Annotated in this window: 44 protein-coding genes (1 of these 44 running past the window's edge); 22 read left to right on the top strand and 22 right to left on the bottom strand. The window is 59.5% G+C overall.

Annotated elements, in window-relative coordinates; translation table 11 throughout:
- The coding region (locus ICA16_RS21715) for a DUF6531 domain-containing protein (protein WP_210701524.1) at positions 1 to 2,651 on the bottom strand (2,651 nt) is incomplete at its 3' end.
- A gap of 246 nt (positions 2,652 to 2,897) precedes the next feature.
- Here ICA16_RS21715 and ICA16_RS21720 point away from each other — a divergent pair.
- Positions 2,898 to 3,593 carry an HAD-IA family hydrolase gene (locus tag ICA16_RS21720; protein ID WP_150616756.1) on the top strand — a complete coding sequence of 232 codons (696 nt, stop codon included), beginning with the start codon at positions 2,898 to 2,900 and terminating at the stop codon, positions 3,591 to 3,593.
- A gap of 84 nt (positions 3,594 to 3,677) precedes the next feature.
- Here the strand turns inward: ICA16_RS21720 and ICA16_RS21725 are convergent, their stop codons facing one another.
- Complete coding sequence (locus tag ICA16_RS21725) at positions 3,678 to 4,424, bottom strand: 3-oxoacyl-ACP reductase family protein (protein ID WP_150616755.1); 747 nt, start codon at positions 4,422 to 4,424, stop codon at positions 3,678 to 3,680.
- 127 nt (positions 4,425 to 4,551) lie between these two features.
- Between ICA16_RS21725 and ICA16_RS21730 the strand changes: the two genes are divergently transcribed.
- On the top strand, positions 4,552 to 5,475 hold the full coding sequence (locus tag ICA16_RS21730; protein WP_210701525.1) for a LysR family transcriptional regulator: 924 nt from the start codon (positions 4,552 to 4,554) through the stop codon (positions 5,473 to 5,475).
- Positions 5,476 to 5,607: 132 nt separating this feature from the next.
- Here the strand turns inward: ICA16_RS21730 and ICA16_RS21735 are convergent, their stop codons facing one another.
- The 3 genes from ICA16_RS21735 to ICA16_RS21745 form a co-directional block, all read right to left on the bottom strand.
- Positions 5,608 to 6,336 (bottom strand): aspartate/glutamate racemase family protein, encoded by a 729-nt coding sequence (locus ICA16_RS21735; protein WP_150601325.1) that lies wholly within the window; start codon positions 6,334 to 6,336, stop codon positions 5,608 to 5,610.
- Between the two features lie 52 nt (positions 6,337 to 6,388).
- Complete coding sequence (locus tag ICA16_RS21740) at positions 6,389 to 7,927, bottom strand: NCS1 family nucleobase:cation symporter-1 (RefSeq protein ID WP_210701527.1); 1,539 nt, start codon at positions 7,925 to 7,927, stop codon at positions 6,389 to 6,391.
- A gap of 577 nt (positions 7,928 to 8,504) precedes the next feature.
- Positions 8,505 to 9,239 (bottom strand): phosphoadenylyl-sulfate reductase, encoded by a 735-nt coding sequence (locus tag ICA16_RS21745; RefSeq protein ID WP_150616752.1) that lies wholly within the window; start codon positions 9,237 to 9,239, stop codon positions 8,505 to 8,507.
- Between the two features lie 164 nt (positions 9,240 to 9,403).
- Between ICA16_RS21745 and thrH the strand changes: the two genes are divergently transcribed.
- Entirely contained in the window at positions 9,404 to 10,021 is a 618-nt protein-coding gene (gene thrH / locus ICA16_RS21750) for a bifunctional phosphoserine phosphatase/homoserine phosphotransferase ThrH (RefSeq protein ID WP_150601328.1), read from the top strand.
- Positions 10,022 to 10,118: 97 nt separating this feature from the next.
- Here the strand turns inward: thrH and pabB are convergent, their stop codons facing one another.
- From pabB to rloA, 4 genes are all read right to left on the bottom strand, one after another.
- Positions 10,119 to 11,462, bottom strand: coding sequence for an aminodeoxychorismate synthase component I (pabB, locus tag ICA16_RS21755; protein WP_210553611.1), 1,344 nt, complete (start codon positions 11,460 to 11,462; stop codon positions 10,119 to 10,121).
- 212 nt (positions 11,463 to 11,674) lie between these two features.
- On the bottom strand, positions 11,675 to 12,661 hold the full coding sequence (locus ICA16_RS21760; protein ID WP_150601330.1) for an alpha-L-glutamate ligase-like protein: 987 nt from the start codon (positions 12,659 to 12,661) through the stop codon (positions 11,675 to 11,677).
- Complete coding sequence (gene rloB, locus ICA16_RS21765) at positions 12,661 to 14,196, bottom strand: osmotic stress tolerance membrane protein RloB (RefSeq protein ID WP_150601331.1); 1,536 nt, start codon at positions 14,194 to 14,196, stop codon at positions 12,661 to 12,663. Before rloB ends, ICA16_RS21760 begins: the two co-directional genes overlap by 1 nt.
- A gap of 5 nt (positions 14,197 to 14,201) precedes the next feature.
- Positions 14,202 to 14,738, bottom strand: coding sequence for a retropepsin-like aspartic peptidase RloA (gene rloA / locus ICA16_RS21770; RefSeq protein WP_016983749.1), 537 nt, complete (start codon positions 14,736 to 14,738; stop codon positions 14,202 to 14,204).
- Between the two features lie 347 nt (positions 14,739 to 15,085).
- Here rloA and ICA16_RS21775 point away from each other — a divergent pair, with 347 nt between their 5' ends.
- The 6 genes from ICA16_RS21775 to prpD all read left to right on the top strand — a co-directional run bounded on the left by ICA16_RS21775 (position 15,086) and on the right by prpD (position 23,674).
- Positions 15,086 to 15,808, top strand: a complete 723-nt coding sequence (locus tag ICA16_RS21775; protein ID WP_181818557.1) for a GntR family transcriptional regulator — start codon at positions 15,086 to 15,088, stop codon at positions 15,806 to 15,808.
- Positions 15,805 to 16,695: a methylisocitrate lyase gene (gene prpB / locus ICA16_RS21780; protein ID WP_150601332.1), complete on the top strand. Its 891-nt coding sequence runs from the start codon at positions 15,805 to 15,807 to the stop codon at positions 16,693 to 16,695. Before ICA16_RS21775 ends, prpB begins: the two co-directional genes overlap by 4 nt.
- A gap of 136 nt (positions 16,696 to 16,831) precedes the next feature.
- Positions 16,832 to 17,959, top strand: a complete 1,128-nt coding sequence (gene prpC / locus ICA16_RS21785) for a bifunctional 2-methylcitrate synthase/citrate synthase (RefSeq protein ID WP_210701529.1) — start codon at positions 16,832 to 16,834, stop codon at positions 17,957 to 17,959.
- A 198-nt stretch (positions 17,960 to 18,157) separates the two neighbouring features.
- Positions 18,158 to 20,752, top strand: a complete 2,595-nt coding sequence (acnD, locus tag ICA16_RS21790) for a Fe/S-dependent 2-methylisocitrate dehydratase AcnD (protein ID WP_210701530.1) — start codon at positions 18,158 to 18,160, stop codon at positions 20,750 to 20,752.
- A gap of 54 nt (positions 20,753 to 20,806) precedes the next feature.
- The gene (gene prpF, locus ICA16_RS21795) at positions 20,807 to 21,997 is read left to right on the top strand and encodes a 2-methylaconitate cis-trans isomerase PrpF (protein ID WP_210701532.1); all 1,191 of its coding nucleotides are present in this window, start codon (positions 20,807 to 20,809) and stop codon (positions 21,995 to 21,997) included.
- A 192-nt stretch (positions 21,998 to 22,189) separates the two neighbouring features.
- Complete coding sequence (prpD, locus tag ICA16_RS21800) at positions 22,190 to 23,674, top strand: 2-methylcitrate dehydratase (RefSeq protein WP_210701533.1); 1,485 nt, start codon at positions 22,190 to 22,192, stop codon at positions 23,672 to 23,674.
- A gap of 90 nt (positions 23,675 to 23,764) precedes the next feature.
- On the opposite strand, the gene ICA16_RS21805 is transcribed toward prpD, so the two are convergent.
- Entirely contained in the window at positions 23,765 to 24,679 is a 915-nt protein-coding gene (locus ICA16_RS21805; protein WP_210701775.1) for a DMT family transporter, read from the bottom strand.
- A gap of 113 nt (positions 24,680 to 24,792) precedes the next feature.
- On the opposite strand from ICA16_RS21805, the gene ICA16_RS21810 reads away from it, so the two are divergent.
- A complete protein-coding gene (locus ICA16_RS21810) occupies positions 24,793 to 26,208 on the top strand; it encodes an aminotransferase-like domain-containing protein (RefSeq protein ID WP_210701536.1) in 1,416 nt (471 codons plus the stop codon).
- Between the two features lie 93 nt (positions 26,209 to 26,301).
- On the opposite strand, the gene ppsR is transcribed toward ICA16_RS21810, so the two are convergent.
- Entirely contained in the window at positions 26,302 to 27,120 is an 819-nt protein-coding gene (gene ppsR, locus ICA16_RS21815) for a posphoenolpyruvate synthetase regulatory kinase/phosphorylase PpsR (RefSeq protein ID WP_042558495.1), read from the bottom strand.
- A 174-nt stretch (positions 27,121 to 27,294) separates the two neighbouring features.
- On the opposite strand from ppsR, the gene ppsA reads away from it, so the two are divergent.
- The 8 genes from ppsA (at position 27,295) to ICA16_RS21855 (ending at position 35,544) form a co-directional block, all read left to right on the top strand.
- Entirely contained in the window at positions 27,295 to 29,670 is a 2,376-nt protein-coding gene (gene ppsA / locus ICA16_RS21820; RefSeq protein ID WP_150594597.1) for a phosphoenolpyruvate synthase, read from the top strand.
- A gap of 185 nt (positions 29,671 to 29,855) precedes the next feature.
- Positions 29,856 to 30,845, top strand: coding sequence for an alpha/beta fold hydrolase (locus ICA16_RS21825; RefSeq protein WP_210701538.1), 990 nt, complete (start codon positions 29,856 to 29,858; stop codon positions 30,843 to 30,845).
- 229 nt (positions 30,846 to 31,074) lie between these two features.
- Complete coding sequence (gene rraA, locus ICA16_RS21830; protein WP_100847899.1) at positions 31,075 to 31,566, top strand: ribonuclease E activity regulator RraA; 492 nt, start codon at positions 31,075 to 31,077, stop codon at positions 31,564 to 31,566.
- A 21-nt stretch (positions 31,567 to 31,587) separates the two neighbouring features.
- The gene (locus ICA16_RS21835) at positions 31,588 to 32,583 is read left to right on the top strand and encodes a zinc transporter ZntB (RefSeq protein ID WP_042558498.1); all 996 of its coding nucleotides are present in this window, start codon (positions 31,588 to 31,590) and stop codon (positions 32,581 to 32,583) included.
- 63 nt (positions 32,584 to 32,646) lie between these two features.
- A complete protein-coding gene (locus ICA16_RS21840; RefSeq protein WP_008076827.1) occupies positions 32,647 to 32,895 on the top strand; it encodes a hypothetical protein in 249 nt (82 codons plus the stop codon).
- 2 nt (positions 32,896 to 32,897) lie between these two features.
- Complete coding sequence (locus ICA16_RS21845) at positions 32,898 to 33,722, top strand: mechanosensitive ion channel family protein (protein ID WP_008048604.1); 825 nt, start codon at positions 32,898 to 32,900, stop codon at positions 33,720 to 33,722.
- 89 nt (positions 33,723 to 33,811) lie between these two features.
- The gene (sigX, locus tag ICA16_RS21850) at positions 33,812 to 34,402 is read left to right on the top strand and encodes an RNA polymerase sigma factor SigX (RefSeq protein WP_150601341.1); all 591 of its coding nucleotides are present in this window, start codon (positions 33,812 to 33,814) and stop codon (positions 34,400 to 34,402) included.
- A gap of 107 nt (positions 34,403 to 34,509) precedes the next feature.
- Positions 34,510 to 35,544 carry an OmpA family protein gene (locus ICA16_RS21855; protein ID WP_150601342.1) on the top strand — a complete coding sequence of 345 codons (1,035 nt, stop codon included), beginning with the start codon at positions 34,510 to 34,512 and terminating at the stop codon, positions 35,542 to 35,544.
- Positions 35,545 to 35,618: 74 nt separating this feature from the next.
- On the opposite strand, the gene cobA is transcribed toward ICA16_RS21855, so the two are convergent.
- The 8 genes from cobA to ICA16_RS21895 all read right to left on the bottom strand — a co-directional run bounded on the left by cobA (position 35,619) and on the right by ICA16_RS21895 (position 47,280).
- The gene (cobA, locus tag ICA16_RS21860; protein ID WP_210701539.1) at positions 35,619 to 36,386 is read right to left on the bottom strand and encodes a uroporphyrinogen-III C-methyltransferase; all 768 of its coding nucleotides are present in this window, start codon (positions 36,384 to 36,386) and stop codon (positions 35,619 to 35,621) included.
- 14 nt (positions 36,387 to 36,400) lie between these two features.
- Positions 36,401 to 39,115 carry a nitrate reductase gene (locus tag ICA16_RS21865; RefSeq protein WP_210701541.1) on the bottom strand — a complete coding sequence of 905 codons (2,715 nt, stop codon included), beginning with the start codon at positions 39,113 to 39,115 and terminating at the stop codon, positions 36,401 to 36,403.
- Positions 39,115 to 39,432: a nitrite reductase small subunit NirD gene (gene nirD, locus ICA16_RS21870; protein WP_210701543.1), complete on the bottom strand. Its 318-nt coding sequence runs from the start codon at positions 39,430 to 39,432 to the stop codon at positions 39,115 to 39,117. The genes ICA16_RS21865 and nirD overlap by 1 nt, the downstream gene beginning before the upstream one ends.
- Positions 39,429 to 41,882 (bottom strand): nitrite reductase large subunit NirB, encoded by a 2,454-nt coding sequence (nirB, locus tag ICA16_RS21875; RefSeq protein WP_210701545.1) that lies wholly within the window; start codon positions 41,880 to 41,882, stop codon positions 39,429 to 39,431. The genes nirD and nirB overlap by 4 nt, the downstream gene beginning before the upstream one ends.
- Before the next feature lie 378 nt (positions 41,883 to 42,260).
- Positions 42,261 to 43,934, bottom strand: a complete 1,674-nt coding sequence (locus ICA16_RS21880) for a bifunctional protein-serine/threonine kinase/phosphatase (protein ID WP_210701547.1) — start codon at positions 43,932 to 43,934, stop codon at positions 42,261 to 42,263.
- Between the two features lie 7 nt (positions 43,935 to 43,941).
- On the bottom strand, positions 43,942 to 45,153 hold the full coding sequence (locus ICA16_RS21885; RefSeq protein ID WP_042558506.1) for a nitrate/nitrite transporter: 1,212 nt from the start codon (positions 45,151 to 45,153) through the stop codon (positions 43,942 to 43,944).
- 324 nt (positions 45,154 to 45,477) lie between these two features.
- Positions 45,478 to 46,053 (bottom strand): ANTAR domain-containing response regulator, encoded by a 576-nt coding sequence (locus ICA16_RS21890; protein ID WP_007916390.1) that lies wholly within the window; start codon positions 46,051 to 46,053, stop codon positions 45,478 to 45,480.
- Between the two features lie 15 nt (positions 46,054 to 46,068).
- Entirely contained in the window at positions 46,069 to 47,280 is a 1,212-nt protein-coding gene (locus ICA16_RS21895; protein ID WP_210701548.1) for a CmpA/NrtA family ABC transporter substrate-binding protein, read from the bottom strand.
- Positions 47,281 to 47,515: 235 nt separating this feature from the next.
- Between ICA16_RS21895 and ICA16_RS21900 the strand changes: the two genes are divergently transcribed.
- Positions 47,516 to 48,538 (top strand): quinone-dependent dihydroorotate dehydrogenase, encoded by a 1,023-nt coding sequence (locus tag ICA16_RS21900; protein WP_150616737.1) that lies wholly within the window; start codon positions 47,516 to 47,518, stop codon positions 48,536 to 48,538.
- A gap of 264 nt (positions 48,539 to 48,802) precedes the next feature.
- On the opposite strand, the gene rmf is transcribed toward ICA16_RS21900, so the two are convergent.
- Positions 48,803 to 49,018, bottom strand: a complete 216-nt coding sequence (rmf, locus tag ICA16_RS21905; protein ID WP_003223300.1) for a ribosome modulation factor — start codon at positions 49,016 to 49,018, stop codon at positions 48,803 to 48,805.
- Between the two features lie 531 nt (positions 49,019 to 49,549).
- Between rmf and rlmKL the strand changes: the two genes are divergently transcribed.
- Both rlmKL and ICA16_RS21915 read left to right on the top strand, forming a co-directional pair.
- Positions 49,550 to 51,820 carry a bifunctional 23S rRNA (guanine(2069)-N(7))-methyltransferase RlmK/23S rRNA (guanine(2445)-N(2))-methyltransferase RlmL gene (rlmKL, locus tag ICA16_RS21910; protein WP_150616736.1) on the top strand — a complete coding sequence of 757 codons (2,271 nt, stop codon included), beginning with the start codon at positions 49,550 to 49,552 and terminating at the stop codon, positions 51,818 to 51,820.
- Positions 51,821 to 51,967: 147 nt separating this feature from the next.
- Entirely contained in the window at positions 51,968 to 54,352 is a 2,385-nt protein-coding gene (locus ICA16_RS21915; RefSeq protein ID WP_210701550.1) for a sensor domain-containing diguanylate cyclase, read from the top strand.
- A 92-nt stretch (positions 54,353 to 54,444) separates the two neighbouring features.
- Here ICA16_RS21915 and dacB read toward each other — a convergent pair whose 3' ends face one another.
- The gene (gene dacB, locus ICA16_RS21920; RefSeq protein WP_210701552.1) at positions 54,445 to 55,905 is read right to left on the bottom strand and encodes a D-alanyl-D-alanine carboxypeptidase/D-alanyl-D-alanine endopeptidase; all 1,461 of its coding nucleotides are present in this window, start codon (positions 55,903 to 55,905) and stop codon (positions 54,445 to 54,447) included.
- 234 nt (positions 55,906 to 56,139) lie between these two features.
- On the opposite strand from dacB, the gene ICA16_RS21925 reads away from it, so the two are divergent.
- Positions 56,140 to 56,484 carry a YggL family protein gene (locus ICA16_RS21925; RefSeq protein WP_150601352.1) on the top strand — a complete coding sequence of 115 codons (345 nt, stop codon included), beginning with the start codon at positions 56,140 to 56,142 and terminating at the stop codon, positions 56,482 to 56,484.
- A 130-nt stretch (positions 56,485 to 56,614) separates the two neighbouring features.
- Here the strand turns inward: ICA16_RS21925 and ICA16_RS21930 are convergent, their stop codons facing one another.
- A protein-coding gene (locus ICA16_RS21930; protein ID WP_210701554.1) for a benzoate/H(+) symporter BenE family transporter crosses the window boundary here: on the bottom strand, positions 56,615 to 57,671 show its 3' portion. It continues 134 nt past the right edge of the window; the window shows 1,057 of its 1,191 coding nt (coding positions 135-1,191); the start codon falls outside the window, past its right edge; the stop codon is at positions 56,615 to 56,617.

Below are 57,671 nucleotides of genomic sequence, written 5' to 3' on the forward strand. Positions count from 1 at the left end.
GCACCGTGTTCATCAACAGTGGTAGTCCTGCGCCCCAGCGCATCGTAGGAAAAACGCCGCACGCCAGCATCGGGCAGGGTTTCTTCAACCAACTGACCGAGGGGGTTCCAGACAAACACGTGTCGACTGGTGTCCGGGTAACGGATCGACAGCAACTGCCCGCGAGCGTCGTAGTGGTAATGGCTGACCTGACCATCAGGATCGACCGCTTCAGTGACGTCGCCCTGAGCATTGCGCCGATACGTCCACACCGCCTCGCCACGGCAGCGGCTGTGCAGGAAACCATTGCGGTATTCGTAGGACGTTGGTTCATCGTCTGGCGGAAGCAGCGCGATCAGCCGTCCGACATCGTCGTAGCGGTATTCGGTGACGGCGCCTAAGGGATCCTGCTCGGCGACCAAACGGCCCGCAGCGTTGTAGGCCTTGAGGTGTTCACCGCCGTCGGCCTCGACCTTGCGCACCAGTCGTGCGCGGTCATCGTGGACGTAGGTTTCTTCGGTGCCATCGACGTGATGCACGACGACACTGCCGTCGTCATTCCAGACGTAGCGCGTGTCCATCTGCGAGAACGACGCCCAGTGCCTGACGCAACGTGCAGCCTTGCCAGCGCGTTCCCACTCCCAGAAAAAACTCGCGCCGCCCGTGAGTTGGCGCTGGAGAATGACGTGCTGATCGTCGTAGTCGTAACGCTCGCTGTCGCCGACCGCGTTACGCGCCTCGACCAGATGCTGGTAGGCGTCGTAGCGGTAACTGACGAGGGTGTGTTCGGTGTGCCAAGGCTCGGCAAGGTTCAGCGCCGAGTCAAAGCGCTGGTAATCAACCGCGATCAGATGCGCCCGGTCATACCGCAACAACAGCGCCCGACCCGCGCCGTTGTCCAGACGCTGAACCCGATCCTGCCGATCCCGAACAATGCGCAGACGATTGCCATACGCATCACTAACCGCCGTCAGCCGCCCGGCCCGAAAGTGATAAAACCGCGCCGCGTCCCCCGCCAGCGCGAGGATCAATTCCTCCGGTTCATCCCCGAGAAAGATCGCCGCTCGCGACAGACTGTTATGAATCGCCGGCCGCTCAACACTTGGCAACGGAAACCGCGTACGCCGGTTCTCATGGTCAACCCAGACAACACCATCGCCATCGAACTCCAGCCGATGCGCCAGCGAATGGCTCCAGCCAAACCCCAGCCCGAGGTCGATTTCGGCGGCACTCGTGCGATACAGCCTTGTGAACTCGAATGGCAGCAACCCGTCGAGCACGCCATCGGTCAGGGTCAGCAGTTCCTCGCCGGTAACCATCGACACCGGACAGCCGTTGGTGCAGGTCTGCGGCACACAATCGGCGCTGTCGCCGTTGGGGTTTTTTGCTTGGTCGGACGCGTCATCGTGAGGCTCATGGCGCTCCATCCGGCTCATGCCATGCGACTTGTCCCGCGCGAGGGGCGCCGGATTCGGCACCGTCAAAACCACGGAATCGGCCTGACGAATGTTCAGTGGAATCGACGGCGTCGGTTTCAGCTCAACGTCACGCACATTGAGCACCAGCGGTTTCAAAGCGCCGGCATGGCGAGTCAAATCAGGCGAGGAATTCAGTTCAGCCAGGCGCAAAGCAGAAGCCGCCAGCCATTCCCGCGCGCGCGGCGATTTGATTTTCGCCAGCACTTTGCTGCTCAAACGCAGCTGCACGCCAATGCCGCCAGAGACGCGCATCAACAAGAAACTGATCAACAATTCGACACGGACTTCTGCGACCACTTCCGCCACGTATTGCGGCGGCAGCATCTTCAGCCAACTGGTGAACGCCGCCAGATGAATGAACAAAAGCGGCTCGTCGCTGAGCATCAACAGGCCGTTGGCTATCGCCTCGTGGGAAGCCTGCAGCAAACCGTCCAGCTCAATGTCGCTCAGATAATCCAGCAGCTTTTCGCTATTGGCCTGCAAGTCGGCGAGCAGGGCGAATAGTTGTTTGATGTCATCCCAGACGCCGTGCAAGGCATTGTCGAAGCCGCGCCAATCGGCCTGTTGCAGTTGACCGAAACGCTCGCGGAATCCGGCGCTGGAAAACTCCGTCCAAAGCGGCTGAAACCCTGCCCATTCACCACGCAACCAGTCTTCCAGGCCACTGATGACACTTTCATAAGAGGCATACAGCGCCCGGACATGCCGGGTAGAAACATCAGGAAAGAAGGTGATGCGATAACGCTGGCCCCGGTCGCAATCGCTCACCTCCAGAATGCCGCTCGGGCCGATTTCATAACGTTGCGGTTCGCCGAAGGACAACACGCCGCCGACGTCGGCAATCACCGGTTCGAGTGTCAGCGGGGTGTTGCCGATCGGTACAAAGCGAGCGGCTTCAAACATGTGCACCAGGGTCAAGGGGCCGCTGGCCGGGCACATGAACACTGAAGAACTGATGGGTTTACGGCTGTTGACGGGCGCGCTGAGGTTGACGTCGTTGCCGACTTTGAACACCTGCTCGATGTCCAGCGCCGAGCCCATCCAGAACTGTTCGGCCCAGGCTTCGTAGTTGTTCAGGCACAGGCGAAACTCCCGGATCAGGGTTTCAAAGTCCGGGTGCTCAGGATTAAGGGCGGCAACCACCAGCAGGCCGATGCTGTTGTTCAGGGGCAGAAGCCGATTGGGTGGAAGCATTCGCAGTCACTCGCGCATGTGAATAAAGGTGCGCGGACTTTGCGGGGGATCAAAAAGGAAAGAAGTCGGGAAGGTAGGCAATATCTGTAGGGCGTTTCGCTATTTGCCTGCGATCAGTTCATCGCTTGAGAAGATATTGCCCGTTGCTCAATGTCGGCCGTGCTCGTTATGCTGCTGAACCCATTAATCAGATCCGAGCAGCGGCGCTACCCGCCGCCTGGGATGTCTTTGATAACGGATCCGATGATGAATGCACCGCTGAAGGCGTTCGGCCCGATCAAGGCCGTGATTTTCGATATGGACGGTTTGCTGCTGGACACCGAAGGCATTTACACCGAGGTCACCTCGATGATTGCCGAGCGTTACGGGCGCACCTTCGACTGGAGCGTCAAGCAGAACATCATTGGCCGCGGTGCCAACGATCTGGCGAACTACGTGGTGCAAGCGCTGGATCTGCCGATCACAGCCGAAGAGTTTCTGGTGATCCGTGAGCCGTTGATGCGCGAGCGTTTTCCCAAGGCCCAGGCGATGCCGGGAGCCGAAGAACTGGTTCGTCACCTCAAAGCCCACAACATTCCAATCGCCGTGGGCACCAGTTCGTCACGACAGTCGTTCGGTCAGAAAACCACGTTGCACCGCGAGTGGTTTGCGCTGTTTGATTTCATTGTCACGGCGGACGATCCGGAAGTCGGCGCAGCCAAACCCGCGCCGGATATTTTCCTCACCGCGGCCCGTCGTCTCGGGGTCGCTCCTGAAGATTGTCTGGTGTTCGAGGATTCGCCGTTTGGGGTTACCGCAGCGAAAGCGGCGGGCATGACGGCCATCGCCATTCCCGACGCCGCCATGGCCGATGAAAAATACGCCCACGCCGACGGGATTCTTCGTACGTTGAAGGCGTTTACGCCAAGTGCCTGCGGTTTGCCGGCGCTGGAATGGGCTTGATCGAGCGGTAACACGATCAACCAAAAAACGCCGCCCCTCCGTTAAAGGAAGGGCGGCGTTTTTCGTACAGTCGATTGAGAAATATCAGGCGCCGAAGCCACCGTCGATGGTCAGGCTGGCACCGGTGATGTAACCGGCTTCCGGGCCCACCAGGTAGGCGACGAAGCTGGCGATTTCATCGGCGGTGCCGTAACGACCTACAGCCATGAGCGGGATCAGGCTTTCGGCGAAGTCACCGTGCGCCGGGTTCATGTCGGTGTCGACCGGGCCGGGCTGCACGTTGTTGATGGTGATGCCGCGTGGACCGAGATCGCGGGCAAGGCCTTTGGTCAGACCCACCAGTGCCGATTTGCTCATTGCGTAAACACCGCCGCCGCCGAAGGGCATGCGGTCGGCGTTAGTGCTGCCGATGTTGATGATGCGTGAGCCTTCGCCCATGTGCTTGGCCGCTTCCTGCGAGGCGATGAATACGCTGCGTACGTTGATCGCGAGGGTTTGGTCGAAGTCTTCCAGCTTGAAGTCTTCCAGTGGTGCGATGGCCAGCACACCGGCATTGTTGACCAGAATGTCCAGACGTCCAAAGGCTTCGACGGTGCTGCTGACCGCATGGCGGATGGCGGCGGCATCGGCACTGTCGGCCTTGATCGCGAGGGCTTTGCCACCGTTGGCGGTGATGCTGTTCTGCAACTCTTCGGCTTTGGCGGTGGAGCTCACGTAGGTGAAGGCTACTGCAGCGCCTTCAGCGGCCAGACGTTTGACGATAGCGGCGCCGATGCCACGGGAACCGCCTTGAATCAGAGCGACTTTGCCGCTGAGGTGTTGAGTGGTCATGTTCGATCTCCAGACTGTTCAAGGCGGGACTGCCTTGTTGTTGGAGCCGAGTATCGACCTCTGACCGACAGCCGTGTAGACACTGCTTGCTATAGTCTGTGTAAACCAGAAGTTTATAGTGGTCCCTATGGAAACCTTCAGCAGTATCGAATGCTTTGTCCGCAGTGCCGAAGTCGGCAGCTTTGCCGAAGCCGCACGGCGATTGAGCCTGACCCCGGCGGCGGTCGGCAAAAGTGTGGCGAAACTCGAGGCACGGCTCGGTGTGCGGTTGTTTCAGCGCAGCACTCGCAGCCTTACGCTGACAGAAGCGGGGCAGCTGTTTTTGAGCGAGGTCAGCGCCAGCCTGACCACGATCCAGAACGCGGTGTCCAATCTCGCCAGCGCCGGAGGGCAACCAGCAGGCACTTTGAAAGTCAGCATGGGCACGGTGTTTGGCCGTCTCTATATCGTGCCATTGCTGGGTGAGTTTCTGCGGCGATTCCCGGCGATCAACCCGGACTGGCATTTCGATAACCGTCAGGTTGATCTGATTGCTCAGGGTTTCGATGCTGCCATTGGTGGCGGTTTCGAGCTGCCCCAAGGCGTGGTCGCGCGGCGACTGACGCCCGCGCATCGAGTCTTGGTGGCCTCTAGCGATTACCTGAAAGCAAATGCTCCGATCACCGAGCCGGACGATCTCAAGCAACACGACGGGATTTTGATCCGCTCCCCGCAAACCGGACGTGTGCGTTCCTGGCATCTGACGCACCGCACTCGACAGCACAGCCCGCTGACACTCAAGGCACGAATGACCATGAGCGATTCGGAGGCTGCCTGCGCCACAGCGGCGCAAGGCCTGGGGATTGCACTGGTGAGCATGCCGTTTGCGGTGGGTTATCTGGAGGCGGGCACATTGCAGCGTGTGTTGCCGGATTGGTTTGTCGATGATGGCAACATCTCGATCTACTACGCCGAGCACAAATTGTTGCCGGGCAAGACTCGGGCGTTTGTCGATTTTGTGATTGAGCAGTTTTTGGAGCAGGGGTTGGTGCAGAGGTTTAGTGCTGTTTGAGCAAGGCTTGGGACCGAGTTGCGGCCATCGCGGGCAAGCCACGCTCCCACAGGTTTCGCGTCGTACGCAAAGTGTGTGAGCAACGCAGAACCTGTGGGAGCGTGGCTTGCCCGCGATGAACGATAACGCGGATTACCGTGCAAACCGCCCCGGCCAGCCAATAATCGTCTTCGGCCGCGGCGTCGCATAAGTCCGCACTTTCGACGTCGACAACCGCAAACGCACCAGCGATTCCGCAACCATCACCGCCGCCGTCACGCCATCCACCACCGGCACGCCCGTGCGCCGGCGAATCTGTTCATCAAGCCCGGCCATCCCGCCGCAACCCAGACAGATCACCTCGGCCTTGTCCTGCGTCACCGCCAACTCAGCCTGATGGACGATTGCTTCCAGCGCGCGTTGCGGTTCGTGTTCCAGCTCCAGAACGGCCAGGCCACTGGCGCGCACTGACGCGCAGCGATCCCACAGCCCGGACAGTTTCAGTCGATCCTCGATCAACGGCACGGTGCGATCCAGCGTGGTCACCACCGAATAGGCATGGCCGAGAAACATCGCGGTGCTGGCCGCCGCATCGGTGATATCCACCACCGGAACGTTGAGCAATTCCTGCAAGCCTTCGCGACCGTGTTCGCCGTAACCGGCCTGAATCACCGCGTCGAACGGTTGGTCGTAGGCCATCACCCGGTCCATCACGGCGATGGCCGCCAGATAGCTTTCGAAATTGCCTTCAATCGAATCGGCGCCGAAGTAGGGCGTCAGGCCGACGATTTCCGTACCGGGTGACGCGACAGCCTGCGCCGAGCGGGCGATGGCATCGGTGATGGATTCGGTGGTGTTGACGTTGACCACGAGAATGCGCATGGAGAGTCCTTATAGCGGGCAGTTTGCGGCCCGAAGTGCGGGCCGCGAGGAGTTAATGGCAGACGTTGTCGACAGCGATGCATTCGCCGCTGACGTCGGCGTAGTCAGGCTGGCGTTTGGCGATGATCAGATAGAGCAATCCGGCGATCCCGGCACCAATCAGCCAGGAGAACGGCGAAACACTGTGGAAACCCGGTACCAGCGCCAGGACGATGGCGATCAGCGCGGCAGGAATAAACGCCGCCACTGCACGGAAATTGACCCCGTGGCTGTAGTAATAAGCGCCGTTGGGATCTTCGCTATAGAGCTGCGGGACATTGATCCGGCCTTTGCGGATCAGCCAGTAGTCAACCATGATCACGCCGTACAACGGGCCGAGCAGGGCGCCGAGACCGGAGAGGAAATACACGATCACCAACGGACTGTTGTAGAGATTCCACGGCAGGATCAACACGGCGATGGCCGCGCTGATCAGCCCGGCGCGGCGGAAGGTCAGGTACTTCGGCGCCAGGTTACTGAGCACAAATGCCGGGGCGACGAAGTTGGCCATGATGTTCACCGCCACGGTGACGATCAGGAAGGCCAGGCAACCGAGGACCAGAAAGAAGGTATTGGGAATCGAGGCGATGATTTCGGTCGGGCTCTCGATGATCCGGCCGTTGATCTGAAACTGCGCGCCGCACAGCAGGACGGTAATCGCGGCGAACACCAGAATGTTCACCGGCAAACCCCAGAAATTTCCTACCTTGATGGTCTTCCGGCACGGCGAGGAACGAGCGAAGTCGCAGAAATTGAGAATCAGCGTGCCATAGATCGCCAGCCACAACGCGCCGCCGGCAAAGATGTTGCGCCACATCTCACCACCGGTCAGCGGGTCGCGAGTCGACCAGGCGATGGTCGCGTTGGCCTGCGTGTACATCCAGGCGGCGAGGGCCGCGACGGTCACCAGAATCACCGGCCCGGCAAACGCTTCATAGCGGCGGACCATTTCCATGCCGTAGGCGAGGATCGCCAGTTGCACGAGCCAGATCACCACGAAACACACCCAACCCAACGTCGACAGCCCGAGGATCGAATTGTGGTCGTACTCGGCGAATCCGGGATGAACCGCCGTGAGCAAGACGCGAAATACCACCGATGCCAGATACGTCTGAATGCCGAACCAGGCGATGGCGATAACAGCACGGATCAACGCAGGAATTTGCGCCCCGTGGATGCCGAAACTGATCCGGCTGATGACCGGAAACGGCACGCCGGTTTTCTGCCCCATGTACCCGGACAGGTTCATGAAGAAATACACCAGCGCCGCGCCGATCCCCAGCGACAGCAGAATCTGCCAGCCACCCAAGCCCAAGGCATACAGGCCAATGGCGAACGAGTAGTTGGCGATGTTGTGCACATCGTTGGTCCACAACGCGAAGATGCTGTATTTGCCCCAGCGTCGCCCCTCGGCCTTGGTCGGTGCCAGGTCGCTGTTGTGCAAGCGGGGGCTCAGTTGCAGGGGGTCGACCAGTCCGTCGTGGGGGGAGGGGTGATCGAGTGCAGAGGCGGGCAGATTCAGCGCGATGTTATTGGAGAGACTTGTACGCATTCCGGCAGGCTCCTGATGTTCAAGGCCGCGATGACTGTGCATAAGCCGTCAGGCTCGACAAATCTTCGTCGCGGCAGTGAAACCATCACAGGTTAGGGGCATCTGCAGCCTGTACGGGATAGGGCGCTTCAGGCTTGCGGATCGAAAGTGTGTTTATGTTTTGCAGTTTTGTATACAAAACATGTATGCACCAAAGCCAGATTTGTGCCAGTTACCCACATATGAAATGCGCGTCTCATTTCGAAAAGTTATCGAAGATCCTTAAGTCGTTGAAAATAATTGGTTAAAAATTGACCGATTGAACAGGTATTTATTTTTTGCGAGGAATTTTGGCGGACGCCAGAGAGAAGGGAGTCGTAGAGCGCGTGTAACTTTTCAGGGCGCAGAAACAAAAAAGTGCACACATAAATGGCACCGATGGTGACATTTGTGTGTACACGTTTTTAGAGTCGCTACAAATCCCTGTAGGAGTGAGCCTGCTCGCGATAGCGGTGTACCAGTCGATGAATTTTTTGGCTGATACACCGCTATCGCGAGCAGGCTCACTCCTACAAGGGAAAATCAGCGTGGCAGGAATTTACGCCTTGCTGATGATATTCCCCGCATGCAACCCGCATTCCTTCTGGGTCGCTTCTTCCCACCACCAGCGGCCTTCGCGCTCGTGCTGGTTCGGCAGGACAGGGCGGGTGCAAGGCTCGCAACCGATGCTGATAAAACCGCGTTCATGCAGGCTGTTGTACGGCAGCTCAAGCATGCGGATGTAGCCCCAGATCTCTTCGCTGGTCATCTGTGCCAGTGGGTTGAATTTGTACAGGGTACGTTCCGGTGTCGAGAATGCGCTGTCGATTTCCATCACGGCCACGGCACTGCGCGTGCCCGGGCTCTGGTCGCGGCGCTGGCCGGTGGCCCAGGCTTTGACGTCGGAGAGTTTGCGCCGCAGCGGCTCGATCTTGCGGATGCCGCAGCATTCGCCATGGCCGTCCTTGTAGAAACTGAACAGGCCTTTTTCCTTCACGAACGGTTCCAGTTTCGTGTAGTCCGGCGAGACGATTTCGATGTCGATCTTGTAGTGCTCGCGCACTTGCTCGATGAAGCGATAGGTTTCCGGGTGCAGGCGGCCGGTGTCGAGGCTGAACACTTTGACGTTCTTGTTCAGCTTCCAGGCCATGTCCACCAGCACCACATCCTCGGCGCCGCTGAAAGATATCCACAACTCATCGCCAAACTCGGCGAACGCGAGTTTCAGGATGTCCTGAGCGGATTTGTTGGCATAGGTCGTGGCGAGTTCCACGACATCGAACGTTGGGCTCATCAGGGCGGCTTCCTACAGGTCGGTGGCGCTGGGCGCTCTATATGGCGGCGATGGTAACAAAAAAGCTGCGCGAGTTGGCGCGTGCTGTGCGTTGCACGGCCGTGGTGGAGCCGCTAGAGTTCGGCCTCGCTCGACTCAATAATCAATACAAACGGGAGTGTCTTGTGGAAATTGCTTGCCTGGATCTTGAAGGGGTGTTGGTGCCGGAAATCTGGATCGCTTTCGCCGAAAAAACCGGAATCGAATCCCTCAAGGCCACCACCCGGGACATTCCCGATTACGACGTGTTGATGAAGCAGCGCCTGCGCATCCTCGATGAACACGGCCTGAAGCTCTCGGACATCCAGGAAGTGATCGCCACGCTGAAGCCGCTGGACGGCGCGGTGGAGTTCGTCAACTGGCTGCGCGAGCGCTTCCAGGTGGTGATTCTGTCAGACACTTTCTACGAGTTTTCCCAGCCTCTGATGCGCCAGTTGGGCTTTCCGACGTTGCTTTGCCATCGTCTGATTACCGATGAAACAGGGCGGGTGACCAGCTATCAGTTGCGTCAGAAGGATCCCAAGCGTCAGTCGGTGCTGGCCTTCAAGAGCCTGTATTACCGGGTGATTGCGGCGGGTGATTCGTACAACGACACGACGATGCTGGGCGAGGCGGATGCGGGGATTCTGTTCCATGCGCCGGACAATGTGATCCGCGAGTTCCCGCAGTTTCCGGCGGTGCACACGTTTGCTGAACTGAAACAGGAATTCCTCAAGGCCTCGAATCGCGAACTGTCCCTGTAAACCCAATCCCTGTAGGAGCTGCCGCAGGCTGCGATCTTGGCTTTTTAAGATCAAAAGATCGCAGCCTGCGGCAGCTCCTACAGGGGGGTTGTGGTGTTCAGAGGTTCTGCAGGGTTTCGAGGAGGATTTTCACTTTGGTAATCGACTCCTGATACTCCGCCTGCCAGTGCGAATCGGCAACAATCCCGCCGCCGCCCCAGCAGCACACCTGCCCATCCTTGACCAACAGACTGCGAATCGCGATGGAGCTGTCCATCTCGCCGCGCACATCCAGATACAGCAACGACCCGCAATACAAGCCGCGGCGGGTTGGCTCCAGTTCGTCGATGATCTGCATCGCACGAATCTTCGGCGCGCCGGTGATCGAGCCGCCGGGGAAGCTGCCGGCGATCAGGTCTAACGCGTCGCGATCCTGCGCCAGTTCACCGGTCACGCTGCTGACCAGATGATGGACGTTGGGATAACTCTCCAGACTGAACAGCTCCGGCACCCGCACCGAACCGATGCGGCAGGTGCGCCCCAGATCGTTGCGCAGCAGATCGACGATCATCAGGTTTTCCGCGCGGTCCTTGGGACTTGCCAGCAGTTCGGCGGCATTGGCGGCGTCTTCGGCCGGCGTCAGACCGCGTGGGCGGGTGCCTTTGATCGGACGGGTTTCCACCTGACCCTGGCTGACTTTGACGAAGCGTTCCGGCGACAGGCTTAACACCGCACCACCGTCCGGCAAGCTCTGGAACCCGGAAAACGGCGTCGGGCAGGCTTCGCGCAGGGCGCAATAGGCCAGCCATGGATCGCCCTGGCAGGTAGCGCGGAAGCGCTGGGCGAAGTTGACCTGATAGCAGTCACCGGCCTGAATGTACTGCTGGATGCGTTCGAACGCCTGATGGTAATCGTCTGCCGAGAGGTCGGCGCTCATCGGATTGTTCAGTTTGAACGGGGCCAGCGAGTCAGCGGGCAGTTGAGTGAACAACGCAATCAGGCGCTGCTTTTCGCTGTCGACGATGGACGGGTGGAAAACCAGTTGGCTGGTAGCGGTCTGGTGATCGCTGATCAGCGCCCAGGCATATAGGCCAAATCGTGCGTCGGGCAATTGCAGATCATCTCGCGCCTGACTTGGCAGGTGTTCCAGATGTCGACCGAAGTCGTAGCTCAGGTAACCGATCAGCCCCCCGGCGAACGGCAGTTCATGCGTAGCGGGCAATTGCGCCTCACCCAAACGGCTCAGGTTATCGCGCAGACGTTGCAGGAAAAGGCTGCCGCTTTCGTCCGGCATGACGGCCAGTTGTTCCAGCGGCCAGGCGCTGAGCAAGTCATACCGGCCACGCTCGGCACTCGGCCGACCGCTGTCGAGCAGCACAGCGCCGGGGGCGTTGCGGATTGCCGCAAAGTAGTCGGCGGGATTGGCGCGGTAGGGCAGCGGGTGTACGGAGCAGGTCAACATGGGCGGGGCAGATCGGCCGTTGAAGCGGGGTGGGGATTGTAGTCCTCTGGGGAGCTTGCTCCTAGAGGGATGTCGGGGAATGGTAGATTGGCGGCAAGGTTGACTCGTGCGGTGGCAGGAAGTCCGCTATCGCGAGCAGGCTCACTCCTACATTGGAATGCGTTCCCCTGTAGGAGTGAGCCTGCTCGCGATGGCCGCGACTCGGTTTCGGCTCAGCCCTCTACCGCAGGAATATGCCCAAACATTTCCTGAGTAAACGCCACCCGCTCTTCAACCGACTCAGTCACCCCGCGCGCCTTCAGCTCTTCCAGTCGCGCTTCCACCGCATGGGTACGCAACGTCAGGCCGCAATCATTGGCGATCTGGATATTCAGCCCCGGCCGCGCATTCAGCTCGAGAATCAGCGGACCTTTCTCCTGATCCAGCACCATGTCCACGCCGATATAACCCAGACCACACAGCTCATAACAACCGGCAGCGAGCTTCATGAAACCGTCCCAGTAGGGCAGTTGCACGCCATCTACTGCGTTGGTGGTGTCCGGGTGTTTGGTGATGATGTTGTTCAGCCAGGTGCCGCGCAGAGTCAGGCCTGTCGCCAGATCCACGCCGACGCCGATGGCGCCTTGGTGCAGGTTGGCCTTGCCGCCGGATTGACGGGTCGGCAGGCGCAACATCGCCATTACCGGATACCCCATCAACACAATGATGCGTATGTCTGGCACGCCTTCATAACTGATGCTTTTGAAGATCTGGTCCGGGGTCACGCGGTATTCGATCAGCGCGCGATCACGGTGGCCGCCCAGCGAGTACAGGCCGGTGAGGATGCTCGAGATGTGATGCTCGAGCTCTTCGTGGGCGAGGATCTTGCCCGAGACCGTGCGATAGCGGCCCTCGAAACGGTCGGCGATGACGATGATGCCGTCGCCGCCAGCGCCTTGTGCCGGCTTGATCACGAAGTCGCTGCGCCCGCCGATGATCTCGCCGAGTTTGTCGATTTCCTTCTCGGTGGAAATCACGCCATACAACTCCGGCACGTGAATGCCGGCCTCGATGGCGCGCTCCTTGGTGATGATCTTGTCATCGACGATCGGGTACAGACTGCGCTTGTTGTACTTGAGCACGTAGTCGGCGTTACGCCGATTGATGCCCATGATGCCCCGGGCTTCCAGGGCCTTCCAGGTCTTCCAGAAACCGAACATCAGCTGTCAGCCTTCTTCAGGAACGCCTTGAAACGCACCAGTTCGGTCAGGCGGTACCCGCGATAACGACCCATCGCCAGCATGAAGCCCACCAGAATCAGCAGGATCGCCGGGAAGGTGAACACGAAGTACACAAGCTCCGGCACGGTCATGATCAGGTGCGCCAGAGACGCTGCGAACAAGGTGCCGATCGCGACTTTCATCGCATGGCTGGCACCGCGTTCTTCCCAGGTGATCGACAGGCGTTCGATGGTCATGGTCAGAATCACCATCGGGAACAGCGCCACCGACAGGCCCCGCTCCAGACCCAGTTTGTGGCTGAACAGACTGATTGCCGCGATCAACACCACGACAAACGTCAGCACCACCGACAGTCGCGGCAGCATTTGCAGCTTCAGGTGTTCCAGATACGAGCGTAACGACAGGCCCAGCGCGGTAATCACGGTAAACAGCAGGATGCCAAACCCGAGCTGCGTTTCACGGAAGGCGAGGGCGATCAGCACCGGGGTAAACGTGCCGAGTGTCTGCAGGCCGATCAGGTTGCGCAGGATCAGGATCACCAGCACGCCGATCGGGATCATCACCATGATCATGAAGGTCTGTTGGGTTTGCAGCGGCAGGCCGTAGAGCGAGTATTCGAGGAAGTTGGCGTCAGTGTTTTCGTCAGTCAGCTTGGCCAGACGAATCGCGTTCATCTCGCTGTTGTTCAGGCTGAAGGTCACGTTGGCTTTCTTGCCGCCGTCGACGGTGATCAGGTTTTCATCGCCGGTCCACCACAGCAGACGGTCGGTCGGCAGGCCCTGTTCGCCGGTTTCCGGATTGAAGTACAGCCAGTCCGTGCCGTTGAAGCTGCGCAGCCACAGTTCAGGCGTTTGCGGCTGATCGGCGACGAGGCGGATGGTGTGGACTTTTTCCACCGGGACGTGGGCGATGGACAGCAGCAGCTCGACGATCTTGGCTTTGTGCGGCGTCGATGGATCGCCAGCCAGCAGCAGTTTGACGTTGTCGTCGTTGACGTTGTTGACGCGCTTGATCGCTTCGCCGATGAAGGTTTCAACGTCGGCCGAGTGCTGGCGAATCGGTGCGAGCAGCGATTCGGCGGCGATTTTTTCCGGGCCTTCGATGACCATGCTGTCGCGGAAGGTCGGGCCTTTGGTCTTGGTTTTTTCTGCGGTGTAACGCTTGGTCAGTACCAGACGGTAATAAAGGGTCTGATTGCCCTTGGCGCGTCGCGCCGACCAGGTCACTTTGCGGTTGCCGTCGACGCGGTTCACCGACACGCCGTAGTTATTGGAGATGAAGCTCTCGTTGAGGCTGACGTAATCGCGGCTCAGCGGCGGCACGAACATCTGGATCTTCACCGGGTCTTTGGTGCTGGCGACGAACTCGACTTTGGCGTCGATGTTCCACAAGTCGTCGGTGGCGTCTTCGGTCACCGGGATGCCGAGTACGAAAATCTGATAGGCCGTAACCGAAACGCCCAGGAGCACCAGAATGGTGATCAGGATTTTCAGGTGGAAGGTTAGAGAACGCATGGAAATTACTCGGCGGTATGAGCGGCGATGGTGCAAGCGGGTTTGCCTGCAGCGTATTTAAGACTGGGGTCGACCAGCGCGTCGAAGCGTTTCAGCGCTTCGGAACCGATCAAAAGCGGGTATTGGAACGCACTTCGGTCGGTCAGGTTCACTTCGATGCTGCGCATTGCCGAACCCATGCAGATATCCAGCTCGATCACCGGGCGCGCGGTGTACTTTTTGCCTTCTTCCGGGTCGTAGTCGCCGGCCCGGCGCTTGATCTTGCTGACGCGGGCCAGCGGACGTTCGATCGGGTGCGAATGCGCGGCGTCGATCGCCAGGTAGAAACGGACCCAGGATTCACCATTGCGCTTGAAGCGTTTGATGTCGCGGGCACTCAGCGAGGCGGTTTTAGCGCCGGTATCGAGTTTGGCCGCGACTTCCAGATTGATGCCGTCAAGCGAAGCGTATTCGTTGAGGCCATACACGGTTTTTTCCCCCGCGGCGGCTAGGCCGGGCAGGCAAAACAGGGCGAAGAATGTGGGAAAAGGCTTGAGTCTCATAAATCCTGGTGCGCAGCGTTCCGTTTTCGGTTCAGGTGCCTGGCAAAACTTGCGCAGGTCCCTTCGTGTGCCTTTCAGCTTTTTATGACAAGCCGTACAAATGGCCAGCAAATGCGGGCGGCATTCTAGCACGGTGGGTTTATGGCGCCAGCGCTTGGGCCGGTCTATAAAAGATCAAAAGATCGCAGCCTTCGGCAGCTCCTACAGGGATCGATGTAGGAGCTGCCGAAGGCTGCGATCTTTTCCGGTTATTAGACGATTGTCGACAATATCTATTTATCCTTTGACTGATTAGGCTTAATTAGCTAGTTTTTGCCGCATTGGATTTCAAGGTGTCGACAATCATGCTGGATCAACTCGATCCCCCGGTCATCAGCGGCGACGATTCCGAGACGCTCTCGGAAAACGTCTTTCGACGCATTCAGGCGGCTATCGTCAGAGGTGAGATTGCTCCGGGTAGCAAGATCTCCGAGCCTGAGCTGGCACGCACCTATGGCATCAGCCGTGGGCCGTTGCGTGAGGCGATCCACCGTCTGGAAGGTCAGCGCCTGCTGGTGCGCGTGCCGCACGTCGGTGCGCGAGTGGTATCACTCAGCCATGCCGAATTGCTGGAACTCTACGAAATCCGTGAATCCCTCGAAGGCATGGCCTGTCGTCTGGCGGCTGAACGCATGAGCGTCGAAGAAATCGATGAGCTGCGTCGGGTGCTGGAAACCCACGAGCGCGACGCGGCATTTCAGGCCGGGGTCGGTTACTACCAGCAGGAAGGCGATTTCGATTTCCACTACCGCATCATCCAGGGCAGCGGCAACCGCACGCTGACGCAGATGCTCTGCGGCGAGCTCTATCAACTGGTGCGCATGTACCGCATCCAGTTCTCGACCACGCCGAACCGCCCGCGCCAGGCCTTCGCCGAACACCACAGGATTCTCGATGCCATCGCCGACCGTGACGGCGAACTCGCGGAATTGTTGATGCGCCGCCACATCGGCGCCTCGAAACGCAACATCGCCCGTCATTACCAGGACGGCGCCCACAATAAGACAGCCACTGAACGAGGTGAGTCATGAGTTCCAACCCGAACACTCCAGGCCAGCGTTTCCGCGATGCGGTCGCCAGCGAGCACCCTTTGCAGGTGGTCGGTGCGATCAACGCCAACCACGCGCTGTTGGCCAAACGAGCCGGTTTCAAGGCGATCTACTTGTCCGGTGGCGGGGTGGCCGCAGGTTCCCTCGGCGTGCCGGATCTGGGCATCACCGGTCTGGATGACGTGCTCACCGACGTACGGCGCATCACCGACGTCTGCGACTTGCCGCTTTTGGTGGATGTCGACACCGGTTTCGGTTCTTCGGCCTTTAACGTGGCGCGTACCGTCAAATCGATGATCAAGTTCGGCGCGGCGGCGATCCACATCGAAGACCAGGTCGGCGCCAAGCGCTGCGGCCATCGTCCGAATAAAGAGATTGTCAGCCAGCAGGAAATGGTCGACCGCATCAAGGCTGCCGTCGATGCCCGTACCGACGACAGCTTCGTGATCATGGCGCGTACCGATGCGCTGGCCGTTGAAGGTCTGGAGTCTGCACTGGATCGCGCCGCGGCGTGCATCGAGGCCGGCGCCGACATGATCTTCCCGGAAGCCATCACCGAGCTTGAGATGTACAAGCTGTTCGCCAACCGCGTGAAAGCGCCGATTCTGGCCAACATCACCGAGTTCGGCGCGACGCCGCTGTACACCACCGAGCAACTGGCCGGCGCCGATGTGTCGCTGGTGCTGTATCCGCTGTCGGCGTTCCGCGCGATGAACAAGGCTGCGGAAAATGTCTACACCGCGATCCGCCGCGACGGCACGCAGCAGAATGTCATCGACACCATGCAGACTCGCATGGAGCTCTACGATCGCATCGATTACCACACGTTCGAGCAGAAGCTCGATGCGTTGTTTGCGGCGAAAAAATGAAGATCAAAAGATCGCAGCCTCGTTTCACTCGACAGCTCCTACATGGATATCTGTAGAAGCTGCCGCAGGCTGCGATCTTTTACAAACAACACCGAAATTGCAGATTCCCTAACAAATTCAAAAATTGGAGACAGCAATGGCCGAAGCAAAAGTACTCAGTGGCGCCGGGCTCCGGGGCCAGGTTGCCGGGCAAACCGCACTGTCCACCGTAGGCCAGGCCGGTGCCGGGCTGACCTATCGCGGCTACGACGTGCGCGAACTGGCAGCCGATGCGCAATTTGAAGAAGTGGCGTACCTGCTGCTGTACGGCGAACTGCCGACCCAGGCCGAGCTCGACGCTTATCAAGGCAAACTGAGCAAGCTGCGCGACCTGCCGCAAGCGCTGAAAGAAGTGCTGGAACGCATCCCCGCCGACGCCCACCCGATGGACGTGATGCGCACCGGTTGCTCGTTCCTTGGCAACATCGAACCGGAGAAGGACTTCTCCGAGCAGCAGGACAAGACTGACCGTCTGCTGGCCGCGTTCCCGGCGATCATGTGCTACTGGTATCGCTTCAGCCACGATGGCAAACGCATCAACTGCGTGACCGATGAACAATCCATCGGCGGCCACTTCCTGCACTTGCTGCACGACAAGAAGCCGAGCGAACTGCACGTCAAAGTGATGAACGTGTCGCTGATTCTCTACGCCGAACACGAATTCAACGCCTCGACCTTCACCGCCCGCGTTTGCGCGTCGACCCTGTCCGATCTGTATTCCTGCGTCACTGCGGCCATCGGTTCGTTGCGCGGCCCGCTGCACGGCGGCGCCAACGAAGCGGCGATGGAAATGATCGAACGCTTCTCAACGCCCGAAGACGCGATCAAAGGCACCCTCGGCATGCTCGAGCGCAAAGACAAGATCATGGGCTTCGGCCACGCTATCTATAAGGACAGCGATCCGCGCAACGAGGTGATCAAGGGTTGGGCGAAAAAGCTCTCTGATGAAGTCGGTGACAAGGTGCTGTTCGCGGTTTCCGAAGCCATCGACAAGACCATGTGGGAGCAGAAGAAACTGTTCCCGAACGCCGACTTCTACCATGCCTCGGCGTACCACTTCATGGGCATCCCGACCAAGCTGTTCACACCGATCTTCGTCTGCTCGCGCCTGACCGGCTGGGCCGCGCACGTGTTCGAACAGCGTGCCAACAACCGCATCATCCGTCCAAGCGCCGAATACGTCGGCGTAGAACAGCGCAAGTTCGTGCCAATCGAACGTCGCTGAATGGTGAGCTGACCCCGACCTTGAGCCACACCGAAAACCCTGTAGGAGCTGCCGAAGGCTGCGATCTTTTGATTTTGAGTTTTAGAAGCAAGATCAAAGGATCGCAGCCTTCGGCAGCTCCTACAGGGGATCGGGGTCGGTTCAGGGTTGGTGTCAGCCCCCACCCTTTGAAACTCCCGTGACCCGAGTCCTGACCCGATGAACACAGAATTTCGCAAGAACCTGCCCGGCACTCCGCTGGATTACTTCGACGTCCGTGCGGCTGTCGATGTGATCCAGCCCGGCGCCTACGACACCCTGCCGTACACCTCGCGCGTGCTGGCGGAAAACCTTGTGCGTCGCTGCGACCCGGCCACGCTGACCGAATCCCTGAAGCAATTCATCGAGCGCAAGCGCGACCTCGATTTCCCTTGGTTCCCGGCGCGGGTTGTCTGCCATGACATTCTCGGTCAGACCGCACTGGTCGACCTCGCCGGTCTGCGTGACGCGATTGCCTCGCAGGGTGGTGATCCGGCGCAAGTCAATCCGGTGGTGCCGACGCAACTGATCGTCGACCACTCGCTGGCGGTCGAGGCGGGGGGCTTTGATGCGCAGGCGTTCGAGAAGAATCGCGCCATCGAAGATCGTCGCAATGAAGACCGTTTTCACTTCATCAACTGGACCAAAAAAGCCTTCAAGAATGTTGATGTGATCCCGCCGGGCAACGGCATCATGCACCAGATCAACCTGGAGAAAATGTCTCCGGTGATTCAGGTGCGTGACGGCGTGGCGTTCCCCGACACTTGCGTCGGTACCGACAGCCACACCCCGCACGTCGATGCGCTGGGCGTGATCGCCATCGGCGTCGGCGGCCTCGAAGCCGAGAGCGTAATGCTCGGCCGCGCCTCGTGGATGCGCCTGCCAGAAAGCGTCGGGGTCGAACTGACCGGCAAGCTGCAACCGGGCATCACCGCCACCGACATGGTGCTGGCGCTGACTGAATACCTGCGCAAGCAGAAAGTCGTCGGCGCGTGGCTGGAGTTCTTCGGTGAAGGCGCTGCCGCGCTGACCCTCGGCGACCGCGCAACCATCTCCAACATGGCCCCGGAATACGGCGCCACCGCGGCGATGTTCTACATCGACCAGCAGACCATCGACTACCTCAAACTCACCGGACGTGAAGATCAGCAAGTGCAGCTTGTCGAGCACTACGCCAAGACCACCGGTCTGTGGGCCGACAGCCTCAAAGGCGCGCAATACGAGCGCGGCCTGACCTTCGACTTGTCGTCGGTGGTGCGCAACATGGCCGGCCCGAGCAACCCGCACGCTCGCGTAGCAACCTCGGATCTGGCGGCCAAAGGCATCTCCGGTCAGTGGGATGACGTGCCGGGGCAAATGCCCGATGGCGCGGTGATCATCGCGGCCATCACCAGTTGCACCAACACCAGCAATCCGCGCAACGTGATTGCCGCCGGCCTGATCGCGCGCAATGCCAACCGACTCGGATTGACGCGCAAACCGTGGGTCAAATCCTCGCTGGCGCCGGGTTCGAAAACCGTGGCGCTGTACCTCGACGAAGCGGGGCTGACCACCGAACTGGAACAACTCGGTTTCGGCGTCGTGGCGTTCGCCTGCACCACGTGCAACGGCATGTCCGGCGCACTGGACCCGGTGATCCAGCAGGAAATCATCGACCGCGATCTGTATGCGACTGCCGTGCTCTCGGGCAACCGCAACTTCGACGGCCGCATCCACCCGTACGCCAAGCAGGCCTTCCTTGCATCGCCGCCCTTGGTGGTCGCGTATGCCATCGCCGGGACCATCCGTTTCGACATCGAGAAGGATGTCTTGGGCGTGGTCGACGGCAAGGAAATTCGCCTCAAGGACATCTGGCCGAGCGACGAAGAAATCGACGCCGTGGTGAAGTCTTCGGTCAAGCCTGAGCAGTTCCGTCAGGTCTACATCCCGATGTTCGCCATCCATGAAGACACCGGCCCGAAAGTCACGCCGCTGTATGACTGGCGCGAGATGAGCACCTACATTCGCCGTCCGCCGTATTGGGAAGGCGCGCTGGCCGGCGCGCGTCCGCTCAAGGGCATGCGCCCGCTGGCGGTGCTGCCGGACAACATCACCACCGATCACCTGTCGCCGTCGAACGCGATCATGCTCGACAGCGCCGCCGGCGAATACCTGGCGAAAATGGGCTTGCCGGAAGAGGACTTCAACTCCTACGCCACCCACCGTGGCGACCACTTGACCGCCCAGCGCGCGACGTTCGCCAACCCGAAACTGTTCAACGAAATGGTCTTGGAAAACGGCAAGGTCAAGCAGGGTTCGCTGGCCCGTGTCGAGCCGGAAGGCAAAGTCATGCGCATGTGGGAAGCCATCGAAACCTATATGGAACGCAAGCAGCCGCTGATCATCATCGCCGGCGCCGATTACGGTCAGGGTTCGTCCCGCGACTGGGCGGCCAAAGGCGTGCGTCTGGCGGGTGTCGAGGCAATTGCCGCGGAAGGTTTCGAGCGTATCCATCGCACCAACCTGGTGGGCATGGGCGTGTTGCCGCTGGAGTTCAAGGCGGGCACCGACCGTCACACCCTGGCCATCGACGGCAGCGAAACCTACGACGTGATTGGCGAGCGCAAACCGCGCGCCGACCTGACGCTGGTGATCCATCGCAAGAATGGCGAGCGCGTCGACGTGCCGGTGACCTGCCGCCTCGATACCGCTGAAGAAGTGTCGATCTACGAGGCCGGCGGCGTGTTGCAACGCTTCGCGCAGGACTTCCTCGAAGAGTCGGCGGTTGCCGTTTAAATCATCGGATGTGGGCATGGGACTTCAAGTCCCATGCCCTCGTTAAGGAGCACCATGGTTCACGTTCCGCAAATCAAGATTCCCGCCACCTACATGCGCGGCGGTACCAGCAAAGGCGTGTTCTTCAGCCTGAAAGATTTGCCTGAAGCGGCGCAGGTTCCAGGCCCCGCCCGCGACGCCTTGCTGCTACGCGTGATCGGCAGCCCCGACCCGTACGACAAGCAAATCGACGGCATGGGCGGCGCCACTTCAAGCACCAGCAAAACCGTGATCCTGTCGAAAAGCACTAAGGCGGATCACGACGTCGATTACCTGTTTGGCCAGGTCTCCATCGACAAGCCGTTCGTGGACTGGAGCGGCAACTGCGGCAATCTGTCGGCGGCGGTCGGTTCGTTTGCGATCAGCAACGGCCTGGTCGACGCCAGCCGCATTCCGCACAACGGTGTCGCCGTGGTGCGCGTGTGGCAGGCCAATATCGGCAAAACCATCATCGCCCACGTGCCGATCACCAACGGTGAAGTGCAGGAAACCGGGGATTTCGAACTCGACGGCGTGACCTTTCCAGCGGCCGAAGTGCAGGTGGAGTTCATGGAACCGGCGGCAGAAGAAGAGGGCGGTGGTGGCTCGATGTTCCCCACCGGCAACCTGATCGATGAGCTGGAAGTGCCGGGTGTTGGCACGTTCAAGGCGACCATGATCAATGCGGGTATTCCGACGATTTTCGTCAACGCCGAAGACATCGGTTACACCGGCACCGAACTGCAAAGTGCGATCAACAGCGACCCGAAAGCCTTGCAGATGTTCGAGACCATCCGCGCTTATGGCGCTTTGCGCATGGGCCTGATCTCGAGTCTTGATGAAGCGGACAAGCGCCAACACACGCCGAAAGTCGCGTTCGTCGCCAAGCCTGCGGATTACGTGGCATCCAGTGGTAAAGCGATTGCTGCCGGTGACGTTGATTTGCTGGTGCGTGCGTTATCGATGGGCAAATTGCACCACGCCATGATGGGCACGGCTGCGGTGGCAATCGGCACTGCGGCGGCCATTCCCGGGACGCTGGTGAACCTTGCGACGGGTGGCGTTGAGCGCAGCGCCGTGCGTTTCGGCCATCCTTCCGGCACGTTGCGCGTGGGCGCCGAGGCCAGTCTGGAAAACGGTGAGTGGGTGGTAAAAAAAGCCATCATGAGCCGCAGTGCGCGCGTCCTGATGGAAGGCTATGTGCGCGTCCCTGGTGATTCTTTCTAAACGACAACTTCCCCTGTAGGAGCTGCCGAAGGCTCGGGCCGCGATCGGACGATCTTTTGATCTGGTTCTTAAAGGAAAGATCAAAAGATCGCAGCCTTCGGCAGCTCCTACATGGGGGTCGCATTTCAATTCTAAAAGTCCATTGCCTGAACCGAGGTCCCATCAACGAACCACTTAAAGAGTGAATCGAACATGAGCGCCAACGTCGACCTGAACAACCGCCCCGACTACGACCGTGTCCTGCAGGACATCGCCGACTACGTTCTGACCTTCAAAGTTGAATCCACCGAAGCCCTGAACACCGCCCGCCACTGCCTGATGGACACGCTGGGTTGCGGTCTGCTGGCGCTGCGTTTTCCCGAATGCACCAAGCACCTTGGCCCCATCGTCGAAGGCACCGTCGTGCCGTTTGGCGCTCGAGTGCCGGGCACCAGCTATCGCCTTGATCCGGTGAAAGCAGCGTGGGATATCGGTTGTATCGTGCGCTGGCTCGACTACAACGACACCTGGCTCGCCGCCGAGTGGGGGCATCCGTCGGACAACCTCGGCGCAATTCTCGCGGTGGCCGATCACCTCTCGCAGAAGCGCTTGGCCAACGCTGAAGCAGCGCTGACGATTCGCGATGTGCTGGAAGCGATGATCATGGCTCATGAGATTCAGGGCGTCATTGCTCTGGAAAACTCCTTCAACCGCGTAGGGCTTGATCACGTCATTCTGGTCAAAGTCGCCTCGACCGCCGTGACCGCCAAACTGATGGGCGCCAATCGTGAGCAGATGTTGTCGGCGCTGTCCCATGCATTCGCCGACGGTCAGGCGCTGCGCACCTACCGTCATGCACCGAATGCTGGCTCGCGAAAATCCTGGGCAGCGGGGGATGCGTCCAGCCGTGGCGTGCGTCTGGCCGACATCGCCATGCGCGGCGAAATGGGCATTCCCGGTGTGTTGAGTGCCAAGCAGTGGGGTTTTTACGACGTACTGTTCAGCCACACCAACAGCGATCTGGCGTTGAAGCCGCAAGACAAACGCGCCTTCGCTTTCTCACGGCCATTCGGCAGTTATGTGATGGAAAACGTCCTGTTCAAGATCAGCTTCCCCGCCGAGTTCCACGCGCAAACCGCGTGTGAAGCCGCGGTGACGTTGCATCCGCAGGTGCGCAATCGTCTGCACGAAATCGAGCGAATCGTCATCACCACCCACGAATCGGCGATCCGCATTATTTCCAAGGTCGGGCCGCTGGCCAACTCTGCCGACCGCGATCACTGCATTCAATACATGACCGCTGTGCCGTTGGCCTTCGGCAACCTGATCGCCGAGCAATACGAGGACGATTTCCACAAAGCGCATCCGATCATCGATGTGCTGCGCGAGAAAATGCTTATTGTCGAAGAGCCGCGTTTCAGCCGCGAATACCTCGAGGCCGACAAGCGCTCGATTGCCAACGCCGTGCAGGTGTTTTTCAAGGACGGCACCAGCACTGACAACGTCGTGGTGGAATACCCGATCGGCCATCGCCGCCGCCGTGCGCAGGGCATTCCTTTGCTGGAAGACAAGTTCAAGGCGAACCTGGCAACACGCTTCACCGGCCAGCGCAGCGCCGAGATCTTCGCGCTGTGCAAAGATCAGTCGCGGCTGGAAGCCACTCCCGTAAACCGCTTCGTAGACCTTTTCGTGATCTGACGCAAACCCTGTAGGAGCTGCCGCAGGCTGCGATCTTTTGACTTTGATTGTAAAAAAACAAGATCAAAAGATCGCAGCCTGCGGCAGCTCCTACACGGACGATTTGCGCCATTTTTCGATGGGCAGTTTGGTGATCGCAAAACCACCCAACAAAATCGCCGAATAGATCATCAATTCCCGGGACAGGGTTTGCCCTTCGTACCAGGCGCCGATGATCACGGCGAACACCGGGAAAATGATAAACACGAACGACAGAATGATCGGGCTCAGGCGTTTAAGCAGCAAAAAATAAACGATGAATCCACCCACCGACGCCACCAGCCCGAGATAGAGCAGGGCAGCCCATGAGCGCGCGGTCACGTCCTGGAAGCTCGGCGCTTCGAAGCCCAAGCCGACAATAAATAACATTAGCCCGGCGATGCCGATCGGCAGCGTGTTGTAGGTGATCACGCTGATGGCGCTGCCGTGCTTTTTCGTCACTACGTAGCACAATGCATGCATGACCGCTGCGCAGAGAATCGCCAGCACACCAAGCCATTCCGCCTGATCCAGATGCAAGCCTTGGCTGCGAATGATCATGAACAAACTGGCGAAGCCGATGGCGATGCCGAGCATTTGCGACGGATAGATTTTCTCGCGCAGAAACACCGCCGAAAACAGCAGGATAAACACCGGCATGCAACTGAACAGCAGCGCCGTCAGGCCAGACGACACGTGCATCTCGCCATAGTTGAGCAGGTAGTAGGGCAGGCTGAAATACGACAGCGTGACGAACACAAAAAACCAGCGACTTTGGCGCGGAAACAGCAGGGGTTCCTTGCGCAACACCGCGAAGCTGAGGAACAGTGGGAAGGCAATCAGAAAGCGCAGGCCAGCGGCGGTGAGTGGAGGCACGCTTTCCACGGCAATCTTGATCCCCAGCCATGTGGTGCCCCAGCTCAGGCAAACGATGAGAAACAGGCTGCTGGTGATCAATCCGGCAAGCCAGGGTTTGCTGATGTTCATCGGTGAGCTGATGGCGGTCGACATGTTGGGTGCTCCGAGCTGGGAATTGACCTCATGACTGAAAAGGTCTATTCCTGATTGAACCTGTTTTCAATACGCTATTCGGGGCGAGAATGAGTGTCAAAGCAAGTATTGCCATGGTGTCAATCCTTCGTGACGGCCTCGCCCATGGCGCAGGCGTCAAGTACAAACGCTTGGCCGATGCGGTCGAAAAGGCCATCGGCGAGGGCGTTATCGAGGCAGGCAGCAAGCTGCCACCGCACAGACTGTTGGCCGATAGTCTTGGCGTCACCATCGGCACCATCAGTCGTGCTTACGGTGAGCTTGAGCGTGTCGGATTAGTCGTGGCCCGCGTAGGAGACGGCACCTATGTGCGTCAGCGCGGGATGGAACGGCCGCAGGACAAAGGCTTTCGCAATGTCAGCGACGAGCCGCCTGCGTGTTTCGACATGAGTCGCAACCAGCCGATCCCCGGCCAGGAAGCAGCGTTCATGCGCGAATGTCTGGTCGAGCTGGCCAATGATCCGGGCTTGTTACAGCAATTGACCGGGTACACCGCCGAAGGCGGATTGGCCAGGCATCGGGTGGCGGGGGCGGTGTGGTTGCGCCACGGGCATTTCGTGCCACACGCCGATCAGGTGCTGTGCGTCAACGGAGGTCAGCACGGTTTGCTGTGCGCCTTGATGGCTTTGCTCAAGGCCGGCGACACGGTCGTGACCGAGCATTTGTCCTACCCCGGATTGATCAGCGTCGCACGTCAACTTGGGATAAAACTCATCGGCGCCGCGATGGATGACGAAGGACTGTTGCCCTCGGCGCTGGAGGATATATGCCGTCAGCATCGGGTAGCGGCGGTGTATTGCACGCCAACGATCCAGAATCCTACAGCCGCCGTGATGTCGATCCCACGGCGCGAGGCGATTGCCGAGGTGTGCCGCCAGCACAATCTGCTGATCATCGAAGACGAAGCCCACGCTGTGCTCGACCGCCAGCGCCCGCTGCCATTGAGTTATTTCGCTCCTGAGCGCTCGGTGTTGATCGGTAGTTTGAGCAAGGCTGTTTCCGCCGGGTTGCGGGTCGGTTATCTGCACGCGCCGCAAGCGTTGATCGGGCGCATCAGTTCAGCCATTCGTACGACGTGCTGGATGGCTAATCCGCTGTCGATGGAGGTGGCGAGCCTGTGGATCGAAAACGGCATGGCCGAACGCTTGCTGGATGAGCAGATCACGGAAATTGGCCGCCGCAAGGCGTTGGTTGCGGGCGTACTGGACGGCTTGAGCTACAAGACGCACACCTACAGTCCGCACTTTTGGGTAGAGGTGCCGGCGTTGTGGCGAGCGTCGCAGATTGCCGCGGAGTTGAAAGAAAACAACTATCTGGTGGCGACCGCTGAGGCGTTTGCGGTGGGGCATGCGGCGGTGCCGCAGTTTATTCGGGTGAGTGTGTGTAATACGGTGGGGGATGACAGCATGTTGCTCGCAGGCTTTGAGGCTCTGAAGCACGCCTTGACGGAACCCAATCCTGTGTAGGAGCTGCCGAAGGCTGCGATCTTTTGATGTTGATGTTTAAAACAAGATCAACAGATCGCAGCCTTCGGCAGCTCCTACAGGGGGCATGCGGGGTTACTTGAACCGCCGCTCCACCCCTTTCTCCACCAGAATCTTCGCCGAAATCTCTTCCACCGAAAAATGCGTGGAATTGATGTTCGGGATGTTTTCACGGCGAAACAGGTTTTCCACTTCGCGCACTTCAAATTCGCACTGGGCATAGCTCGAATAGCGGCTGTTGGGTTTGCGCTCGTTGCGGATCGCGGTGAGGCGGTCCGGGTCGATGGTCAGGCCGAACAGCTTGTGCTGATGGGCGCGCAGGGCGGGCGGCAGTTGCAGGCGCTCCATGTCGTCTTCGGTCAGCGGGTAGTTGGCCGCGCGGATACCAAATTGCATGGCCATGTACAGACACGTCGGCGTCTTACCACATCGCGACACGCCCACTAGAATCAGATCGGCCTTGTCGTAATAGTGCGTGCGGGCGCCGTCATCGTTGTCGAGGGCGAAGTTCACCGCCTCGATCCGCTCCATGTAATTGGAGTTGTGCCCGATCGAATGCGACTTGCCGACGGTGTAGGAAGAATGCTCGGTCAGTTCCTGTTCAAGCGGGGCCAGGAAGGTCGAGAAAATGTCGATCATGAAACCATTGGACGTTGCGAGAATCTCACGAATGTCCTGATTGACGATGGTGTCGAAGATAATCGGGCGAAAGCCGTCGGTTTCGGCGGCTTTATTGATTTGTTGTACCATGGCCCGCGCTTTATCCACGCTGTCGATGTACGGTCGCGTGAATTTGCTGAAGGTAATGTTTTCGAACTGCGCCAGGAGGCTTTGACCCAGGGTTTCGGCAGTAATGCCGGTGCCATCGGAGATAAAGAAAGCAGATCGTTTCATTTGCACCTTGGGCCTTAAGCTAATAACGAATCTTGGATATGATAGGCGCGATTTGCCGGCCGCCATTGGCCAGCATTCTCACTTATTTTCCAGGTCCAGGCCATACAACCGGCCAACGCTCCCCCGAGCAGCCGGTTTCTGAGCTTTTCCAACACAGTTAGTGGAGAGATCACCTTGGTAGAGTACGTAGTTTCCCTCGATAAGCTCGGCAAACACGATGTTGAGCATGTGGGGGGCAAGAACGCATCCCTGGGCGAGATGATCAGCAACCTGGCGGGTGCCGGTGTGTCGGTCCCCGGCGGCTTTGCCACCACCGCTCAGGCCTATCGCGACTTCCTCGAACTGAGTGGCCTCAACGACCAGATCCACCAGGCCCTCGATGCGCTCGACGTTGATGATGTCAACGCACTGGCCAAGACCGGCGCGCAGATCCGTCAATGGATCATGGACGCCGAATTTCCGGAAAAACTCAACGCCGAGATCCGCACCGCGTTCGCCACGCTGTCGGCCGGCAACCCTGACATGGCCGTGGCCGTGCGTTCTTCCGCCACCGCCGAAGACTTGCCGGACGCATCCTTCGCCGGTCAGCAGGAAACTTTCCTGAACATCCGTGGCGTGGAAAACGTTATCCGCGCTGCCAAAGAGGTGTTCGCCTCGCTGTTCAATGACCGTGCGATTTCTTACCGCGTGCATCAGGGCTTCGACCACAAACTGGTCGCCCTGTCTGCCGGCGTGCAGCGCATGGTGCGTTCGGAAACCGGCACCGCCGGCGTGATGTTCACCCTCGATACCGAATCCGGTTTCCGTGACGTGGTGTTCATCACCGGCGCCTACGGTCTGGGCGAAACCGTCGTTCAAGGCGCGGTGAACCCGGACGAATTCTATGTCCACAAGGGCACGCTGGAGGCCGGTCGTCCGGCGATCCTGCGTCGCAACCTGGGCAGCAAAGCCATCAAGATGATTTACGGCGAAGTCGCCACGGCCGGCAAGTCGGTCAAGACCATCGACGTCGACAAGGCTGATCGCGCGCGTTTCTGCCTGTCCGATGCTGAAGTCAGCGAGCTGGCCAAGCAGGCGATGATCATCGAGAAGCACTACCAGTGCCCGATGGACATCGAGTGGGCCAAGGACGGTGACGACGGCAAGCTGTACATCGTGCAGGCCCGTCCGGAAACCGTGAAAAGCCGCACCCAGGCCAACGTCATGGAACGTTACCTGTTGAAAGAAACCGGCACCGTGCTGGTTGAAGGTCGCGCCATCGGCCAGCGCATCGGTGCAGGTAAAGTGCGGATCATCAAGGACGTGTCCGAGATGGACAAGGTCCAGCCGGGCGACGTACTGGTTTCCGACATGACCGACCCGGACTGGGAACCGGTAATGAAGCGCGCCAGCGCCATCGTGACCAACCGGGGCGGGCGTACCTGCCACGCGGCGATCATCGCCCGTGAGCTGGGCATTCCGGCCGTTGTCGGTTGCGGCAACGCCACCCAGTTGCTGAAAGATGGCCAGGGCGTAACCGTGTCCTGCGCTGAAGGCGACACCGGTTACATCTTCGAAGGTGAACTGGGCTTCGACATCAAGAAGAACTCCGTGGACGCCATGCCTGATCTGCCGTTCAAGATCATGATGAACGTCGGCAACCCGGACCGCGCCTTCGACTTCGCGCAACTGCCGAACGCCGGTGTGGGCCTGGCCCGTCTGGAATTCATCATCAACCGCATGATCGGCGTGCACCCTAAAGCGCTGCTGAACTACGACGGTCTGCCGCAGGAAATCAAGGACAGCGTCGACAAGCGTATTGCCGGCTACGATGATCCGGTTGGCTTCTATGTCGACAAACTGGTCGAAGGCATCAGCACCCTGGCAGCAGCGTTTACGCCGAAAAAAGTCATCGTGCGTCTGTCGGACTTCAAGTCCAACGAATACGCCAACCTGATCGGCGGCAAGCTCTACGAGCCGGAAGAAGAAAACCCGATGCTGGGCTTCCGTGGCGCTTCGCGTTACATCAGCGAATCGTTCCGCGATTGCTTCGAACTCGAATGCCGCGCGCTGAAGCGTGTGCGCAACGAGATGGGCCTGACCAACGTCGAAATCATGGTGCCGTTCGTGCGCACCCTCGGCGAAGCCAGTCAGGTTGTTGATCTGCTCGCAGAGAACGGCCTGAAGCGTGGCGAAAACGGTCTGCGCGTGATCATGATGTGCGAATTGCCATCCAACGCGATTCTGGCTGAAGAGTTCCTTGAATTCTTCGACGGTTTCTCGATCGGTTCCAACGACCTGACTCAGCTGACGCTGGGTCTGGACCGTGACTCCGGGATCATCGCGCACCTGTTCGACGAGCGTAATCCGGCCGTCAAGAAACTGCTGTCGAACGCGATTCAGGCGTGCAACAAGGCTGGCAAATACATCGGTATCTGCGGTCAGGGCCCATCCGATCACCCGGATCTGGCGCGCTGGCTGATGGAGCAGGGCATCGAAAGCGTGTCGCTGAACCCGGACACCGTGCTGGAAACCTGGTTCTTCCTCGCGGAAGGCCAAGCGCAGGCTTGATGGTTATGTGAACGGGCCGCTCTACTGCAGGAGCGAGCCTGCTCGCGAAGACGGACTGGCATTCAACATCGATGTCGACAGATGTACCGCTTTCGCGAGCAAGCTCGCTCCCACAAGGGGTAAGGCTTTGAGATTTAAGTAGGGCGAGCGCCTCCGGATGCCGCCCTTTTTTGTGCAAGAGCATTATGCAAAGCAGCAGTAACCTATTTCCTGTCGCCCTGATCAGCGCCGAGCGGCGCGGCGATCTGAGCGAAGACGTTTATCGTCTGAAACCCGGCAACAGCCCGGACTGGTCCGTAGAAATCGCCGTCACCCGTTTGGGCATGGCCGATGAACCGGCGGTGCGCGGTGTGCCGGTCATTCTGTTGCACGGCAGTTTTTCCAACCGGCGATTCTGGTTCTCGCCCAAGGGTCTGGGGCTCGGCGCTTATCTGGCACGGCTGGGCTTCGACGTGTGGATTCCGGAGATGCGCGGTCACGGTTTATCGCAGCGCAACGAGGAATACCGCAGGAACCGTGTCGCCGACTACGCCAGGTACGATTTGCCGGCAATCGCCGCATTCGTGCGTGAGCAGAGTGGGCAGGTGCCGCACTGGATTGGCCATTCGCTGGGCGGCATTACCCTGGCGGCGGCTCTCGGTGGCGAGTATCTGGGCGAACCTGCCGTAGCGTCGGCAGCGTTTTTTGGCACTCAGGTCAGCCGTACTTACTGGCCGCTGAAGATTCCGCCGGTTGAATGGAGCGGTCGCTTCATTCTCAAGCGTTTCGCGCAGTTGTCGGGCTCACGCCTCAAGCGCGGACCGGAAGATGAGCCCATTGGCCTGGCCATCGAGAGCATGCGCTGGTACGGCCTGTTCGGCCGGTTTGGTGACAAGGACAAAGACTGGTGGGCCGGTCTGGCTGATGTTCAGGTGCCGGTGCTGGCGGTAAGTGCGGCGGGGGATCATCAGGATCCTGCGTGGGCTTGTCGCAAACTGTTCGAGCAGATGGGTTCTGAGCACAAACAGTTCATCAATCTGGGGCGCGAACAGGGCTACAACGATAATTTCGGCCATGTCGAAATGTTGGTGAGCAAGGCTGCACAGACGCAGGTATGGCCACTGGTGGCACGCTGGTTGAACGATCAGCACACGCCGTTACTGGGTGAGAAGCCGGATCTGGCGGCAGCGGTCTGAGTCGCGAGGCGCTGAAAAAAGGCCATTTCGTTCGGGTCGGCTTGCGGCTAAGATATGACGCATTGTGCGGTTCTGGTCACTTTTAGTGGCTGATTTGCTATTACGTTTCAGCGTTTGTTCAGGTTCGTTCAGCGACCCTTGCATGAACTAAGGTAAACAGCGACTGCCGGAACTCGTCTCACAAGAGTGCGTCATCCTTGATCGTCTTCCTTTTTACAGGAGTTTTTCGATGAACCATTACCTCACGCCTGACCTGTGCGACGCCTATCCGGAACTGGTCCAGGTGCTGGAACCGATGTTCAGCAATTTCGGCGGCCGTGATTCATTCGGCGGCGAAATCGTGACCATCAAATGCTTCGAAGACAACTCGCGGGTCAAGGAGCAGGTCGAGCTCAAAGGGAATGGCAAGGTACTGGTGGTCGACGGTGGTGGTTCGCTGCGTCATGCCCTGCTGGGGGACATGCTGGCCGAGAAAGCCGCGAAAAACGGTTGGGAAGGGCTGGTGATCTACGGTTGCATCCGCGACGTCGATATCATCGCGCAGACCGATCTGGGCGTGCAGGCCCTTGCTAGCCACCCGAGGAAGTCCAACAGGCGCGGGCTCGGCGACCTTGACGTTCCAGTAACTTTCGCCGGTGTGACGTTCCACCCGGGCCACTACATTTATGCGGACAACAACGGCGTGATCATCTCGCCGAGCCCGCTGAAGATGCCTGAATAAGCTTTTGACAAAGGGATGAGGATGTTCGAGGAAGAAAACGCGCAATGGGGGCTGGTGCATGCCCTGGTGCTGGACGGTAGAGGCGGTGCGCGTTCGATAGCCCGGACTGAGCTCGACGATTTGCAGCTACAGGCCCATGAAAGCCTGTGGCTGCACTGGGATCGCAGTCATCCGCAAACCCAGACCTGGCTGCGCAAATCCAGCGGCCTGAACGAATTCACCTGCGACTTGCTGCTGGAAGAGAACACCCGGCCGCGCCTGTTGCCGTTGCCGGATTCCGAGTTGCTGCTGTTTTTGCGCGGTGTGAACCTCAATCCGGGTGCCGAACCGGAAGACATGGTTTCGGTGCGGATTTTTGCCTCTGCCCAGCGTGTTATCTCCCTGCGTTTGCGTCCGTTGCGGGCCACGGATGAACTGCTGACGATTCTGGCAGAGGGCAAAGGCCCGAAAACGTCCTCCGAGCTGATCCTTTATCTGGCGCAATTCCTCACTAACAAGGTGCAGGATCTGGTCACTTGCCTCTCGGAAATCGCCGATGAGGAAGAAGAAAAGATGGATGCCGACGAACGGTATACCCCGGAGCACGGATCGATTTTGCACATCCGTCGAAGGGCGGCCGGACTGAAGCGGTTTCTCGCTCCACAACGGGATATTTTCGGCCAGATGACGCGGATAAAACTGCCGTGGTTTGTCGATGATGATGCCGATTACTGGAACGAATTGAACAACAGCCTGACCCGCTATCTCGAAGAACTCGAATTGACCCGAGAGCGCGTGGGGCTTGTCCTGGAGGCAGAAGACCGGCGTTTGAGCGTGCGCATGAATCGCACGATGTACCGCTTCGGCATCATCACCTGCATCTTTTTACCAATGAGTTTTATCACCGGTCTGCTGGGTATAAATGTGGGCGGAATTCCGTTCGCGAGCAGCCCTTATGGTTTCCTGATCGCCTGCTTGACGGTGCTCGCCATGGCCTTCGGCCAATGGTGGTTATTCCGTCGTTTGCGCTGGGTCTGAACATGGCGCATGTGACCCGACCAAATCTGCCCGCGTCTTTCACAGACATCACGAGAGGTGCGTATGCACGATCCGTTTGAACAGTCTTTGCGCGACATGCTCAACGCCTCGCCGTCCAGCCGTGACGACGATGCGTGCCTGGGCCGCGTACTCAAAACCGCCAACCGTCAGGTCGGCGCCGGCGATCTGTTCAGCCTGCTGGGCCGCTGGCTGCCCGCGCTGATGATCGCCCTTAATAACGGATCGGCCCACGTCTCGCCGGTTTCCCGTCTTCGTAAACCTACCGCTCGCACTGCTGATAAGGCTGATTGAATATGGAACTTGATCTCTGGACTCAGAGCCTCGTCACTGCAATGACTGCGTTGTGGACCAAAGTCGCCAACTTCATCCCGAACCTGTTCGGCGCACTGGTGGTGCTGCTGTTGGGTTTCGTCGTGGCCAAGCTGCTCGATACCTTGCTGTCCAAACTGCTCGCCAAATTGGGCCTCGATCGCCTGATGGGCGGCACCGGGCTGACCAAGTTGCTGTCGCGCGCAGGGCTTCAGGTTCCGATCTCGACACTGATCGGCAAGATCGTTTACTGGTTCGTTCTGCTTATTTTTCTGGTTTCTGCAGCAGAATCCCTTGGCCTTGAGAGAGTTTCAGCTACGCTCGATATGCTGGCGTTGTATTTGCCGAAAGTATTTGGCGCAGCCCTGGTGTTGCTGGTGGGCGTTTTGCTCGCGCAATTGGCCAATGGGCTGGTGCGTGGGGCGGCAGAAGGCGTAGGCCTGGACTACGCTTCGGGGCTGGGGCGAATCGCTCAGGGGCTGGTGATCATCATCAGCATCTCGGTCGCGATCAGTCAGCTTGAGGTCAAGACCGACCTGCTGAACCATGTGATTGTCATTGTATTGATTACCGTTGGTCTGGCGGTTGCGCTGGCCATGGGGTTGGGAAGCCGGGAAATTGCCGGTCAGATTCTTGCGGGAATCTATGTGCGTGAGTTGTACCAGGTTGGGCAACAAGTGCGTGTTGGCGAGGTCGAAGGTCAGATCGAAGAGATCGGCACGGTTAAAACCACATTGCTGACCGATGAGGGTGAGCTAGTCTCTCTTTCCAATCGGATCCTGCTGGAACAGCATGTGAGTAGCCGCTAATCCGGCAAACCCTGCTAATGTATGCCGCCGCGAAAGCCAGCCGAAGCTGGTTGCGGCGGACATTGACCTGACTGTCGGCACGACTTGTTTTGAATAAAGCCCAAACGTTATCTACGCGCTACGACCCCCGCGAGCTCTCTGATGAGGAGTTGGTCGCGCGCTCGCATACCGAGCTGTTTCACGTGACGCGCGCCTATGAAGAACTGATGCGGCGTTACCAGCGAACATTATTTAACGTCTGCGCGAGATATCTTGGGAACGATCGCGATGCAGACGATGTCTGTCAGGAAGTGATGTTGAAGGTGTTGTATGGCCTGAAGAATTTCGAGGGGAAATCGAAGTTCAAAACCTGGCTGTACAGCATCACTTACAACGAATGCATCACGCAGTATCGGAAGGAACGGCGAAAGCGTCGCTTGATGGACGCATTGAGTCTTGACCCCCTCGAGGAAGCGTCCGAAGAAAAGACGCCAAAACCCGAGGACAAGGGCGGGCTTGATCGCTGGCTGGTGTATGTGAACCCGATTGACCGCGAAATTCTGGTGCTACGATTTGTCGCAGAGCTTGAATTTCAGGAAATCGCAGACATCATGCACATGGGTTTGAGTGCTACAAAAATGCGGTACAAACGCGCTCTAGATAAATTGCGTGAGAAATTTGCAGGCATTGCTGAAACTTAGTTCAGCGCAAATATCTCTTACGTGTAGGCAAGTTCTGATAGACTTGCCGCCGAGTTGTCCCCCGGTTTGCGGGACTGCTTCACAATCACCAGATGGGGATTTAACGGATGAAACTGAAAAACACCTTGGGCTTGGCCATTGGTTCTCTTATTGCTGCCACTTCGTTCGGCGCTCTGGCACAAGGCCAAGGCGCAGTTGAAATCGAAGGCTTCGCTAAGAAAGAACAATTCGACAGCGCTCGTAACTTCAAGAACAACGGCAACCTGTTCGGCGGCTCGATCGGTTACTTCCTGACCGACGACGTTGAACTGCGTCTGGGCTACGACGAAGTGCACAACGTACGTGCCGACGACGGCAAGAACGTAAAAGGCGCTAACACCGCTCTGGACGCTCTGTACCACTTCAACAACCCGGGCGACATGCTGCGTCCGTACGTTTCGGCCGGTTTCTCTGACCAGAGCATCGACCAGAACGGTTCGAACGGTCGTAACCGTTCCACCTTCGCCAACGTTGGCGGCGGTGCCAAGCTGTACTTCACTGACAACTTCTACGCCCGTGCTGGCGTTGAAGCTCAGTACAACATCGACCAGGGCGACACCGAGTGGGCTCCAAGCGTCGGTATCGGTGTGAACTTCGGTGGCGGCTCCAAGCCTGCTGCTGCTCCAGTTCCAGCACCAGCTGAAGTCTGCTCCGACAGCGACAACGATGGCGTTTGCGACAACGTCGACAAGTGCCCAGACACCCCAGCCAACGTAACTGTTGACGCTGATGGCTGCCCGGCAGTTGCTGAAGTTGTTCGTGTTGAGCTGGACGTTAAATTTGACTTCGACAAATCTGTTGTTAAAACCAACAGCTACGGCGATATCAAAAACCTGGCTGACTTCATGAAGCAGTACCCATCCACCACCACTACTGTTGAAGGTCACACTGACTCCGTCGGTCCTGACGCTTACAACCAGAAACTGTCCGAGCGTCGTGCAAACGCCGTTAAGCAAGTTCTGACCAACCAGTACGGTGTTGAATCGTCCCGCGTTCAGTCTGTTGGCTACGGCGAATCCCGCCCAGTTGCTGACAACAAAACTGACGCTGGCCGCGCTGTAAACCGTCGCGTAGAAGCGCAGGTTGAAGCTCAAGCTAAGTAATTAGCTGCCGCTCTGAGAAAAGCCCGGCTTAGGCCGGGCTTTTCTTTGTCTGCGATTTGGTAAAGCGCCAGCACTTACAAGGCGTATGCACTCCCAATGTAGGAGCTGCCGAAGGCTGCGATCTTTTGATCTTCTGCAACTGCAGCGACAGCACCAATCACCAGGATGGCCGGACTTTTCAGCTCAAACGCAGAGGCATCCCACTCCATCGCCATCAGATCACTTCGGCACTCGCGCTGATGTGGCAGCGAGGCGTTTTCGATCATCGCTACCGGCGTATCCTCCGCCATCCCGCCCGCCAACAATTGCTCACGAATCTCGCCCAGCTTGGCCACACCCATGTAGATGACCAGCGTCGTCCCGCCTTGCGCCAGTGCCTGCCAGTTCAATTGGCTGTCATCCTGCGTATGCGCAGTCACCAGCGTCACGCCGCGCGCCACACCGCGCAGGGTCAGGGGGATATCGCACTGCGTCGCACCGGCCAGCCCGGCAGTGATGCCGTTGACCAACTCGACCTCGACACCACGCTCGCGTAACCACTGAGCCTCTTCACCGCCACGACCGAAGATGCACGGATCACCGCCCTTGAGCCGCACCACGCATTTGCCGTGACGGGCGTAGCGCAACATCAGACGATGGATGAAGGCCTGCGGCGTCGAGCGGCAGCCACCGCGCTTGCCCACCGCAATGATTCGCGCGGCGGGGCAGTGTTCCAGCACGGCATCGTTTACCAGATCATCAATCAGCACGACATCGGCCTCACGCAAGGCGCGCACCGCTTTGAGGGTCAACAGTTCCGGATCACCAGGGCCTGCGCCCACCAACCAGACTTTCGCATTCATGGTGTCTTCCCTCATCAAATGACGGCAACCGGCTGCACGTTGGCAGCCAGCAAGCGCTTTATTTCCGGGACGCATGAGCCGCATTGCGTGCCGCATCCCAGTTGATTTTTCAAACCCTGCAGGTCAAGTCCTTGGCCAATACCGGCGCAGACTGCGTTGAAGCTGACGTTATTGCAGTTACACAAGGTTTTATCGCGACTGACCTGCGCCCCGGCGTTGCCCGGCGGCGCGCTCATTGGCGCCAGCAGCCAGCGTCGTAGTTGTTCATCCGCGCGACCTTCCAGCCACAAACCTTGCAGCCAGTGTTGCGCGAGTGTTTCGCCAGCCAGGCGAATCGCGGTAATCCGGCCGTTCTCAATGCGTACACGTTTGCCGATGGCCCGGCGCGGGTCGTCATAGGCCAATACGGGGCCATCGATCAGCGACAGACATTGGTCGATCTCACCCAGCAACTGCGGGTCCGGTGCCGCGCCGCTGGCAGCGCGTATCAGCAATGCCGGACGTTCACGTCCGACGAGGCTCAGACTCACGTAGGAAAACGCCTCGCACAGTGGTCGTAGCGTCTCGAAGTGCCGTTGAACATCACCCTCGATCAGTGCGAACAGTTGCCACGGCAGATTGACCGGTTCCAGGCGCACACCGCTGTGCTTGAGTTCCGGCTGCCTGGACAACGGGTCGAAGGCTGGTAGCGTCAAGCTATTCACGCCGCCCTTGAGAAAACGATCGCCCCAGTGCATCGGCAAAAAAGCCTGACCCGGACGCACACCGTCATCGCTACCCACCGCGACAATCACAGCGCCGCGACGACTTTTAAGATTGACCAGATCACCCGGCTGCAAACGGTGCCGGCGCAGTTCGTCCGGGTGCAGGCTCAATACCGCTTCGCTGACATGGCCGAACAGTTGCGCCGCCGTGCCGGTGCGGCTCATGCCGTGCCATTGATCGCGAAGGCGGCCGGTGATCAGCGTCAGCGGGAAGCGCGCATCACGCTGCTCCTTGGCGGCGCGGTAAGGCTCGGCAATGAACTGCGCGCGGCCATTGGCTGTAGGAAAAATACCGTCGCTGTACAACCGTGCTGTTCCTTGCCGGGCGCCAGCGGGGAAGGGCCATTGTTGCGGCCCGATCTGGTCGAGCAGTGCATGACTGATCCCGGACAGATCCAGATCACGCCCGCGGGTGAGCAATTTGAACTCATCAAACAGCTGCGAAGGTTGATCGAAGGTAAACAGGCTCGGTCGTTGCGGGCGCAGACGTTTCTCCAGACGCTGTGCGAAATCCACCGTAATCGCCCAGTCTGGCCGTGCTTCACCCGGTGCGAGAATGGCTTTGCGTACGTGGGAAATGCGTCGCTCGGAATTGGTCACCGAACCTTCCTTCTCGCCCCAACTGGCGGCGGGCAACAGCAGATCGGCGAATGCAGCGGTTTCGGTGGTGCGGAAGGCTTCCTGCAACACCACGAACGGACACGCCTCCAGCGCTGCACGCACAGAGTGTTGATCCGGCATCGATTGCGCAGGGTTGGTGCAGGCTATCCACAACGCCTTTATCTTGCCGCTGCGCACCTGTTCGAACAGTTCGATAGCACTGAGCCCGGTGTTTTCCGGCAACCGATCAACGCCCCAGTAAGCCGCGACTTCAGCGCGGTGCTCGGGGTTGGCCGCGTCACGATGGCCGGGCAGCAGATTGGACAGACTGCCGGTTTCCCGCCCGCCCATGGCATTTGGCTGACCGGTGAGAGAGAAAGGTCCTGCACCCGGACGACCGATTTGCCCGGTGGCCAGGTGCAGATTGATCAATGCGCTGTTTTTTGCGCTGCCGGCGGTGGACTGGTTCAAACCCATGCACCACAGCGACAGAAAGCTCGGCGCAGTCCCCACCCATTCAGCGCATTGCTGCAGTTGCTCGACACTGATCCCGCACAGTTGCGACACCATCTGTGGCGTGTAATCGCGCACCAGGCTTTTCAGCTCGGCCAGACCTTCGGTGTGGGCGGTGATGAAGTCGCGGTCGATCCATTCTTCCCACAACAGCAGGTGCAAAATCCCATGGAACAAAGCGACATCGGTGCCCGGCAGAATCGCCAGATGCAGATCGGCCAGATCGCAGGTGTCGGTGCGCCGTGGGTCGATAACGATGACTTTCATCTGCGGACGGCGCGATTTGGCCTCTTCGAGCCGACGAAAAAGTACCGGATGGGCGTAGGCCATGTTACTGCCGACGATCATCACGCAGTCACTGAGTTCCAGATCTTCGTAGCTGCACGGCGGTGCGTCGGCGCCGAGACTGCGTTTGTAGCCGACCACGGCTGAAGACATGCACAGGCGTGAATTGCTGTCGATGTTGTTGGTGCCGACCAGCGCCCGCGCCAGTTTGTTGAAGGCGTAATAATCCTCGGTCAGCAGCTGTCCGGAAATGTAGAACGCGACGCTATCCGGGCCGTGTTCGGCGATGGTTTCGGCGAACACATTTACAGCATGGTCCAGCGCCGTGTCCCAGTCGGTGCGGCTGCGCGCGAGGCCTTTGCCCAGGCGCAATTCCGGATACAGCGCCCGGGCAGCGAGGTCGCCGGTCAGGTGCAGGGTCGAGCCTTTGCTACAGAGTTTGCCGAAGTTGGCCGGATGCGCCGGATCGCCACTGACGCCGAGGATGCGCTCGCCGTCATGCTCGATCAGTACGCCGCAGCCGACCCCGCAATAACAGCAGGTCGAGGCGGTCGTCTGGCGGTTCATCAGATAGCGTCCCGCAGGGCCAATTGCACCCGGCCATTTTCAATCCGCGCCGCGTGATGGTGGGCGCATCCGATATCAGGCGCCTGGGCTTCACCGGATTGCAGGTCGATCTGCCAGTTGTGCAGCGGGCAGGCCACACGTTTGCCGTAAATCAAACCTTGTGACAGCGGGCCGCCCTTGTGCGGGCAGCGGTCGTCGAGGGCGAATACTTCGTCGTCACTTGTACGAAAAATCGCGATGTCACCTTTGGGTCCGGCAATGATCCGCGAACCGAGGGTATTGATCTCTTCCAGGGCACAGATATCGAGCCAGTTCATGCCGGCACCTCCAGATTTTTCACAGGGATCACGTCGAATTCTTTCTTCAGTTGCGGCTGCGCCAGGCGCTCTTTCCACGGGTCCTGCTCAAACGACAGGGAGAATTGCAGGCGCTCGTTCAAAGCTTTGCGACGTTCCGGGTCTTCAAGCACGGCTTTCTTGATGTGCTCCATGCCGACCCGTTGCAGGTAGTGCACGGTGCGTTCGAGGTAGAAGGCTTCTTCGCGATAGAGCTGCAAAAACGCGCCGTTGTATTCGCGGACTTCTTCGGCAGTTTTCAGCTTGACGAAGAATTCGGCGACTTCAGTTTTGATCCCGCCGTTGCCACCGATGTACATCTCCCATCCGGAATCGACGCCGATGATTCCTACGTCTTTGATACCCGCTTCCGAGCAGTTGCGTGGGCATCCGGAAACCGCCAGCTTCACTTTGTGCGGCGACCACATGTTGAACAGGTCATGTTCAAGTTCAATGCCCAATTGCGTCGAATTCTGCGTGCCGAAGCGGCAGAACTCACTGCCGACACAGGTTTTCACCGTGCGAATCGATTTGCCGTAGGCGTGGCCGGAGGGCATGTCGAGATCTTTCCAGACGCCGGGCAAGTCCTGTTTCTTGATGCCCAGCAAGTCGATGCGCTGACCGCCGGTGACCTTGACCATCGGCACGTTGTACTTGTCGGCGACGTCGGCAATTCGGCGCAATTCCGAAGGGTTGGTCACGCCGCCCCACATCCGTGGCACCACCGAGTAGGTGCCATCTTTCTGAATGTTGGCGTGGGCGCGCTCGTTGATCAGGCGCGATTGCGGATCATCCTTGGCCTCTCCCGGCCAGGTGGAAATCAGATAATAGTTGAGCGCTGGGCGGCACGTCGCGCAGCCGTTTGGTGTGCGCCAGTTGAGGTAGCTCATGGTGCCGGCGATGGTCAGTAGATGTTGCTCGCGGATCGCCTGGCGGATCTGGCCGTGATTGAGGTCGCTGCAACCGCAGATGGCTTTTTCGCTTTTCGGTTTGACGTCTGCCGCGCCGCCGACGGTGTTGATCAGGATCTGCTCGACCAGCCCCGCGCAGGAGCCGCAGGAACTGGCCGCTTTGGTGTGTTTCTTCACCTCATCGACGCTGAACAGGCCGTGTTCCTGAATGGCTTTGACGATGGTGCCTTTGCACACGCCGTTGCAGCCGCAGACTTCAGCGGTGTCGGCCATGACCATGGCTTTGTCCTGGCCCTGATGTCCTACGTCGCCGAGGGCGTTTTCGCCGAACATCAAGTGATCGCGGATCTCGCCGATGGCGTGATTCTCACGAATCTGTCGGAAATACCAACCGCCATCTGCCGTATCGCCGTACAGACAGGCGCCGACCAGAACGTCATCCTTGATCACCAGTTTTTTGTACACCCCGCCGATCGGGTCGGAGAGGGTGATGGTTTCGGTGCCTTCGCCGCCCATGAAGTCGCCGGCGGAAAACAGGTCGATGCCGGTGACCTTCAATTTGGTCGACGTGACCGAACCCTGATAGCGGGCGAAACCCAACTGCGCGAGGTGGTTGGCGCAGACTTTGGCTTGTTCGAACAACGGTGCGACCAGGCCATAAGCGATACCGCGATGGCTGGCGCATTCGCCGATGGCATAGATGCGCGGGTCGTAGGTTTGCAGGGTGTCGTTGACCAGAATGCCGCGATTGCACGGGATGCCGGCCTTTTCCGCGAGTTCGGTGTTGGGGCGGATGCCGGCGGCCATGACCACCAAGTCGGCGGGGATGATGTCGCCGTTCTTGAATTGCACCGACCCGACCCGACCGTTACCGGCGTCGTGCAGGGCTTGGGTCTGTTCGCACAGACGGAAATGCAGGCCACGGGATTCGAGAGCGCTTTGCAGGAGTTGGCCGCTGGTCTTGTCCAGTTGCCGCTCCAGCAGCCACTCACCGAGGTGCACGACGGTGACGTGCATGCCGCGCAGCATCAGGCCGTTGGCAGCTTCGAGGCCGAGCAGGCCGCCGCCGATCACTACGGCGTGCTTGTGGGTTTTTGCGGTGTCGATCATTGCCTGGGTGTCGGCGATGTCGCGGTAACCGATCACGCCGTGCAAGGTGTTGCCGGGAATTGGCAGGATGAACGGCGTCGAGCCGGTGGCAATCAGCAGACGGTCGTACTCGGCTTCAGTGCCGTCCTCGGCAATCACCCGGCGCTTGACCCGGTCGATTTCCACCACTTTGCGGTTGAGTAGCAGCTTGATGTTGTTTTCCAGGTACCAGTCGAGGTCGTTGAGCACGATCTCTTCGAAAGTTTGCTCACCGGCCAGCACCGGCGACAACAGGATGCGGTTGTAATTGGTGTGCGGCTCGGCGCCGAAGACCGTGATGTCGTACAGCTCGTTGCTCAGCTTGAGCAGTTCTTCGAGGGTGCGGACGCCGGCCATGCCATTGCCGATCATCACCAGTTTGAGTTTTTTCATCAGGTTCTCCGGGGAGCTGCGGCTGGCCTCTTGTGGGCTTCAGGCCTTGCTCGAGAAATTTTGCGCAAACAAAAAAAGGCGTCCCGCTAGTTGCCTAGCGAGGACGCCTTTGTCCTGGTCCCGTTCTCTCGGGGAGCACAACCTTCGTCGTTGAAGGTTGGGCTTTATGTGTGTGTTGAAAGGATTAATGCAGTGGTTGTGCCAAGTATTCCCAATCCCGTGATTACGGGACTTTTCTGCCAGGAATGGAATTTTTCTGCACTGTCTGGAGGCGTGTTGCGCGATTTTGAGGCGCAAAGTCAAAAGATCGCAGCCTTCGGCAGCTCCTACACGGGAATCGTGCACATCCTGTAGGAGCTGCCGAAGGCTGCGATCTTTTCAAGGCTGATGAAACAACAAAACCAGCAGCACCAGATTCCCCAGCAACGCCACCAGTGCCATCGTCCGCCAGACCTTTACCGGCTCACGCTCCAGCAGTGGTCTGGGGCGTACGCTCAAACTGCGCCGCTCGCCTTGTTCCAGCACCAACAACCATTCTTCCGCCGTTTCAAAACGCTGTTGCGGATCGGCAGCAACACCGCGCTCCAGGCTCTGCGCCAACCACTCCGGCAGATCGGGGCGGTAGCGACTGGCACTGACCGGTAAGCCAAATCGCGGCCGTTGAAAGGCTTCGATCTCGCCATAGGGAAAATGCCCCGTGAGCAGGAAATACAAGGTCACGCCCAGCGCATACAGGTCCTGTTGAGCGCCGGGCGGGTCACCGCGAAAGGCTTCCGGGGCGATATAACTTGGGGTTCCCGGTAACGTCGAAACAGCGTCTTCGGACAGGCCGGGGCAATAGGCCAGACCAAAATCCAGCAGGCGCAATTCCCCATCGTCACCCAGCAGCAAATTCTCCGGTTTGATATCCCGGTGCAGAATCTGCCGTCGATGCAGCAGGCCCACTGCACGCAGCAGCCGCTCGGCCAGTTCCTGCCATTGTGCCAATGGCAACGGGCCGCTTCGCTGGAAACGCTGCGCCAGGGTCGTCCCGGAATATTCCCGCATCACGTAGTACAAATGCTGACGCTGAAGGCACCCATGGACTTCAGGGAAATGCCGACCGGCCACGCGTTTCAGAAACCATTCCTCCGAAAGAAGCGCTTGCCCGGTCTGTGGATCATCGGCCAGTCGTGCGGGCAGGGTTTTCAGCAACCATGGCTGACCTTGGTCGTCGCGCACGCGATAGAGCAGTGATTGCTGACTCTGGCTGACAACTTCTTCCACTTGCCAGCCTTCGAAGGATTGCCCGGATTTCAGCGGCGGGGGCAGCGGCCATTGCTGCAAATGCATCAGTGCATCGCCGATGCTCGCTTCACCGACGGCATCTACCCGCACCAGCAAGGCGCTGGCGTTGTCCTGACTGCCGGCCAGATGCGCGGCGTTCACCAGTGTGTGCGCGGCGTTGTTCAGGTCCGGCTGGTCGCGCAGGATCGCCGCAATGGCGGTATCGCCCAAGGTCGACCACACGCCGTCGCTGAGCAGCACGAAACACTCGCCCGTGCGTAATTCGCCGTCGAGAAAATCCAGCACCAGATGCTGATCAAGCCCTAACGCACGCTTGAGCACATGCTGCATGCCCGGCTGCTCCCAGACATGGTCGTTGGATATCCGCTGCAAGCTGTCGGCATGCCAGCGATAAACCCGGCAATCGCCTACATGGGCCAGGGTAAAGCGCCTACCGCGCATGACCAAAGCGCTGACAGTGGTGAGCAACGGCTGCCCACCACCGTTGGCCTGCAACCAGCGATTTTGCGCCAGCAGCAGGCGATCCAGTGCCTGGGCCACGCTCCAGGTTTCCGGGGTGGCGTAGTAGTCGAGGGCCAAGGCTTGCAAGGTCGAGCGCGCAGCCAGTCCGCCATCGGCGCACTGGCTGACACCGTCAGCGATGGCGAACAGGTAACCCTTGCTCGCCGCCAGCGCCGGGGCTGGCGTGACCAGACGCAGGGCGTCCTGATTCTCCGCGCGCGGGCCGGTGGCGCTGGCTTCGGCGAAACTCAATTGCAGGGCCATTCAGTCCTCAGACTCGAGCCGCAGTCACGGCTGCCGAACCCCAGGTGGTTCTCCAGCGCCGCTTGACGCCGTGCAGGCCAAACCACGCCAGCACGCCAAGGCTTGCGAACAACCACAGGGCCAGTTGATAGCTGCCGGTGCTTTGTTTGATCGCGCCCATGCCTGCCGCCAAAGCAAAACCACCGATGCCGCCAGCCATGCCGATCAGCCCGGTCATCACGCCGATCTCAAGACGAAAGCGCTGCGGCACCAGTTGGAAAACCGCCCCGTTGCCTGCCCCCAAACCGAGCATGGTGCAGACGAAAAGTGCCAGCGCCGCGTAGGAACTTGGCAGATTGAAGCCGACCGCTGCGATGCAGATAGCCGCCACGGTGTACATCGCCAACAAGGTGCGAATGCCGCCGAAACGATCCGCCAGCGCACCTCCCAATGGCCGCATCAGGCTGCCACCGAACACGCAGGCAGCGGTGTAATAGCCGGCAGTGACCGGGCTCAATCCGTACTGATCGTTGAAGTAGCCGGGCAGGGCGCTGGCCAGGCCGATGAAGCCGCCGAAGGTGACGCTGTAGAAAAACATGAACCACCAACTGTCGCGGTCACCGAGGGCTTTGAAGTAGTCGGCCATGGACTTGGCTTTCGGACGTTGCGGGGCGTTTTTTGCCATCCAGGCGAACAGCACCAGCGTGAGGATCAATGGAATCACTGCGAAGCCGAAGACGTTGCTCCAGCCGAAGGATGCGGCCAGTACCGGCGCGAGCAGTGCAGCGAACACGGTGCCCGAGTTGCCCGCGCCGGCAATGCCCATGGCTTTGCCTTGATGCTCAGGCGGGTACCACTGCGATGCCAGCGGCAGCGCTACGGCGAACGAAGCGCCGGCCATGCCGAGGAACAGACCGAGGATCAGCGCCTGTTCGTAACTGTGAATACCGAGTTTCCAGGCGCCGAACAGCGCGCAGATGACGATGACCTGGCCGATCAGCCCGGCGGTTTTCGGCGACAACCGATCCGCCAGCATGCCCATCGCGAAGCGCAGTACGGCGCCGGCAAGGATTGGCGTGGCGACGACCAGCCCGCGCTGTTGCGTGGTCAGGTGCAGGTCGGCGGCAATCTGCACCGCCAGCGGGCCGAGCAGGTACCAGACCATGAAACTCAGGTCGAAGTAGAGGAAGGCCGCGAACAGGGTCGGGGTATGGCCGGATTTCCAGAAGCTTTTATTCATCGCGCACCTCAGCTGTAAAGAGTCTCGAGAAGGAGTCATGAGTCAGCAAAGTGGGGCGCCGCCACGGCCGCACCACCGGCCCCGGGCTGTGGGGCCAAAACGCAAAAACGCCGCTACCTGATTCGCCGGGAGGGGCGAGCGGGTCAGCGACGTCTTTGTCGTAGGTGGGGCAACCGCCGTTGGTTACCTGTATGGAATGTGTAGCGAGATTTGTGCCAAGGCTTAAAGATCGCTGCCTGGTTGCACTCGAAAGCTCCTACAGGGGGAGCATCGAACTCCTATAGGAGCGGCCGAAGGCTGCGATCTTTTGATCTTGCTGGTTATTCAGCCGAGTAATTCACTCATGGCAATAATCTGCTCCGCCACCTGAATCAGCTTCTGCTGGCGGCTCATGGCTTGGCGCCGCATCAGGGTGTAGGCCTCTTCCTCGTTGCAGTCCTTCATCTTCATCAACAGCCCCTTGGCCAGTTCGATGCGCTTGCGCTCCGCCAGTTGCTGGTCGCGGGCTTGCAACTGCGCACGCAACGCCTGATCACTTTCAAAGCGCGCCATCGCCACATCGAGAATCGGCTGCAAACGTTGTGCGTGAATGCCTTCAACGATGTAGGCACTGACCCCGGACTTGATCGCCTGACGCATCACGCCGGGGTCATGTTCGTCGGTAAACATCACGATCGGGCGTGGCTGGTCGCGGCTGACCAGCACCACTTGCTCCATTACATCGCGGCTCGGTGACTCGGTATCGATCAGGATGACGTCCGGGCGCACCGTTTCGACGCGTGCGGGCAGGTCGATGGTCAGGCCAGACTCGTCAATTACCTCGAAACCGGCCTCGGTCAGAGCGGCTTTCAGGCGTCCGACTTTTTTCGCTGTGTCGTTGATCAGCAGAATGCGCAGCATGTTGGCGGTCTCCTGTCAGCGGCGGGCGAGAAGGGGAGCGTCGTCGCTCAGAGCGTGCAGCTTGAAGCTGCGCGCATAACCGGCCGGATCGCTGCCGTCCCAGATCTTGCCGTCGAGCAACTGACTGCTGCGCATGTCCGTGCCCCACGCGGCAACGCCGACAGCGGTCGCCGCGTCGCGATAAAGGCCCAATTGCTGAACCTGACGCGCCACGGCGAGGTAATCCGGGTCTTCGCGCAGCAAACCCCAGCGGCGGAACTGGGTCATGAACCACATGCCGTCGGAGAGATACGGCAGATTGACTTCGCCATTGCCGTGAAAGCGCAAGGCGTGGGGATCCTGCCAGCGATTACCGAGGCCGTCGGCGTAGTCGCCGAGAAAGCGCGGTTCGATGCACGAAACCGGCGCGTCGAGATAATCCGGGGCGCTGAGCAATTGCGCGGTGCTGCGGCGATTTTCCGGGCTTTCTTCGATGAATCGGCTGGCTTCGAGAATCGCCATCACCAGCGCGCGCGCGGTGTTCGGGTATTGCTCGACGAAGGCGCGGGTGCAGCCGAGGACTTTTTCCGGATGATCGGGCCAGATGGTCTGGCTGGTGGCCAGCGTAAAGCCGAGATCCTGCTGCACCGCGCTGGCGGCCCACGGTTCGCCGACGCAAAAGCCGTCGATTCGTCCCGCTTGCAGGTGCGCGACCATTTGCGGCGGCGGCACCACCACGCTGTCGACATCCTGTAACGGATGAATGCCCTGGCTCGCCAGCCAGTAATAAAGCCACATCGCGTGTGTGCCGGTCGGGAAGGTCTGGGCGAAAGTCAGTTTTGCGCGGGATTGGTGCACGTGGCGATCCAGCGCTTCAGGACTGCTCACGCCGAGGCTTTGCAGGCCGTGGGAGAGGTTGAGGCTCTGGCCGTTTTGGTTGAGGCCCATCAACACGGCCATGTCGGTGGATGCGACGCCGCCGATGCCCAAATGCACGGCGTAGATCAAACCGTACAGGCTGTGGGCGGCATCGAGTTCGCCGCTGACCAGTTTGTCGCGCAGGTTGGCCCATGACGTCTGGCGCTTGAGGTTCAGGGTCAGGCCATAAGGTTGAGCGAAACCCTGAGTGGCGGCCACCACTACCGAGGCGCAATCGCTCAGGGCCATGAAACCAAGGTTGATCGCAGTCTTTTCCGGAGCATCGCTGCCGTTGACCCAGGCCAGCGGCCCGACGGAGGGTTCATTCATCGCATGCACCTGCAAAAGCCGCCTTCAAAAAAAACGCCGCCACCGGTTTTGCGCAGGCAAAACCCCATGACGACGCCATTGTCCCGGCCCGTACGCCGCCATTGGCGTGCGGGCTGATGGCAAGAAGGGTGCAAGGCATATGCCAGTCGCGTCGATTTGCGCGTGCGCCTCGCGCGGTGGGTCGATGCCCGGCTATAATCGCCGCCTCTTTTCGCCGCCCGAGTCATCGCCGCCCATGTACACCCTGGCCCGTCAGCTGTTGTTCAAACTTTCCCCGGAAACCTCCCACGATCTGTCGCTGGATCTGATCGGCGCGGGTGGGCGTTTGGGCCTCAACGGTCTGCTGTGCAAGGCGCCAGCGAAGGTGCCGGTGACGGTCATGGGCCTGGAGTTCCCCAACCCGGTGGGTCTGGCGGCGGGTCTGGACAAGAACGGCGCGGCCATCGACGGCTTCGCGCAGTTGGGTTTCGGTTTTGTCGAAATCGGCACCGTGACCCCGCGTCCACAACCGGGCAACCCGAAACCACGGATTTTCCGCCTGCCGGAAGCCGAGGCGATCATCAATCGCATGGGCTTCAACAATCTGGGTGTGGATAACCTGCTGACGCGGGTAGCCGCGGCCAAATACAAGGGCGTGCTGGGGATCAACATCGGCAAGAACTTCGATACCCCGGTTGAACGCGCGGTTGACGATTACCTGATCTGCCTGGACAAAGTCTACGCCCACGCCAGTTACATCACCGTCAACGTCAGCTCGCCGAATACCCCGGGCCTGCGCAGCTTGCAGTTCGGCGATTCGCTCAAGCAGTTGCTGGCTGACCTGGCCACTCGTCGCGCCGAACTGGCGTTGCGCCATGGCAAGCATGTGCCGCTGGCGATCAAGATTGCCCCGGACATGACCGACGAAGAAACCGCGCAGGTCGCGCAAGCGCTGATCGAAACCGGGATGGACGCGGTCATTGCCACCAACACCACGCTGAGCCGTGTAGGCGTTGAAGGCATGGAGCACGGTGACGAGGCGGGCGGCCTGTCCGGTGCGCCAGTGCGGGACAAGAGCACCCACACCGTGAAAGTGCTGGCGGCTGAGTTGGGTGGGCGTTTGCCGATCATTGCGGCGGGCGGGATTACTGAAGGCAAGCACGCTGCTGAGAAGATCACTGCGGGTGCCAGTCTGGTGCAGATTTACTCGGGCTTCATCTATAAGGGCCCGGCGCTGATTCGTGAATCCGTCGACGCCATCGCCGCCCTGCGCAAATAACCCAGGCTGTCCCGGCCAATGTAGGAGCTGCCGAAGGCTGCGATCTTTTGATCTTGATGTCGATTTTAAAAAAACAGGATCAAAAGATCGCAGCCTGCGGCAGCTCCTACAGGGGTAGTCGGCAGACATTCGAAAGGCAAATCGACCGGGCATAAAAAAGGGCTCCTCGAAGGAGCCCCTGGGCCGTAGCCCGCCGTCCGGGAAGGACGTGCGTGGTTAATGCGTTACAAATTCAGATTGTCGTGTCGGAATAAATGCCCTGTGTCAGCCGACGGCGTGAAGTTCGTTGAGTCTGTGGATTCCCGCAGTGCCGGTCATACCGTCCCAGTTGTCGCCGCGTCCTTCTCGCCAGCCGTTAATCCAGGCTTGGCGTACCGACGGTAGAGTAAATGGGCAAAGCTCACGGGATTTGCCACCAACGCCATATTGATATCCGCGCAAAAATGCTCTTTCCAACGGATCACGCTTAAGTCTTCTCATAGGGTGTTTCCCTCACTTGTTGACTGTATGTGTCGCGTTGACCTCAACCGAGGTCTGGCAGAAAAACTCTGCCGGGGGCGGCTCGCTGCCGGCGTGGCGAGCCAAGGTGTTGACGCCGTTGCGACGTCAACCTGTGGTCATTTCTAACCAATGAGTCACACCGATGGAATGACCGTTTTGTCATAAGGACGTAACGAAAAGGGTGCTACGGCAATAAGTAACTGCGTATTTGTTCAATGATTATTGAGCAAACCCCGGTATGATCGGCACCGCGCTGCATGATGGGGTTAATCCTTTAGTGAGAATGACCCACGTTTACACTGGGGTACTATTCGACGAAGGGTTGTTTTGAGTCATTTTGTTGCTTCAACATTTTTCTCTGTCCTTGCATCTAAGCTCTTTTAACCCGAGCAGCAGGGATGGGACGGCACACCTTCGTGCCACGCGGGCGCTCTTTTAGAAAAGCGCCTGATTGAAAACCGGATCGGCAATGCGTTGCCGGTTCACATAGCCAAAGGCTCTGGAAATACCATGTCCGACCAATTCGAACTCTTCCTCACTTGCCCCAAAGGCCTTGAAGGCCTGCTCATCGAGGAAGCCGTCGGGCTTGGCCTTGAAGAAGCCCGCGAGCACACTTCCGCCGTGCGTGGCATGGCGACCATGGAAACCGCTTATCGCCTGTGCCTGTGGTCGCGCCTGGCCAACCGCGTGCTGCTGGTGCTCAAGCGCTTCCCGATGAAGGACGCCGAAGACCTATATCACGGCGTGCTCGACGTCGAGTGGCAAGATCACATGCTCAGCGATGGCACCCTGGCCGTTGAATTCAGCGGCCACGGCTCGGGCATCGACAACACTCACTTCGGCGCCTTGAAGGTCAAGGACGCCATCGTCGACAAACTGCGTACCCCGCAGGGCGACCGTCCGTCGATTGACAAGCTCAATCCGGATCTGCGTATTCACCTGCGCCTGGATCGCGGCGAAGCGATTCTCTCCCTCGACCTCTCCGGCCACAGCCTGCACCAGCGCGGCTACCGCTTGCAGCAAGGTGCAGCGCCGCTGAAGGAAAACCTCGCAGCAGCAATCCTGATCCGTTCCGGCTGGCCGCGCATTGCTGCCGATGGCGGCGCGCTGGCTGACCCGATGTGCGGTGTTGGTACGTTCCTCGTCGAAGCGGGGATGATCGCCGCCGATATGGCGCCGAACCTGCGTCGTGAGCAGTGGGGCTTCACCGCATGGCTGGGCCACGTGCCGGCGCTGTGGAAAAAACTTCACGAAGAAGCGACCGAACGTGCCGCCGCCGGTCTGGCCAAGCCGCCGCTGTGGATTCGTGGTTACGAAGCTGACCCACGCCTGATTCAGCCGGGCCGCAACAACGTTGAACGTGCCGGCCTGAGCGAGTGGATCAAGATCTACCAGGGCGAAGTGGCGACGTTCGAGCCGCGTCCGGATCAGAACCAGAAAGGTCTGGTGATCTGCAACCCACCGTACGGCGAGCGTCTGGGTGACGAAGCCAGCCTGCTTTATCTCTACCAGAACCTCGGCGAGCGTCTGCGTCAGGCCTGCCTGAACTGGGAAGCGGCGGTGTTCACCGGTGCGCCGGATCTGGGCAAGCGCATGGGCATCCGCAGCCACAAACAGTATTCGTTCTGGAACGGCGCACTGCCGTGCAAGCTGCTGCTGATCAAAGTCACCCCGGATCAGTTCGTCACTGGCGAGCGTCGCACCCCGGAACAGCGTCAGGTCGAGCGTGAGCAAGCGGCTTACGACCAGACGCCGGACGAGCCACAAGAGCGCAAATTCAACAAGAACGGCAACCCGATCAAACCCGTGCCTGCACCGGCGCCGGTGGTCGAGCAGGCGCGCTTGAGCGAAGGCGGGCAGATGTTTGCCAACCGTCTGCAAAAAAACCTCAAGGCACTGGGCAAGTGGGTCAAGCGCGAAGGCATCGATTGCTACCGCGTTTACGATGCAGACATGCCGGAATACGCGATGGCCATCGATCTGTACCACGACTGGGTGCACGTTCAGGAGTACGCCGCGCCGAAATCGATCGACCCGCAAAAGGCTTCGATCCGCATGTTCGATGCGTTGGCAGCGATTCCGCAGGCGCTGAACATCGACAAGAGTCGCGTGGTGGTCAAACGTCGCGAGCGCCAGAGTGGCACCAAGCAGTACGAACGTCAGGCTGCGCAGGGCAAGTTCAATGAAGTGACCGAGGGCGGCGTAAAGTTGCTGGTCAACCTCACCGACTACCTCGACACCGGGCTGTTCCTGGATCACCGGGCGATGCGCCTGCGCATTCAGAAGGAGGCGGCCGGCAAGCGCTTCCTCAATCTGTATTGCTACACCGCCACCGCCAGTGTGCACGCGGCCAAGGGCGGTGCGCGCAGCACCACCAGCGTCGACCTGTCGAAAACCTACCTCGACTGGGCGCGCCGCAACCTGTCGCTGAACGGCTTCTCGGACAAGAACCGTCTGGAGCAGGGCGACGTGATGGCGTGGCTGGAAAGTTGCCGCGAAGAGTACGACCTGATCTTCATCGATCCGCCGACCTTCTCCAACTCCAAGCGCATGGAAGGCATTTTCGACGTGCAGCGTGATCAGGTGCAGTTGATCGACCTGGCCATGGCCCGCCTGTCGCCGGGCGGCGTGTTGTATTTCTCCAACAACTTCCGCAAGTTCCAGCTGGAAGAGAACCTCGCCGAGCGTTACGCGGTTGAGGAAATCAGCGCGCAGACCATTGATCCGGATTTCGCGCGTAACACCAAGATTCACCGCGCCTGGAAAATCACGGCTCGTTGACGCTTCAAACGATTGGATCCACAGAGCCTTGATTTTTAAAGGCTCTTGGATCTGATCAACGCTAGCCAAATTGATGGCTAATAGCTATAAACTCACTCATGGCCAATGGGGGTTTCCCCCGCAATGCTGACGTAGTGAGTTGCCCTTATGTCGTTGCACCCCGTGCGTCCGAAGATCCTGGGTTTCATCAGCGAAGACGTCTCGGCCTGGCTGGTCGCGATGCTGGTATTGCTCGCCGGCGGGATACTCACGGGGCTGCTTGCCTGGGCCACTTATAGTCAGTTTGAGCAACAACTGCGTCAGCGCTTTCAGTTGCTGGCCAATGAGCGTTACAGCCGCATCGAAGAGCGATTTCAGGACCAGGAGCAACGCCTCGACAGCCTGCGCCGCTTCTTCACCAATTCCCGATCGGTGTCTCGCACCGAGTTCGATGGTTACACCCGACCCTTATTACTGCGTACCCAGGCCTATTCGTTTGCCCTCAGGGTCAGTGCTGCCGAGCGCGCCGAATTTGAGCAGAGCGTGCGTGAGGAAGGCCTGAGCACGTTTACGATTCGCGAACTTAATGAGCAGGGCGAGTTGCAACTGGCGGGCGCCCGAGATGAATACGTGCCGGTGTTATACAGCCAGACCCAAAGCCGTCTGGGCTCGCCGCTGGGCTACGATTTGCTCGCGCAACCGCTGCGCCGCGACGCCCTGCAGCGTGCCGATGAGCTGCGTAATCTGGTCGTTTCGCAACCGATGCATCTGGTCAGTGTCGAGCCAGCCTATGCCCGCGGGGTCTTGCTGATGGCGCCAGTCATTCGCGAGGGCCAGCAAAAGCCTTTCGGCTATGTGATGGCAGTGATCAGCATGCGCCAGTTGCTGGCAGACGGTTTGCCGGACGCGTTCCATGACTACCTTTCGGTGCGCATTCTCGACCTGTCGATCCCTGATCAGCACGAGGTGCTCTACGAATCGAGCAACGATCCGGCACCCAGTGCGCTGGCCACGACGCGGCTGGTACGCATGGCCGATCACGACTATCAGGTTGATATTCTGCCGAGCGACGCGTTCATGCAGGCCAACCACTCGTCGGTGGGCAGTGTGCTGGTTCTCGGTGGATTGCTCAGCCTGCTGCTGAGCGCGTTGCTCTATGTGCTGGTCAGCCAGCGCCAGCGTGCCTTGCATCTGGTCGAGCAGCGCACGCAAGAGTTGCACGACAGCGAACAGGAACTGCGCGGCACTCACGGGCAGTTGCGCGGCGTGCTGAATGCCGCAACGCAGGTGGCAATCATCGCCACCGATCTGCGCGGGGTGATCAGCACGTTCAACCCCGGCGCCGAACAGATGCTGGGCTACCGCAGCGACGAAGTGGTCGGCCGAATGACCCTGGAAAACCTGCATTTTCCGCGCGAACTGATGGCCCGCGCCGCGGAATTGAGTGCGCGTTACGGTAAAACGATTCCGACCTGTCAGGCGATGCTGGTCGAGGGCGGCGAAGTCGGCGGGCACGAGGCGCGCGAGTGGACGCTGATCTGCCATGACGGCAGTCATCTGCCGGTGAACATGCTCGCCACCCCCGTGCTTGATGAGCAGGGCCTGTGGGTCGGGCATCTGGCGATCTGTATCGACATCACCGAGCGCAAGCGTGTGCACGAGGCGCTGGCGGCGCGTGATGTACTGTTGAAAAAGCTCAGCGCTCACGTGCCCGGCGGCATTTACCAGTTCAAGATGGAATTCGACGGTCGCTTCAGTGTGATCTACGCCAGCGACGGCATCCGCGAGATCTACGAACTCGAACCGGATGTGCTGCTGCTCGATGCCGAGGCAATTTTCTCCCGTATCTATCCGCAGGATGTAATCCGCGTGCGCGCCTCGATTCGGGCATCAGCGCACAACCTCAGCCCATGGCGCGAGGAATATCGCGTGCAGTTGCCCGCACGCGGTCTGCGCTGGGTGCGCGGCGAGGCGACGCCGGAGGAGCTGCCGGGTGGTGGCGTGCTGTGGCATGGCTACATCTCGGACATTTCCGATTTGAAGCGCGTGGAGGAGGAACTGCGGGCGCTGTCGATCACGGATTCGTTGACCGGTATCCACAACCGTCGCTATTTCCAGGAGCGCCTGACCACCGAAATGGCCCGGGTGGAGCGCGGCGGCGGTGAACTGTCGGTGATCATGCTCGACATCGACCATTTCAAACGGATCAACGACCAGTACGGCCATGCCGTAGGCGACCGCGTGCTGCAAGCCGTGTGCGAGCGCATCGGTCATCGCTTGCGCCGCACGGATGTGTTCTGTCGCTTGGGTGGTGAGGAATTCATGGTGCTCTGCCCGGACATCGACGGCGAACACGCGCACATGCTCGCCATGGAATTGTGGCAAGGGCTGCGCAGTACGCCGGTTGATGTGGTCGGCGTGGTGACCGCCAGTTTCGGTATCGCCAGTTGGCGACCGGGGGAGGGCGCTGATTCGCTGCTGCTGCGCGCGGATTCAGGGGTGTACATGGCGAAGCAGCGCGGGCGGGATCGGGTTGAGCGGCAGATGAATTGATTGGGTGAAACGAAAAGATCGCAGCCTTCGGCAGCTCCTACAGGGTTTCGCATTCACCTGTAGGAGCTGCCGAAGGCTGCGATCTTTTGCTTTTAAAGGACGGAAGCAGTCTGCGGCAGCTTCGGCTGGCGATACAGATCCAGCAGCACCTGATCCAGCACCGACGATGCACCAAACGGCGCCTTGTCGTTGAGGATCGCCACCACTGCCCAGGTGTTGCCGTTGACGTCGCGGCTGAAACCGGCAATCGCGCGCACGGTGTTCAGGGTGCCGGTCTTGACGTGGGCTTCGCCGCGCATGGCGGTGGTCTTCAGGCGTTTGCGCATGGTGCCGTCGGTGCCTGCAATCGGCAGTGAGCTGATGTATTCGGCGGCATACGGGCTGTGCCACGCGGCTTGCAGCATGTTGGCCATCTCTCGGGCGCTGACCCGTTCGGCACGGGACAGGCCGGAACCGTTCTCCATCACCAGGTGCGGTGCGGTGATGCCTTTTTTCGCCAGCCACTGACGGACCACGCGCTGCGCTGCCCTGGCATCGTCACCGTCGGCGTCGTTGCGGAATTTCTGACCCAGGCTCAGGAACAGCTGCTGAGCCATGGTGTTGTTACTGTATTTGTTGATGTCGCGGATGATTTCCGCCAGATCCGGCGAGAATGCGCGAGCCAGCAGTTTGGCGTTGCTCGGGGTCGGCGCGAGACGGTCCCGGCCCTGAATGCTGCCACCCAGCTCCTTCCAGATCGCGCGAACGGCACCCGCGGTGTAAGTCGCGTGGTCGAGCAGCGACAGGTAGGTCTGCGAGCTGCAACCTTCACCCAACTGGCCGCCCACCGTCACGGTCACGCTGCCATCGGGTTGTGGCACCGGGTTGTAGCGCACGCCGCCAGTGCATTGCTTGGAAGGGAGAGCCTTGACCGTGTTTTCGATGCGGATGCTGGCGATCGGCGGTTCCACCGAGATCAACACTCGGCCACCGTCATTGCGGGCGACGAAGCGCAGGGCCTTGAGGTTGACCAGCAGCGAGTCGGGTTTGACCAGAAACGGTTTGTTCTCGTCATTGCCGTCATCGTTGAATTCCGGCAGTTGTGGCTGCACGAAGAAATTGCGGTCCAGCACCAGATCGCCAGTGATCTGTGTGACGCCATTGGCACGCAGATCGCGCATCAACAGCCAGAGTTTTTCCATGTTCAGCTTCGGGTCGCCGCCACCCTTGAGGTAGAGGTTACCGTTGAGGATGCCGCCGCTCAGGGTGCCATCGGTGTAGAACTCGGTTTTCCACTGGTGGTTGGGGCCGAGCATTTCCAGCGCTGCATAGGTGGTCACCAGTTTCATGGTCGAGGCCGGGTTGACCGACACATCGGCGTTGAACACGGTGGCTGTGCCTGGGCCATCGAGCGGCACCATCACCAGCGAAAGGGCGTTAGGCTGCAGTTTGCTCGCCTTGAGGGCCTTTTCGACGTTGGGGGTGAGGGCGGTATTGATTGGGGCAGCAGAGACAGGCAGGGCCAGAGGAAGAAAAAGGCCGGCGAAAAACAGTGGACGCAACGATTTGATCATATGAAATAAAACCCTGCAAAAGAGGGGGAGAAAAACGAGGACATGGATGAAAAAGTCCTCAGTGGTCACGAAAGTGTCGGCATTATGCCCCAAGGTGTAACCGCTTGTGCCGTCCCCGGGGTGGCTAATCAGTGATTTTTTTACAGGCGGTCGGCCATAGTGTCCAGAGAGTCGGGCAAATGACGTCTTAAACTGGTAAAGTGCCGGCCGTTATTACTTAAGAGGATTGTTCCAATGGCGACTAACCGTTCCCAGCGTCTGCGCAAAAAACTGTGCGTTGATGAATTTCAAGAGCTGGGTTTCGAACTGAACCTGGACTTCAAAGAAGATTTGTCCGAAGAAGCCATTGACGCTTTCCTCGAAGCCTTCATCAAAGAAGCCATGGAAGCCAATGGTCTGGGTTATGTTGGCGGCGACGACTTTGGTCTGGTATGCCTGCAGAAGCGTGGCTCGGTCAACGAAGAGCAGCGCGCTGCTGTTGAAGCCTGGCTGAAAACCCGTAGCGAACTGACTGAAGCAACCGTCAGCCCGCTGCTGGACGTTTGGTATCCGGAAAAGCCGATCAACGCGGCTAAGTGATACTGAAAAAAACGGCGACCTGAGGGTCGCCGTTTTTTTTCGTTGATCAAAAGATCGCAGCCTTCGGCAGCTCCTACAGGATTTACACATAGCCCGTGTAGGAGCTGCCGAAGGCTGCGATCTTTTGATCTTACGCTTTACGCCAATTCAAAATCAGCAGCGTCACAACCCCCGCAACAATCCCCCAAAACGCCGAACCGATGGAAAACAGCGTCAGCCCCGATGCCGTCACCATAAACGTGATCAGCGCCGCTTCGCGTTCCTTCACTTCAGCCATCGCGATGCTCAAGCCATTGATGATCGAGCCAAACAGCGCCAGCGCGGCAATCGACAGCACCAGTTCCTTCGGCAGTGCGGCAAACAACGCGGCCAAAGTTGCGCCGAACACACCGGCGATCCCGTAGAAAATCCCGCACCACACTGCTGCGGTGTAGCGTTTGTTGCGATCTTCATGGGCGTGCGGCCCGGTGCAGATTGCCGCGCTGATGGCGGCCAGGTTGATGCCGTGTGAACCGAACGGCGCCAGTAACAACGAAGCGATACCGGTAGTGGTGATCAGCGGCGAGGCCGGGACGGTGTAGCCGTCGGCGCGCAGCACGGCAATGCCGGGCATATTCTGCGAAGTCATGGCCACGACGAACAGCGGAATGCCGATGCTGATGGTGGCCGCCAACGAAAAGTGCGGCGTCGTCCACACCGGCGTTGCCACCTCCAGATGAAAACCGCTGAAGTCCAGCAGTCCCATGAAGCCCGACAGCGCGGTGCCGATCAGCAGTGCGGCGAGCACGGCATAGCGTGGCGACAGGCGTTTGACCAATAAATAGGTGAAGAACATGCCCAATACCAGGCCGGTGCGGTGTTGCGCGGCGACGAAGATTTCGCTGCCGATCTTGAACAGAATCCCCGCCAGCAAGGCTGCCGCCAGTGAGGCCGGGATCTTCTTCATCAGTCGTTCGAAACTACCGGTCAGCCCGCAGATCGTCACCAGCACCGCGCAGGTAATGTAGGCGCCGATGGCTTCGCCATAGCTCACGCCGCCAAGACTGGTGATCAACAACGCCGCGCCGGGTGTCGACCAGGCAATGGTGATCGGCGTGCGATAGCGCAGCGACAGGCCGATCGAGCACACCGCCATGCCAATCGAAATCGCCCAGATCCACGAAGAAATCTGCCCGCTGGTCAGGCCC

The sequence above is a fragment of the Pseudomonas anatoliensis genome, assembly GCF_017976235.1.
Lineage (GTDB): Bacteria > Pseudomonadota > Gammaproteobacteria > Pseudomonadales > Pseudomonadaceae > Aquipseudomonas > Aquipseudomonas anatoliensis.

Bases quoted from the DNA above. Each gene is read 5' to 3' on its own strand.
- rloB (WP_150601331.1), bottom strand. From the start codon at position 14,196: ATGCGTTCTCTAACCTTCCACCTGAAAATCCTGATCACCATTCTGGTG.
- ICA16_RS21900 (WP_150616737.1), top strand. From the start codon at position 47,516: ATGTACACCCTGGCCCGTCAGCTGTTGTTCAAACTTTCCCCGGAAACC.
- ICA16_RS21730 (WP_210701525.1), top strand. From the start codon at position 4,552: ATGGAAACCTTCAGCAGTATCGAATGCTTTGTCCGCAGTGCCGAAGTC.
- ICA16_RS21735 (WP_150601325.1), bottom strand. From the start codon at position 6,336: ATGCGCATTCTCGTGGTCAACGTCAACACCACCGAATCCATCACCGAT.
- ICA16_RS21745 (WP_150616752.1), bottom strand. From the start codon at position 9,239: ATGAGCCCAACGTTCGATGTCGTGGAACTCGCCACGACCTATGCCAAC.
- ICA16_RS21740 (WP_210701527.1), bottom strand. From the start codon at position 7,927: ATGCGTACAAGTCTCTCCAATAACATCGCGCTGAATCTGCCCGCCTCT.
- prpF (WP_210701532.1), top strand. From the start codon at position 20,807: ATGGTTCACGTTCCGCAAATCAAGATTCCCGCCACCTACATGCGCGGC.
- ICA16_RS21885 (WP_042558506.1), bottom strand. From the start codon at position 45,153: ATGAATAAAAGCTTCTGGAAATCCGGCCATACCCCGACCCTGTTCGCG.
- ICA16_RS21805 (WP_210701775.1), bottom strand. From the start codon at position 24,679: ATGAACATCAGCAAACCCTGGCTTGCCGGATTGATCACCAGCAGCCTG.
- ICA16_RS21895 (WP_210701548.1), bottom strand. From the start codon at position 47,280: ATGAATGAACCCTCCGTCGGGCCGCTGGCCTGGGTCAACGGCAGCGAT.
- ICA16_RS21925 (WP_150601352.1), top strand. From the start codon at position 56,140: ATGGCGACTAACCGTTCCCAGCGTCTGCGCAAAAAACTGTGCGTTGAT.
- ICA16_RS21725 (WP_150616755.1), bottom strand. From the start codon at position 4,424: ATGACCACTCAACACCTCAGCGGCAAAGTCGCTCTGATTCAAGGCGGT.
- prpD (WP_210701533.1), top strand. From the start codon at position 22,190: ATGAGCGCCAACGTCGACCTGAACAACCGCCCCGACTACGACCGTGTC.
- ICA16_RS21760 (WP_150601330.1), bottom strand. From the start codon at position 12,661: ATGTTCGGTTTCTGGAAGACCTGGAAGGCCCTGGAAGCCCGGGGCATC.
- dacB (WP_210701552.1), bottom strand. From the start codon at position 55,905: ATGATCAAATCGTTGCGTCCACTGTTTTTCGCCGGCCTTTTTCTTCCT.
- ICA16_RS21845 (WP_008048604.1), top strand. From the start codon at position 32,898: ATGGAACTTGATCTCTGGACTCAGAGCCTCGTCACTGCAATGACTGCG.
- nirD (WP_210701543.1), bottom strand. From the start codon at position 39,432: ATGAACTGGCTCGATATCTGTGCCCTGGAAGAGATCAATACCCTCGGT.
- ICA16_RS21855 (WP_150601342.1), top strand. From the start codon at position 34,510: ATGAAACTGAAAAACACCTTGGGCTTGGCCATTGGTTCTCTTATTGCT.
- rloA (WP_016983749.1), bottom strand. From the start codon at position 14,738: ATGAGACTCAAGCCTTTTCCCACATTCTTCGCCCTGTTTTGCCTGCCC.
- ppsR (WP_042558495.1), bottom strand. From the start codon at position 27,120: ATGAAACGATCTGCTTTCTTTATCTCCGATGGCACCGGCATTACTGCC.
- pabB (WP_210553611.1), bottom strand. From the start codon at position 11,462: ATGTTGACCTGCTCCGTACACCCGCTGCCCTACCGCGCCAATCCCGCC.
- ICA16_RS21810 (WP_210701536.1), top strand. From the start codon at position 24,793: ATGAGTGTCAAAGCAAGTATTGCCATGGTGTCAATCCTTCGTGACGGC.
- ICA16_RS21865 (WP_210701541.1), bottom strand. From the start codon at position 39,115: ATGAACCGCCAGACGACCGCCTCGACCTGCTGTTATTGCGGGGTCGGC.
- rlmKL (WP_150616736.1), top strand. From the start codon at position 49,550: ATGTCCGACCAATTCGAACTCTTCCTCACTTGCCCCAAAGGCCTTGAA.
- ICA16_RS21890 (WP_007916390.1), bottom strand. From the start codon at position 46,053: ATGCTGCGCATTCTGCTGATCAACGACACAGCGAAAAAAGTCGGACGC.
- ICA16_RS21880 (WP_210701547.1), bottom strand. From the start codon at position 43,934: ATGGCCCTGCAATTGAGTTTCGCCGAAGCCAGCGCCACCGGCCCGCGC.
- prpC (WP_210701529.1), top strand. From the start codon at position 16,832: ATGGCCGAAGCAAAAGTACTCAGTGGCGCCGGGCTCCGGGGCCAGGTT.
- nirB (WP_210701545.1), bottom strand. From the start codon at position 41,882: ATGAAAAAACTCAAACTGGTGATGATCGGCAATGGCATGGCCGGCGTC.
- rmf (WP_003223300.1), bottom strand. From the start codon at position 49,018: ATGAGAAGACTTAAGCGTGATCCGTTGGAAAGAGCATTTTTGCGCGGA.
- cobA (WP_210701539.1), bottom strand. From the start codon at position 36,386: ATGAATGCGAAAGTCTGGTTGGTGGGCGCAGGCCCTGGTGATCCGGAA.
- prpB (WP_150601332.1), top strand. From the start codon at position 15,805: ATGAGTTCCAACCCGAACACTCCAGGCCAGCGTTTCCGCGATGCGGTC.
- ICA16_RS21835 (WP_042558498.1), top strand. From the start codon at position 31,588: ATGTTCGAGGAAGAAAACGCGCAATGGGGGCTGGTGCATGCCCTGGTG.
- ICA16_RS21720 (WP_150616756.1), top strand. From the start codon at position 2,898: ATGAATGCACCGCTGAAGGCGTTCGGCCCGATCAAGGCCGTGATTTTC.
- ICA16_RS21825 (WP_210701538.1), top strand. From the start codon at position 29,856: ATGCAAAGCAGCAGTAACCTATTTCCTGTCGCCCTGATCAGCGCCGAG.
- ICA16_RS21840 (WP_008076827.1), top strand. From the start codon at position 32,647: ATGCACGATCCGTTTGAACAGTCTTTGCGCGACATGCTCAACGCCTCG.
- ICA16_RS21915 (WP_210701550.1), top strand. From the start codon at position 51,968: ATGTCGTTGCACCCCGTGCGTCCGAAGATCCTGGGTTTCATCAGCGAA.
- rraA (WP_100847899.1), top strand. From the start codon at position 31,075: ATGAACCATTACCTCACGCCTGACCTGTGCGACGCCTATCCGGAACTG.
- acnD (WP_210701530.1), top strand. From the start codon at position 18,158: ATGAACACAGAATTTCGCAAGAACCTGCCCGGCACTCCGCTGGATTAC.